This window comes from Flavobacterium anseongense (genome assembly GCF_021608185.1).
Lineage (GTDB): Bacteria > Bacteroidota > Bacteroidia > Flavobacteriales > Flavobacteriaceae > Flavobacterium > Flavobacterium anseongense.
Map to the genome: position 1 here is coordinate 57,672 of NZ_JAKIHN010000009.1, position 57,671 is coordinate 115,342.

The window sequence follows — 57,671 nt, forward strand, 5'->3', positions numbered from 1 at the left end:
ACCGGAGAAAAGTTAATTTGGAACAAATTAGAACTTGAAATCATCGATATGGATGGTGTGAAGATTGATAAAGTGTTGGTAAAAGCGTTAAAAGAATAAATAAGTTGACAATCACAGTCGCAGTTTACAGTAGTTGTAAATAGCGTAACTGAGACTGAATACTGAGACTGAATACTGAAATTATGACAGAGGGAAATTTTGTAGATTATGTAAAAATATATGTTTCTTCCGGAAAAGGAGGAAAGGGTTCTTCGCATCTACACAGGGAAAAGTTTATTGAAAAAGGTGGACCGGATGGTGGTGATGGTGGTCGTGGTGGACATGTTATTTTAAAAGGGAATAAAGGTCTGTGGACATTGTTTCACCTCAAATTTGCCCGTCATATTAAAGCCGGTCATGGTGGCGATGGTGGAAGTTCAAGAAGCACCGGTCACGATGGTGAAGATATTACGATTGAAGTGCCGTTGGGAACCGTAGTTCGTGATAAAGAAACTGAAGAAATTTTGTTCGAAATTACCGAGAATGGTGAAGAAAGAATTTTGGCCAAAGGCGGAAAAGGCGGTTTAGGAAACTGGCATTTCAGAAGTTCAACCAATCAAACACCTCGTTATTCACAACCCGGAATGCCACCTGAAGAATTGGATGTCATTTTAGAATTGAAGGTTCTGGCAGATGTTGGTTTAGTAGGCTTTCCAAATGCAGGAAAATCAACTTTACTTTCGGTGTTGACATCGGCTAAGCCAAAAATTGCTGATTATCCGTTTACTACATTGAAACCTAATTTGGGAATTGTTGCCTATCGCGAATTCAAATCATTCATCATGGCTGATATTCCCGGAATTATTGAAGGTGCTGCCGAAGGAAAAGGATTGGGACATTATTTCCTACGACATATTGAAAGAAATTCTACGCTATTATTTTTGGTTCCTGCCGATGCGGATGATATCAAAAAAGAATATGAAATTCTGTTAGACGAATTACGTCGTTACAATCCGGAAATGTTGGATAAGGATAAACTGTTAGTGGTTTCTAAATGCGATATGCTTGATGATGAATTAAAAGCAGAATTAAGTACTCAACTTAAAAAAGAAATCAAAGGAATTCCGTTTATGTTTATTTCATCGGTTGCACAGCAAGGATTAACAGAGCTCAAAGACAAACTCTGGGAAATGCTAAACGTTGATGCCGAAGAACCTGAAAACAGTCATGGTTTATAAATAAAAAATCCCGCCTTTCGAGACGGGATTTTTTTAATTATTTATTAATGGATTAATTTTTTGGTAACTACCATATCATTGTCTAAAGTGATTTTGGCAATATAGATTCCGTTAGGATAATTGAATGCATCAGAAAATTGCTTTTTAAACTCTGTCAACGAATAGCTGTTTATCAGTTTCCCTGCTATATCATAAAGAGTTATTTCTTTTATAAACTCACTCGATTCTACTCTAATTAAATGGTTAGAAATTGTAGCAAAAGTGTTTATTTCAGTAGGGTTGTTTGTGCCTAATGCGTTGCTCACAAATACTAATTCGAATCGATTGTCAAATGTACCTGCATCGGTTGTAAAACTATAAGAAGATGCTTTTATATTATGGTCGATAGCCAGTAATTTGTCTCTTAAATAAATATTTTGATCGCCACTAAAAATACCATCTAATTCATCTATGTTTATCGAATAATTACCAGCGTTTGTAATTCTGTAACCCAACGGAATAATATCATTTTCATCAAATGGTAATGCTTTTCCTTGTATCACTAATTTTCTGTTGTCAAGCAAAGAATAAATATTTATTTCATTGCTTGTAAAGGTGTCACCATCATACAATCTGTCATGGCCATTAGTAGCACCGTCAACATAACCTACTAGCATTTGTCTGAAAGTAGTATCACTATAAAGGTTCAGCCATATTCTGTTTTTTTCTTCACTTTGAGTTGTATTTGAATTTTTGAAAAACTGTGAATTAAAATCAGGTTCACGCATTATATTATCAAAATGAATTTGTCCATCAGCAAAAGCCTGAGCAAAGAATCCTTGACCAGCAGCTATTTTACCATTTGGTTTTAGACTTAAATCTGATGGTGCACTTAAGGGAGTGTTACCAGTTCCAACACCTCCTACTAAATTCCAGCTTCCATAATCTGTCACTGAATAAGGTCCGGATCCGTTATATAGCGTAACAGATGTCCAGAAGAATAACGTTCCTCCCAATTCTGCATTACTATTGCCAGCAACATTATATTCTAAAAACTTTTTGCCATCAACAGCACTTGGATAAGGATTAGCTAATAAAACGGTGTTTCCGGCTACTAATGAACTCGAGTTATAACTATCTACATTTACATTAACAATTCCGTTTTTTGGAGTTCCCGTATATACAAAATCAATAGTTCCTGTTCCGGTACTAAAAGGTGCAATATTTCTAACCCGGGCAATATAACCTTCGCCCGAAGTAAGAGATGTGAGTCCAACCCAAGCTCCATTCATTGTGCCCGATGTCCATCGGTATTTTAAATCGAATTGTGATGGAATTTGGCTAAAAGCATTTTCAGCAACAGGTGAACCTGCATAAACGTAAGCCCATCTTGTCATAGGTCTTGTGGTTCGCGTCATCTTAATAGAACCATTATTTAAAGCAGTATTGTTGCTTTGTATTAAACTTGCACTGTTTTTTATATCAAATAGTCCTCCGCTGGTTACCGTTACTTCATCTGTGATTGTGATGTTGTTGTCCGAATTGACAGTTAGTATTCCGCCTGATTTTACCTTAATATTTTTTCCAAATGCGTCATAACTTGTTCCTGATATAATTGGGTCGAGAGCCGTTGGCGGAACTACATCCGGTATTATAATACAGCTGGATGAAGTTGGTACACCATTAGGCTTCCAGTTTGATGCGATTTCCCAACCCGAGTTTGTGGTTCCCTGCCAAATTTTAGAATTATTTGTAACTGATATAACTTGGCTGGTTGTACAACCGTTTGCTAAAGTTGCATTAGCAGTAAAGCTGTAATTTCCAAGCTCTAACTGAGCCAATGAAGGTTTGACATAAACATTGACAGCCGGTGTTCCTGAAATATAGGCGGTTGTACAAGCTGCGTCAGTATAAGCGTTTACGGTTGTTGAGCTCGTCCAGCTTAATGCCGTACTAATTGGTCTGTAACCATATAATTTTATATCATCCACCGCAACACCATCACACCATTCACCATAATATCTTACTCTAATTTTTAAGTTAGTTTGACCAACATAAGCGGACAAATCAAAAGACAATGCTTCAAATCGGGTTCCGATTCCAACGTCTTCTGTATATCTTCTTATTTCTGTCCATGATCCGCCACCATTGGTAGAAACATCGATAGTGACAAAATCATCGGTTAAATATGCCCCATCTACAAAGTAACGGGAATAATACATTCTCATACTTAAGGTAAGAGAAGTAAAGCTGGCTGAACTAACTGTAGCAGAAGCTAGTTGAGTGTGAGCTGTTGCGTTAATTTCATCTGAAGTTGTATATGCAAAGCTATTACCACTTATTCCTGTTGAAATTGCCGGAAACCATACTTCACCTGTTGGGACAAAAGTACTACTTTGATTTTGCCATTGTGTTAAGGAGTCAAAACCACTTGAAGTAATATTAGTGTTGGTAAAGGTTCCCAAACCGCTATTGAATTTTTCGTCAATAAGAAAAACCTCTTCTACATCTCCGGTTGCTGTTAGATTTAAAACCACATCTTCACCACAAACTGTTGGACTGACCGGAGAATAAGTTAGAGTTGGAATCGGACTAATAACAGCAGTTACTGCTGTTCTAACCAATGACTCGCAACCGTTGTAAGCAGTTACATAATAAGTAGTAGTGGTCGAAATTGAAGGTGTTGTCCAACTTCCTGTCGGGCTTGTACCAATCAAGGTTGAGCCTGTTGGTGTACTATACCAACGGTATTCTGTTACTCCAACCGATGTACTGCTAGCAGTTAGGTTGACAGTTCCGGAACCACATGTTTTTCCGTCTGTTACCGATGTAATTAGTGAATCACAATTCGCAACAACTGTAAAAATGTAATCCTCAGTTTCGCCACCATTATTGATATTTCCACAAGATTCTATAGTGGTTGTATCTGGGTATTGGTTTAATCTAATTCTAATTCTATAATTACCAACCGGAGTAGTTGAAGGAATTATAAATCCAAAGGTTGTTGATCCTGTAGCTATAGTACTGGAATTATACACTTCCTCATTTGTTGGAACTGTATCATCAAAAACACCATCTTTATTCCAATCCACCCATGCTACTATGTAGGAGCTATATAGTGCTTGTACAAAAACATTTACTCCTTCTCCTTGTGCCTGAGAAGACAAGTTTGTTAAGGACGTAAAATCCTGGTAACCTCTTGGGCTTGAAGAATAAGTAGAATAATTTGAGACGTCATTTAGCGTTCCAACAAAACTTACTTCTGTGAAATAACAATCGTCTTGTAGATTCACACCAACCGAAGGGACGCAATAGTTTGATGTTATAGTTGCTACACTTCCTGAAAGTGGCGTGGTAACATTATAAGTTGGTCCGCCGGTACAAGCTGAATTGTAAGCAAAGACAAAAATATAATAAGTTGTCGTCGTCGTTAAGCCGGTAGCGGTAAACGTTACGTTTGAGTCATTGTCAACTACTATATTTCCTGCTCCAACAGTTCCACCAATGGTATATGTTGTTGTGTTTACTGGTGAAGGGATAGCTCCGGTTGTATTAATCACTACCAAATAGTTGTTAGGTGCCGGACTTGGAGCTGTAAAACTACCAGCAATTGTGGTTCCGGCCGAATTTAATATCAATGCAGTAGGTTGTGAAATTGGAGCCACACAAGCAATAGGATTAATTATAGTTAATGTATAATCTTCTGTTTCGCCTAAGGTTCCGGACATTGTGCAGCTTGATGCAGATGTTATATTGGTTTGCTTACCGTATCGAACCCTCATTCTTACTGTTCCTAATGGTGTTCCGGCTGGAATCGGAATCGCAATGGTATTGATAGAGTTTGCAATAACTCCATTTCCAAAGGTGAAATATTCTCCGGCATCAGCAAAAGACTGATTTTGGTTAAAGTCAATCCATACTGCTAATCCGTGTTTTTTAGTTCCATAACCAGTTCCAACACTTAAATTGTATGTATTTCCTCTTGTTAGTGTAGTGGTTTGTGTTCCGGTGGCAGGGAAGTTTGTGTACCCACCAGAATTACATGTAGTGTTATTATTCAGTGTATTGAAAGTCACATTAGCGATATAATCACCCGAAGTACAGTTTAAATTTCCAGTCGGTAAGCAATAACTTGTTGCCAATGTGGTAACGCTTCCGTTTAACGGGGAAGTAGTCAAATACAAAGGACCACCACTACAAGCTGAATTATACGAGAAAACATAAATGTAATATAAGGTTGTAAGCGTTAATCCCGAAGCGGTAAAAGTGTTATCACTATCTATATCAACTACCGTATTTCCTGTTCCAAAAGTTTGACCGATAGTATAAGTTGTTCCATTGATTGGGGTTGGTACAACTCCTGTCGTATTGATAACCACCAAATAGTTATTTGGTGCTGGTGATGCAGCTGTAAAAACGCCGGCTATTGCTGTTCCGCCGGGTGTCAAAACAAGAGAAGTTGGTTGAGCTGTAGGGGTTGTACAAGCTACAAGTGCTTGTACATTTATTTTATAATCTTGTACATCAGTTAGACTGTTTACATTACACGGTGCAGCTGCTCCTTCTGAATTAAATGCAAGTTCAACTCTAAGTCGGGTTAGATTTACAACTGCTGTGCCCGGAACCGTAAAAGTATTTGTTAGGGTCACACTTTGAGCAGATGCTACCGTAGATGTTGTTGATAAAACGGTTTCTGTTGCCACATCAAAAACACCATTTAGATTCCAATCAATCCAAGCAGAAATATTTTTTTGTGTTGTAGTGGCATTCCATATGGTAACACTTATGGTGTATGAGGTTGATTGCAAAACATTAGTTGATACAGATGAATAATAATCTCTATAACCACCCCAAGCAGTGTTAGCCTGATTTATGGTGTTTAAGGTTACATTCGATATGTATGAACTTGCCGGAGCAGTTCCTCCGGCAGTACAATAAGTTGGTCCGAGTGTAGTTGTGCTTCCACTTAAAGGTGAACTTGTTAAATACAAAGGCCCACCGGTACAAGCTGAATTATAAGAGAAGACATAAATATAATATAAGGTTAATGAACTCAAACCAGATGCAGTAAAACTTGTATTACTATCATTATCAACCACAGTATATCCGGTTCCAACTGTTGATCCTATTGTATAGGAAGTGGTATTGTTGGGTGTTGGAGGTAGGTTTGAAGTACTGATTACAACCAAGTAATTATTTGGTGCTGGTGATGCTGCTGTAAAAGCTCCTGCAATACTTGAACTTGCCGGTGTCAATGCCATCGCTGTTGGTTGTGCTGTTGGTGTTGTACAAGCTGCCGGCGCAACAAATGTTACGGAGTAATCCTCAGTTTCTCCATAAGTGCCCGCCATAGTACAACTCATAGTTGATGCAACTGTTAAATTGTATGCATATCGAACCCTCATCTGAGTTGTTCCGAGAGTTGCTCCTGCAGGAATGGCTATTGATACAGAAGTTGTTGTACTCGGTGCTATCGCGTTACTTACCAGAAAAAATTCTCCGGCATCTGTAAATACTCCATTTTGATTAAAATCTATCCATACTCCGGCACCGTGTGTTCCGGTTCCGGCGCCAACACTTAAATTAAAAGTATAGGTTTGACCAGTGACTAATGATGTTGTTTGCGAGCCTGAAGCTGCATAAACCGTATATCCTCCGGCTCCACATGTAGTGGTGTTATTTAAGGTGTTTAAAGTAACATTGCTTATAAAATCATTTAGCGTACAATTCAAATTTCCTGTTGGAGTACAATAGCATGGCATAGCAGAGGTGGTAAAAGTCCAAGTTACCGGAGTTCCAGTTGTTATACAACCACTACTTCTAGGAACTATTTTCCAATAATAAGTTGTCGAAGCTAATAAAGTTCCTGTATTATAGGATGTTGTGGCTACGTTTGCAGTTACAGTTCCCGGAAGGCTTCCTGCTCCAAAGTAAACATCATATGATACAGCTCCGGCTGCAGCTGTCCACGAAATGCTGCTTACTGCTCCTGTTCCTGCATAACAAATTCCTGTTGCTGCAGTTGCCGGTGATGGAACTGTAGCCAATGTACTTATACTTGAACTTATAACAACAGCTAAACTGCCTTGCCCTGAACTCCAACATCCTGAAACCGTATTATAGGCTCTGATGTAGTAGGTGCCCGAAGTAGTCGCAATATAAGTGGCTCCACTGTTTGTTGTGCTGGTTCCTAATGAAGTAGTTTGCCAATACCAAACTTCATCAGCCGGTACTGTGCCTACTCGGGTTAAGGTAACACCAGGAGGATTACATTGTGGAGAATCACTTGTTGGATTGCTAGGATTGGCAGGTAAAGAATATACTGTAAAAGTACCTGCGCTCGTAGCTGTTCCTCCCAAAGAAGTAACACTTACAGTTCCTGTTGTGCCTGCCCCAATAACTGCAATAATTTGATTTGATGTAAATGAAGAAATTGAAGTTACTGCAGTCCCACCAATAGTGACATTAGCCGCAGTAATATTATAAAAGTTAGAGCCGTTTATTGTAATAGTAGAGCCAATACAACCACTAGAAGACGCAAAACCAGATATAGTTGGGCCACAAGTTATTATTACTTGTCCATTAGCGCCAGCACCTCCGGAGGTATTTGTTCCTCCGTTTTTTTCACCACCACCACCGCCGCCGCCGGGAATTGTTCCAGACGAACCATTTGCATTTGTTTGTCCGGCTCCAAATGTTGTAGTAGTGTTACCTCCATTACCTCCATTACCTCCAGGCGCTGCACCTCCTGTACTTCCTGCGCCTCCGGTTGTATTAGTTGTACCTCCGCTTGCAGTACCTCCGGCACCACCGGCACCAGCATTTGCAAGTCCGTTACCACCTCCGTTTGCTGTAAAACTATTTCCTGATGGTACATGAGAAAGTGTTGTTGGATTACCACTTAAACCGTTAGCTCCGGCTGCTCCGGCTAAAGCACCAACACCTACATTGTAGTTAATTACATCACCTGCAGTTACGTTAAAAGTTTTGGTTGTATATCCACCACCACCGCCACCCGATCCACCAGCATTGTTTGTTGAAGAACCGCCACCCGATCCACCACTTCCCCATACTTGAACATTTACAGATGTTACTCCGGCTGGAATGGTATATGAACCTATGCCAGTTGATGGATTAGTATGAACTTGAGCATTTATAATATTTGAAGAAAACATCCAAATCAGAAATAAACTAATTCCTAATTTGGTATGTATAAATTCAATTTTTTCTTTTGTGTTTGAGTAATTGTTTTTCATAGACCCAACTTAATTTTCATTCAACAATGCGATAAAAATAAATCTAGACTATTATTACAATTTGAACAAAATTAATAGTTGAAGCGATAAAAAAGTCGATTAACTACACAACAAAGCCTATCTGTTGGTTAACAAATAATTTTACGCAATCACTCTATAAAACAATGTGTTATAAACAAAAATTATTTTTTCTGAATTTTTTCTGCGAAAATTCTGTTTTCTTCTGTTATAACTTTTACAATATAATTTCCTGATGCTAAGTTTTTATAAGGAATCTCAATGTTTTCGGAACCTAAATTATCGATTTTGTTTTCGGAAATAAACTGACCTAAAATGTTATATAATTTCACATTTTTGATAATCTCTTTTGTGTTAATATGTAAGATGTTATCACTATTTGTAAAATAAATTACGGGGTTACTATTTTGTGCAGGATTATTAGTTCCTAATGCATTTCCTGAGAAACGGAGAGAAAAACGATCATTGTAAATGCCAATAGGTAATGAAATACTAAAATCAGCATTTTTAATGTCATAGTCCGTTCCGGTTTCAGCATCATGAATATACAATTGAGTATCTTCTGATATATTTTCCAATGTATTAATTTTGATTGTGCATATACCAGCTGTTGCCGTTTTTAAGCCAAGAGGAAGTATTTGGTCGGTATTAAAATTTGAAACCGCCTGGATAGTAAGTTTTGCATCGGTGGTTTTCCAATATAAATCATCAGCATTTTCATCAATTATTGGGGCATCATAGCCAACATCAAAAAAGCTGGTCGTATTCTCATCAACTCCCACTAAAATTTGTCTGTGTATGTTCGAAGGTGATTGGTACAGTAATCTGATTTTTTGTCGGTTGTCAGCATCGTCATTCGTTGTTTGATTCTGGTTATTTGATTTGAAAAACACAGAGTTGCTCACTGATTCTATTTTGAAAGCGCGTTGAGTGTTTTTAAAATTAATAGTACCGCCAGTAACAGGCGTACTCAAACCAGGATTATTTCCGGTCAATGCAGCATTTGAACCAGTACCAATAAAAAAGCCTTGTGCTACAGGGATGTATCGCTTTGGGACTCTTGTTCCCATTGCGCCATTAGCATTTATCAATGGATCGTTCGAAATAGCTACCACACCACCCATTAAGGTATAAGTTGAATAGCCACCAATATATTGATTCAGAATATGGGATTGTCCTCCAAAATGATCCCAAAAATATAAAGCTCCATTAAAAATATTGGTAGCAGCTCTTCCCGCACCATCTTTTATGTTATCTTTTATAAATTCGTCTGCATCTAAGGCTGATGGATAAGGATTTCCAACTAAATAACTTTGATTTAAAGAAATTGATAAAGGAATGGTTCCATTATTTGGCTTACCAACAAAAACATAGTTCTGTGGCGTGGTAAATGGTGCAATTCCGGTAACGCCTTTCATCGTAAATCCTTCACCAATGCCTATAGTTCCTGTGCTTCCTACATATTGCCATCCCGCATAAACGGTGCTTACACTGGTATATTTAAACATCCAGCGGTTGCCAAGTTTAACAGGCGTAGTTATTGCGCCATCGGCAAAATAGGCACCGTCGCCAAAAGTTATTGCATTTGGGTTAAACGAATTTGTGGAAGAATCAGTTCCGTCTCTTAAAATACCACCGATAGTGTAGTTTGTACCATTAGTTGAAACCGGTGATGACCAATAATTATAATGATAGCTGCTTCTATTACCTTGCTGGTCTTTCAAAATTTTTCCTGTTCCCGCAGAAGGATTTGCAACTGTACCATTTTGAATAATCTGCGCTTCTCCAACTAATCTTAAATCACCGCTTAGTAATGATAATTCATTGGCAACCGTCAATTGAAACCCATCAACAACACTAATTCCTTTGGCATTATTAGAATTATTTAATGTCATATTATAAAAAGCTTCATTAGTTTTAATTCCAACATTGATATTTTGTATCTGATTTAATGTAGCGCCATTAAAAGTAACTGTTCCTGTTCCTGGAATGAAGCTTCCGCTATTTCTCCAATCTCTACTTATCTGTAATTCAGAGTTATTAGTAGCGACCATTGTTACAGAAGCACCAGAGGCAACTATTAAATCACGTGCTGATGCAATATAATTATAGGCAGCGGCAAATGGCGATGTTCTATCTATAAGCGGCATTCTGCCGGAAATGGTAACTGTTGGGATTTGCGCATCAATAGTACTTGAAGGTAGACCGCCAGCCCAATTTTTACAATCAAACCAATCGGTACTAACAAGTCCAGTCCATAATCCCGGAGTTCCATTAAGAACTGTAACAACTGGGGCACCAGTCAAGTCTTGAGGTCTAGCACTACATCTGGAGTCGCTTAAAGCCGTTATGGTAAACGTTTGATTAGCTGTCATTCCGCTTACGCTGAATACGTATGGGCTTGAAGTTATACCGTTAACCGTAGTTGTAGATACACCATTACTATAAGTTAAGTTCCATGGTCCTGTTCCTTCTAAGGTAACGCTAAAAGTTGCTGTCCCACCATAACAAATGGTTTGTGATGGTTGAATATCAGCTTTAGGTCTTGGATTTACTCGAGCTATTATAGTTCTTGGTGGACCAATACATCCATTAGCGGTAGGTGTTATAGTATAAGTTACAGTCCCTTGAACAGTTCCTGTAGCTGTTAATGTTTGATTGATGGAGCTTCCCGAACCAGCGCTTCCACCAGTTGCATCAGTTTGAGCTACAGTCCAATTAAATACTGTCGATGTTTGGGTACCAGCTACTGCACTCGATAATGGAATAACATTCGTATCACCTGAACAACTAGTTGTTGGCGATGCTGTTACTATTGGCAATTGATTTACTGTTACTGTAATATAGGTAGTGCCTTCTGGTCCATAACTTGTACAACCATTAAGAAAAGATGTTACAGCGTAGGTAGTTGTAACGGGTGGATATACACTTACATTGGTAGCATTAGTAACGCTAACGGTAGTATTTGCGGTGACGTCCGTCCATAAAGAAGTAAGAGCAGGTACTGGAGCTTGGGGAATATTTACATTGTCGATAACCCAGGCATCACCATCAAAACCAGGTAATTTAGCTTGCAATCCATGATAGTTAAATCGTATTCTTAAGTTAGCATATCCTAAATAGGCATTTAAATTGATACTTACAGCAGTGTTAAATTGATTATATGGACCTTGATTTCCAGAATAGGTAGCCAAGGTTACGGGATAAGTTGCACCACCATTAAATGAAAGTTCTACTTTGCCCCATGCACCAGGAACCAATTTATGTGCATGATCAAATGTCAGATTTGCCGAGGATAATCCAAAAAGGTCAAAAATAGGAGTTTGAAGTGTACTGTCTAAATTTCCTCTTGCGATAGCAAATTTATCATCACTAGTAGTGTTATATTCAGTTCCGCCATTTCCATTAGTTTCTTTAAAGGTCGTCGGATTTCCATTATCACCACTGGCACTAAAAACTGCATTTCCATCTACTAACCAGCCTGCTGGGTTAGCAGTATTAAATAGTCCACCATATTGTACGTTTTGACTACTTGAAAAACCGCTTAAAGAAGTTAAAGTCGTAGATTCTCCTGCACAAATAGTAGATGGAGTAGCAGTTACAGGCGAAGGCTTAATGTTAGGAATTACAAATAAAATAGCAGGTGTAGAATAGGTGATATTACAAGAGGCATTTTGAACAACAGCCCTAAATGTGGTAGTTACTGTTGCATTAGTATAATTAAAAGTATTATTACCAACACCACCTAAGTTCAGCCAGGTATTTCCTGCATCTATTGAAGATTCCCATCTAAGAACCGCTCCTGTTTGCCCATTGAGAGCTATAATTCCGGATGAAAGATGACAATCGGTATGAGTACTTACCGGTGTTGGTAAAGCAACCATAGTACCACTCGAATTGGCTGTATGTGTAATTGTGGCTGAACCTCCAACAGATAATGAGTTTACAATTAATGTAGCATTATTTGAAGTAGCACTAGGGGAACAGCTTCCGCTAACCACACATCTATAATTGGATGAAGCATCAGAAGCGCTTATAGGATTTATTGTTAGGGTTGCAGTTGTTGCTCCTGAAATTGAACCACCATTGCTTAAAAGTGTTGCGCCATTGTACCATTGGTAAGTCAACCCTGTTCCAGTAGCACTTACAGAAAAGCTGACAGAACTTCCGGAACACAAAGTTTGAGAAGCCACAGGTTGGGAAGTAATGGCTGGAAGTTGGTTGACAACTAAAGCAGTATTATTTGAAGTTACCGCCGCACATGGACTCGCTCCTGAAACCACACATCTGTAATTGGTAGCTGCATCGCCAGTTGCGATTGGGTTTATTGTTAAAGTTGCTGATGTAGCACCTGAAATAGCTCCGCCATTGGTTAAGGCAGCAGCACCTTTATACCACTGATAACTCAAACCGGTTCCTGTTGCCGTAACAGAAAAAGTAGCAGAGCTACCCACACATACAGTTTGGGTAACAGTAGGTTGGCCAGTAATGGCAACAACTTGGTTTACAATTAATGCAGCATCGTTTGAAGTAGCACTAGGAGAACAAGTTCCACTAACTACACAATGATAATTGGATGAAGCATCTGAAATGCTAATAGGATTTATTGTTAAGGTTGGTGTTGTTGCACCGGTAACTGAACCACCATTGCTTAAAAGTGATGCGCCATTGTACCATTGGTAAGTCAATCCCGTACCGGTAGCACTTACAGAAAAGCTAACAGAACTTCCGGAACACAAAGTTTGAGAAGCCACAGGTTGGGAAGTAATGGCTGGAAGTTGGTTGACAACTAAAGCAGCATTATTTGAAGTTACCGCCGCACATGGACTCGCTCCTGAAACCACACATCTGTAATTGGTAGCTGCATCGCCAGTTGCGATTGGGTTTATTGTTAAAGTTGCTGATGTAGCACCTGAAATAGCCCCACCATCAGTTAAGGCAGCAGCACCTTTATACCATTGATAACTCAAACCGGTTCCTGTTGCCGTAACGGAAAAAGTAGCAGAGCTACCCACACATACAGTTTGGGTAACAGTAGGTTGGCCAGTAATGGCAACAACTTGGTTTACAATTAATGCAGCATCATTTGAAGTAGCACTAGGGGAACAGCTTCCGCTAACCACACATCTATAATTGGATGAAGCATCTGAAACGCTAATAGGATTTATTGTTAAGGTTGCGGATGTTGCTCCTGAAATTGAACCACCATTGCTTAAAAGAGATGCGCCATTGTACCATTGGTAAGTCAAACCTGTTCCGGTAGCACTTACAGAAAAGCTAACAGAACTTCCGGAACACAAAGTTTGAGAAGTCGCAGGTTGGGAAGTAATGGCTGGAAGTTGGTTGACAACTAAAGCAGCATTATTTGAAGTTACCGCCGCACATGGACTCGCTCCTGAAACTACACATCTATAATTGGCTGCTGCATCACCAGATACAATTGGGTTTATTGTTAATGTTGATGAAGTTGTACCCGAAATTGATCCACCGTCAGATAAGGCAGTTACACCTTTATACCACTGATAACTCAAACCGGTTCCTGTTGCCGTAACAGAAAAAGTAGCCGGGCTGCCTGCACATACAGTTTGTGTAAGGACAGGTTGGCTGGTAATGACAACAGCTTCATTTACAATGATTGCAGCATCATCAGAAGTAACTCCGCTGGAGCATCCATTTGTAACATGACAATTATAGTTAGAAGCAGCATCGCCTAAATCAACAGGATTTATTGTCAAAGTAGCCGATGTTGCACCGGAAATGTTTCCGCCATTACTTAATAAAGTTGCCCCTTTATACCATTGGTATACTAAACTTCCACCTGTAGCAGCAACGGAAATACTAACAGAGTTACCCTCACAAACGGTTTGGGAAATTTGTGGCTGAGTGGTTATTGAAGCGCTTTGATTTACATTCAAAACGGAATTTGCAGAGGCAACAGCACTACATGGACTTGTTCCACTAACTAAGCAATAGTAATTAGCAGCAGCATCACTTAACGCTAAAGGAGAAATACTCAAAGTATCAGTAGTAGCACCCGAAATCGCTCCGCCATCAGTTAAAGCAGTTGCTCCTTTGTACCATTGAAAAGAAATCCCGGTACCGGTAGCAGCAACAACAAATGTTGCAGTATCTCCGATGCATAAGGTTTGGGTAGCAACAGGCTGAGAAGTTATGGTAACTTTTTCAATTACGATTAACTCAGCATTAGCTGAAGTTGCTGCTGGGGAACAATTTCCGCTTACAACACAATTATAATTTGCTGATGCATCTGTTAAAGCAACAGGATTTATGGTAAGAGTGGCACTTGTTGCCCCTGAAATTGAACCACCATTGCTTAAAGGCGTTGCGCCATTGTACCATTGATAAGTCAAACCTGGTCCGGTAGCACTTATGGAAAAGCTAACTGAACTTCCTGAACAAACAGTTTGAGTGGCAAGAGGTTGTGAACTTATCGCAGGTAACGCCAATACATTTACAGCATTTGTTGTTTTACTACAATTCGTAGTTGAATTGGTAAAAGTAAAAGTTGGACTTCCAACAGCAACACCAGTTACAAGACCAGTATTGTCAACAGTTGCGAAAGCGTTATTACTGCTGCTCCATGTCCCTCCTGAATTTGGAGTTAATTGAGCTGTAGCTCCGATACAAACACTAGCAGGAGATGAAACCACAGGAAGTGCATTAACGGTAACAGTTGTATTTACAGAATTGGTACAACCATTTCCATTAGTATAAGAATAAGTAATTAGTGAAGTTCCAGCAGAAACACTTGAAACAAGACCACTTGTATTTATAGTGGAAACTCCAGTGGAAGCACTATTCCATGTGCCGCCAGGTGTTGAATTAGACAAAGTGGTTGTTGAACCAATACAGACTGATGTGTTTCCGGTGATAGGATTTAAAACAGGTAAAGGATTTACGGTAAAATTACTGACGCTGGTTCCGGTTCCTTGCGGAGTTGTCAAAGAAATTGTTCCCGTTGTAGCACCAGCTGGTAAAGTTGCTGTAACCTGAGTATTATTATCCTGTACAAAACTTGCAGCGGTTCCGTTAAAACTCACTGCGGTTGTTCCCGCGATAAATCCACCGGTTATTATTACTGATGTAGTTGAGCCAACACAAGCACTCGATGGAGAAAATCCAATTGTAGTATAATAAACTGTAATTTTAATATAATCTACCGTAGCAGTTAAACTATTGTTTGTGTTCACTGATAGTACCGCTCCAAAATTAGTTGCATTGATATCAGCTGGCGTCCATGTCGTTCCCCAAGTATCTGTTGATGAACCATAAGTTGCAACAGAAAGAGTCGTAGTATAAGCTGTTGCAGTAGCTTTGTTGGTACCGGTAACAATTCCACCCTTTACTAAACTGACAATATTATCTTTTGTTATTCTACCACCATTTGTAGCACTGGTTCTTCGGTTTACGGTAACAGTAATCCCGTTTATTATTGCTCCGGTTGGAATGGAAAAACCGTAATTAGTTCCTTGCAGATAATCAGTATTTCCTGCGCCACTAAAAACAGCAGTAGCATAATTTGCATCTGCAGTATTAGTAATGTTTCCTGGATTTGTCCAATCTATATTGGCGCCAGCAACAAAGTTTCCTGTAGTTGGATTATTTGGTCCGGCTGTTTGGGCTGCCGTAAAGTTTACTGGGAAAAGAGCGAGCGTAACTAGAAGTAGGATATATTTTTGTTTAAAAAATAATTCTAGTACAAATTCAGTTTTTTGAGATAAGTAGTTTTTCTTCATAGGGCGATGAATTTTAAACTCCATTAATATTATTACGAAATTATACTACCCTTTCAGAGTGCAACAATTTTTCGGTTACACTACTTTAAAAATCGATAAAGTGCAGTTTTTTTAAATATTTTTCAAATAAATTAAATTGTAACTATTTGTTTTTCAATAATCTGTGAATTATGCAAGTGTGCATTTCAACGAACGAAATGAACCTTTCATGGATAAAATTGAAATAAATAAAAGATTGAATTTTTGCTCAATCTTAACAAATACTATTTCAAGAAATAGGTATTAATAGCTTATATTTGTTTCTATGAAAAATTGTTTCTCATTTTTACTTTTTTTACCAATGGTGCTCTTTTCTCAAACTAATTTTGAGAAAGCAGAAAAACTATTTAATCAGGAAAAATATACTGCGGCTAAACCTATTTTCGAAAGCATTTATAAAGAGAATCCAAATCAATTAAAAACGATAGAGTATTTGGGTGACATTGCCAGTAATTTAAAAGATTGGGACAAAGCTGCTTTTTATTACGAAAAACTAAAAACCTTAAAACCCAGTGAAGCCGATTATTATTTCAAGTATGGTGGTGCTTTGGGAATGAAAGCACAAACAGGTGGAAAATGGGTTGCCATCGGGCTAATAGGCGATATCAGAAATTCACTCGAAAAAGCAATAGTTATTAATCCAAATCATATTCAAGCACGTTGGGGACTTATAGAATATTATCTTCAGTTACCCGCATTTGTTGGTGGCAGCGAACGAAAAGCACAACGATATTCAAATGAATTATTTAAAATTTCACCTGTCGATGGATATCTTTCCAAAGCACATATCGATGAATACTTTAAGCGTTATAAAAATGCTGAAAAAAACTATATTAAAGCTATTGAAATTGGCGGCTCCAAAAACACTTACCATCGGTTAGCCGAATTGTATAGAGAAAAATTACATCAACCCGAAAAAGCATTACAAGTTTTACAAGCATACCAAGAAAAAAACAAATCATAAAACATGCGTACACATTTCATTGCCATTGGCGGCGCTGCCATGCACAACCTTGCTTTAGCATTACACAATAAAGGATATAAAGTTACCGGAAGCGATGATGCCATATTTGAACCTTCCAAATCACGATTAGAAAAAAAAGGATTATTACCGGCAGAATTTGGCTGGTTTCCTGAAAAACTAACATCAGATATTGAAGCCATAATTTTGGGAATGCACGCCAAAGCTGATAATCCTGAATTGTTGAAAGCTCAGGAATTAGGATTGAAAATCTATTCGTATCCGGAATTTTTATACGAGCAATCTAAAAATAAAACCCGAGTAGTTATTGGTGGTTCGCACGGAAAAACAACTATCACTTCGATGATTTTACATGTGATGCATTATCATAATATTGAAGTCGATTATATGGTTGGTGCACAGTTAGAAGGTTTTGACACCATGGTTCATTTGACACACGAAAATGACTTTATCGTTTTGGAAGGCGACGAGTATTTATCTTCACCAATCGACAGGCGACCAAAGTTTCATTTGTACCAACCAAATATAGCGTTACTTTCAGGAATTGCGTGGGATCATATTAATGTGTTTCCAACTTTTGAAAATTATGTAGAGCAATTTGAAATATTTGTTAACCAAATAACCAAAGGCGGAATTTTAGTCTATAACGAAGAAGACGAAACGGTTAAAAAAGTTGCTGAAGAAACCACCAATACCATCAGAAGATTGCCTTATAGCACTCCAAGTTACTCTGTTGAAGACGGAACGACATTGTTAGACACACCCGAAGGCCCAATGCCAATTGAAGTTTTTGGTGCACACAACCTTAATAATCTGGCTGGCGCCAAATGGATTTGCCAAAATATGGGCGTTGATGAAGCCGATTTTTACGAAGCGATTGCAAGTTTCAAAGGCGCATCAAAACGTTTAGAAAAAATTGCCGAAGGAAAAGGTAAAGTAGCTTATAAAGATTTTGCACATTCACCAAGTAAAGTATCGGCAACAACCAAAGCCGTAAAAGCACAATATCCAAACAGAAAACTAGTTGCTTGTTTGGAACTTCATACATACAGCAGTTTGAATGCAGAATTCCTAAAAGAATACGAAGGAGCACTCGATGCTGCTGATGTTGCTGTTGTTTTCTATTCGCCCGATGCAGTTAAAATTAAGCAATTGGAAGAAGTTAGCTATGACCAAATTGCACAATCTTTTAAGCGTGATGATTTGATTATTTATACCAATCCGACTGAGTTTAAGGATTTCCTTTTTAATTACGATTTAAGTAATTCAGCTTTGCTTTTAATGAGTTCCGGAAATTATGGTGGATTAAATTTTGATGAGGTTAAAGGATTAATTAATTAAAATTCTTACATTTATCATTATTTTGATAATGATGAATGAACATAATTTCTCCATAAAACATTGGGCAGAAGATGATAAGCCACGTGAAAAGCTAATGTTGAAAGGCAAACTTTCATTAAGTGATGCCGAGTTGGTTGCTATTCTCATTGGTTCCGGAAACAGAAATGAAAGTGCGGTAAGTCTGAGCAAAAGAATCTTGTCAAGTGTCGATAACAACTTAAATGCTCTAGGAAAATTATCCTTAAAACAATTAATGGAATTCAAAGGAATAGGCGAGGCGAAGGCAGTTTCCATTTCAGCTGCTTTAGAATTAGGAAGACGTCGCAGAGCGGAAGAAACTGTTGAACTTCAAAAAATAACCTCAAGCAAAGTTGTTTTTGAAATCATGCAGCCTGTAATTGGCGAATTACCACACGAAGAATTTTGGGTTTTGTATCTGAATAATTCCAATAAAGTAATTCACAAATCACAACTTTCTAAAGGCGGAATTACCGGAACAGTGGTCGATGTGCGATTAATATTCAAAACTGCTTTGGAACAAGGAGCAATTTCCATAATTTTGACGCACAATCATCCTTCGGGCAAACTCTTGGCAAGTGATGCCGACAAGGATATTACCAAAAAACTAAAAGTGGCAGGAGAACAATTAGACATCAAAGTGCTCGACCATATTATCATTACCGAAACCGGTTATTTTAGCTTTCAGGATGAAGGTATTTTTTAAAATGGAAAACATTACAGACATTTTCTTCGATTTAGATCACACACTTTGGGACTTTGATGCCAATTCTGTTTTAGCATTTGATAAAATATTTGCCGAACAACATCCAACTATTGATACTAAAACCTTTATTGAAATTTACGCACCAATAAATCAGGCTTGTTGGAAGTTGTATCAGGTCGATAAAATTACGCATCAGGAATTGCGTTATAATCGTTTACGTCAATCGTTTGATGTTTTAAACTATTCTATTTCTGATGAAGAAATCAATAAAATCTCCGATGATTATATTGCCTTTTTGCCTGATAATAATCAGTTGTTTGAAGGCGCGATTGAAGTGTTGGAATACCTGACTCCAAAGTATAATCTGCATATTATTACCAATGGTTTTGCCGAAGTGCAAGGAAAGAAAATCAACAATTCGGGTTTAGCAGATTATTTTAAAACCATTACCAATTCGGAAATGGCAGGAATGAAAAAACCACACGCCACAATATTCGAATATGCACTATCTTTGGCTAACACAAAAAAAGAAAACGCGATCATGATTGGCGATTGTATCGATGCCGATGTGCGTGGCGCAATAGATTTTGGAATGAAAGCTATACTGTTTGATGAAAAGGGAATATATAATGAAGAAGGATTGCATACTATTAATCATTTATTAGAATTAAAAAAAATATTGTAAAATGAAGAGACTTGTATTGTTGTTTATTTTGATCTCGAGCTATGCCTTTTCGCAAAGCGTTAATGATTATCAATATGTGATTGTGCCTGTAAAGTTTGATTTTTTTAAAAAAGACGATCAGTATGGGCTGAATACATTAACCAAATTATTGCTGCAGAAATATGGTTTTAAAGCGTATTTAAGCAATGAAGAAATCCCACAAAATGTAGAGCGATGTAATTTTTTATATGCTAATGTTCTAGAAAAAAATGGTGTATTCATTACTAAAGTTAAAATAGTTTTGAAAGATTGTCAAGAGAAAGTGATATTTGAAACTCAATTTGGCGAAAGTCGAGAGAAAGAATTTGCAGTGGCTTATAATCTGGCATTGCGTGATACCGGAAAATCGTTTGATAAATTAGATTATAAATATAATGGAGTAAACAGGAATGTTACTCAGGCAACTACTGTCATAAATCAGATAGAAACTGAGCCGATAGTCAATTCAGGTTCGACCGCAACTAGCAATGAGACATTTTATTTTGCACAACCAATTGCAAACGGTTACCAAGTGGTTGATAGCGAACCAAAAGTGATTATGAAGTTAATTAACACTTCTCAAAAATATATTTTCCTTGCAGAAAAAGGAGATAAGAAAGGAGTAGTATTGCCAAAAGGGGATAAATGGGTTTTTGAATATTACGAAAACGGAAAAACATTTTCAGAACCCTTGAATCTGAAGTTTTAATTTAGTTTTCTGCTGAATACTGCGACTGAAAACTAGTAACCATACTTATCCTTCCAGCGATTCTTTAAGAAGTTACGCAATTCGTTCTCACGAGCATTGTTTCCGGGTTTGTAGAAAGCCGTATTTTTGATTTCATCGGGTAAATATTCCTGAGCCGAAAAATTATTTTCATAGCTGTGTGAATATTGATATTCTTCACCATAACCCAATTCCTTCATTAGTTTTGTTGGCGCATTTCGCAAATGAATTGGTACCGATAAATCGCCTGTTTGCTTCACCATTTGTTGTGCTTCACCAATTGCCATATAACTCGCATTGCTTTTGGCAGAAGTGGCCAAATAAACCGCACATTGGCTCAGGATAATTCTACTTTCGGGATAGCCAATGGTTGAAACCGCCTGAAATGTATTATTCGCCATGATAAAGGCAGTCGGATTGGCATTGCCAATATCTTCGCTGGAAAGAATTAGCATTCGTCGGGCAATGAACTTTACATCTTCGCCGCCTTCAATCATTCGGGCCAACCAATACACAGCGCCATTTGGATCACTTCCACGAATGGATTTTATAAACGCCGAAACGATATCGTAATGTTGTTCACCGGTTTTATCATAAAGCACGGTGTTTTGTTGTACTAATTCTAAAACTTTGTCGTTGGTTATTGTAATTTGACCTTCAGGGCTTGCGTTTACGACCAGTTCAAAAATATTTAATAGCTTTCGACCATCGCCACCGGAAAGTCGGAGTAGCGCTTCTGTTTCTTTTAGTTTTATTTTTTTGGAAGCCATAAAGGTATCTTCCTTGATAGCCCGATTTAATAAAGCCAATAAATCGTCTTTAGAAAACGGATTTAAAATATACACCTGACAACGTGACAAAAGCGCCGGAATAACTTCAAAACTCGGGTTTTCGGTTGTAGCTCCAATTAGGGTTATCCAACCTTTTTCTACAGCTGCCAATAGCGAATCCTGTTGCGATTTGCTAAAGCGGTGAATCTCATCAATAAACAGAATTGGATTTTTTGCTGTGAATAGTCCGCCACTAAGTTTGGCTTTGTCAATTACATCGCGAATGTCTTTTACACCACTGTTTATAGCACTTAACTCATAAAACGGGCGATTACTTTGCTTGGCTATAATTTGCGCCAAAGTTGTTTTTCCGGTTCCGGGTGAACCCCAAAATATCATTGATGGAATTACACCACGGGCAATTTGTTGCGTTAACGAACCATTTTCGCCAACAAGATGTAATTGGCTGATATAATCTTCTAATCGCTGCGGTCTGATGCGTTCGGCAAGTGGTGCTTCCATGTTGTAAAAGTAAATATTTCTGCCAAAATATCATTGTTTTAAATTTGGCTGTATTTTTGACAATAGCAAAAAACAATTTTAGCTTTAGCAATGAACGATTATCATCATTTTAAGTTTACACCTTCGGTTTGGTTAGTACCATCACTGCTGCTTATTCTGATATGGTTTGTATTCTTTTTGGAACATAGTTTCAATATTGATTTGACTTCACACGGAATTTTACCACGAACAGTTTCAGGTTTGGAGGGTGTATTTTTTAGTCCGTTTCTTCACGGTAGTCTGAATCATATTGCCAACAATTCTATTCCGTTATTTATACTCACAACGGCATTGATTTATTTTTACAGAGATATTTCATTAAAAGTATTGTTCTATGGTGTTTTACTTTCCGGTCTTATTACTTGGGTGATTGGAAGGGAATCCTATCACATTGGTGCCAGCAGTCTAATTTATGTTTTGGTTTCCTTTATTTTCTTTAAAGGAATGATGACACAATATTATCGCTTGATGGCTCTATCGATGGCGGTTGTGATGTTTTATGGCGGAATGATTTGGTATGTTTTCCCGGATATAGACAAAACGATTTCCTGGGAAGGACATTTGGCAGGATTGGTTACAGGATTCTTTTTTGCGATAAGATTTAAAACTCCCGATTATAAAAAAGACATTCAATACAATTGGGAAAGACCGGATTTTAATCCGGAAGAAGATGCTTTTATGAAGCATTTTGATGAGAATGGAAATTTTGTAAATACACAAAAAGAGGAAGAATCTGTTGAAGAAACAAACTCAATCTCGACTCAATATGTTTATGTTTTTAAGGAAACTGACGATGCCAAACAAGTCGAATAGTTTACTTTATAGCCCCGACCTGCCTGCCGGCAGACAGGTTGCAGCCAGCTACCGCGTAGTGCGTAAAGCGGGAAAATGGACTGCTGATAAATCCCAAGCCATTCGCTCTTTACTGTCTTTGACGTACAGCTTCGTAAAGAAATGCTCCACAAGCAACAGAAACATTTAATGAACCAATACTTCCAAACATAGGAAGTTTAGCTTTTTCATCAACGATTTTTAAAACTGATGGATTAATTCCTCGGTCTTCACTTCCCATGATAATTGCCACGGGTTCGTTAAGTGAAATGTCATAAATGTTTTGGTCTGTTTTTTCGGTAGCGGCAACGGTTTTTATTCCGCTTCCCTGAAGGTGGAAAATGGCATCTTTGATATGTTCAACTTTGCAGATTGGTACATTAAATACGGCACCTGCAGAAGTTTTTACTGTATCACCATTTACAGGCGCAGAACCCGCTTTTTGGACAATGATTCCGTCAACACCGGTACATTCAGCTGTACGGATAATGGCACCAAAGTTTCGCGCATCGCTCAGTTGGTCTAAAATTAAAAACAACGGCATTTTACCTGATTCGAGCACTTTTTCAATCAAAGTTTCTAAATCGTGAAAGGCGATAGGAGAGATGGTTGCTACGGCACCTTGATGGTTGTTGGAAGTTAATCGGTTTAATTTCTCGACCGGAACGTAGGAGAAGTTGATGCTTTTTTGTTTCATCACTTTCATTAATTCTTTCATTAAATCGCCTTGCGTGTCCGATTGAATAAATACTTTGTCAATTGCTGCACCCGATTGAATACCTTCTATAATTGCTCTGATTCCGAAGATTTGATGTTCTTTTTCCATGGCGCAAAGATATAAAAAAACCACCCCGAATTGGGATGGTTTTAGATTATAAAAACATTCTAAGTTTAATTAATGTCCCAGAAAACTTTTACTCTCATTCTGTCAAGACCACCAATTGCTTCAACAGCATTTTGGTAATTTGTAGTGTTTACAGTTCTTTCATTAATTGAGTAAAATAATCTTTTTGGAACTTCGCCATCAGCTGTAGGTGAAGCGTTCGAAGGTGCTACTAACACAGGGAAATCAAGTCTTCTATATGATGTCCAACCTTCAAATGGTCTGTTGTAAAAAGCTAACCAAGCTTGTGTTCCAATTTTTTCCTTCCAATCACCAGCTGCTGTCGAATATGCTACAGAAGGATTACTTAAATAAGAAGATGCTTGTGTAGCTAATCCCCAGAATTCAAATGATGCTGTAATGGCTTGGTTATAATAATATTCCTCTGAATTACCTACAGTATAACCTCTTGCGGCAGCTTCGGCTAAATAAAAGTTCATCTCTGTAGCTTCAATAAGTTGTCCATTAAAGTTTGGCTGTCTAAATACGCTTCCAATTTGAGAAAATGAAGAAAAATTATTATTGGCAGCACCATATATACCTCCTACATATATTCCACCAACACTTGAAAAATAAACAGCTCTTCTTGGGTCATTAAGCCCATTCATTACATCTACAAGGGTCTTGGATGCAACAAAATCGTTTCTATTACTCGCAACTAATTGCTCATATATCGGATTATAATTTGGAGCTGATCCCGGATAATTAAATGAAGCGTTTTCAAGGTTAGTTAAAATAACGCCACTATTAAAGGCACTTTCTACAGTTGATTTAGATAAAGTTGGGTTAACGTCGGCTAAATTGATTCCTAATTTAAGTTTTAATGAGTTTCCAAATAATTTCCATTTTTGAATATCTCCTCCAAATAGGTATTCTCCTGTTGAGAAAGAAGTAGTGCTGTCGTCAAGTAATGCTAATGCTGCATTTAGTCTAGTTATTAAATCAGGATAAATTGACGCATCATCATCATATTTTGGCAGTTTAATATTTATATTTAAACTTTCAGAATAAGGGACATCACCAAATGTATCAACTATTACTTGAAAGGTATAAACATTTAATATTTCAATAATAGCCAATTTGTTTTGTTGCTGTACTTGCCAAACAGCATTTGAAGCGCCAGTTGGTAATGTTTCCAGGGTGATTATTTCTTTCGCAGAATTTAGGTTGCCTAAAACATCTCTGTAAAGACTATTCCAGTGGTTGTCTGGTACAGCTCTAGATACAAGTCTATATCGTGACTCATCATTGTAAGTGGTTTGAGCCCAATATTGGGTAAAGAAACGGAATGGACTAAAATTCACTTCAGGAGTTGTCATTTGATCCATTAATTTCTTTTCAGCATTTGTTAATAACGTCTCCGCTGGCACATCATAAGGTGCATCGGCATTGTTATTAAAATCATCCGTATTGTTGTTACATCCTATTCCTAAGAACGAGAGTAAAACTAGTAATAAGATTATCTTTTTCATTTTTTAGAAATTTATTTTAACATTAAATGCATATACTTTTTCGGAAGGCATTACACCCGATTGATATCCTTGAACATTACCTGCAGAGTTCCCTGCTTCAGGGTCAGCGTGTGGAAGTTTTTTATCAATAATCCAAAGATTTGTCCCAGTTATACCAATTGAAGCTCCGGTAATAAATGTTTTTTCAAGTATTTTTGATGAAAAATTATAAGTAAGGCCAATCTCTCTTAATTTTACATAGGATGCATCATAAATAAATGCTTTGTTTGGAGCAGCTCCAGAGCCATATGCAGCGCCAGCTGTAGAAGCATCAATTCTAATATTATTTGGAGTTCCGTCTTCTAAAACACCTGGCAAGATTACACCTCCAGAATCAGCACCTCCTGTTAAAGGATCTCTTAGTGGGTTTCCTAAGTCATTATTTCCGGCACTTTCTGCATAAATTCCGGTGTATTGTCCATAAGATTGGTCAAGTGAAAAAACATCACCACCTTGTTTGATATCAATTAAGAAATTGAAAGTAAGGTTTTTGTATGTAAATCTATTGGTTATACCCGCAATCCAATCGGCTTGAATATTACCAATTACTTTATCACTATCGGTTAAATAAAAGCCATCGGCATCTATTACTCTATTACCATTATCGTCGTAGACAAAATCAGTACCTCTTAGAGTTCCATAGGGTTCTCCAACTGTTGCATTCAATGAAACTCCGTCTTGGAATGAAGCTAATTGAAGATTAGACCTTCCTTCATCTAGTTTTATAAGCTCATTTTTATTTTTTGACCAGTTTACTCCAACCATCCATTTAAAATCAGTCGTTTTAATTGGGTACCCAGACAAAGCAATTTCAATACCTTTGTTTTGTAACTCTCCGGCATTAATTTGTGAGAAAGAATAACCTGTAGAAGTTGATTGTGGCACATTAAAAATTTGATTGAATGTATTTGTCTTATATACTGATAAATCAAAATTTAATCTTTTGCTGAACATTTCAGCTTCTATACCAAACTCCCAAGTTTTTTGAAGTTCTGGTTTTAGTTTTTCAAAATCAACAAATACAGTACTGTTTCCAAAAGTAGGATTTGAACCAACAAGACCATTGTTTACTCTAGCTCCTAAAGTACCAAAAGCAGGATCATTACCAACTTCTGCGTAGCTTAATCTTATTTTGCCTAAACTTAGCCAATCTATTTTTGCAAATTGAGAAAAAACAAAACTTGTACCTAAGGAATAATAACCATAAGTATCATTGTTTTTAGGTAGTGCTGTAGAATTATCTAAACGATATGAACCTTCTAAGTATAGTGCTTTTTTATAATCAAAAGAAACTTGCCCATAAATTCCAAATTTTTCATATCTGTATTCTTCTTCTACTGGTGCGATAAAAACATTAGAATTAGCTAAAGTAAATAAACCTGGCGAGGCTAAACCTCCAGTTGTAGATCCTTCAAATTCATCAGCACTTGCTTTTATAAATGATGTTCCACCTAAAATTTTTATTCCTAAATCGTTAGTTAATCTTTTATCGTAGGTGGTTATAAAGTCATAAGTTGATTGAAGAAAGCTTCTGGTATATAAATTGTATCCAGAAGTTTCGTTAATTTGACTAATTCCAAACTCTTCAGCATGACTTCCAATAGCTTTTCTCATTTCTTGTCTGTCATTGGAACTTTCTACAGTTACCCTTCCTAAGATATTCAAATCTTTTGTTACGTCAAGAATTAAGCTTGATCCTATAATAACTCGAGTTCTATCATCAGAAGAATAATTTTGGTATCTATCCCAGTAAGGATTGTTCCAATAAGCTGGAGTAAAATCACCACCTAAAGGGTCAGCAAAATTCCATGTTGCATTAGTGTTAGTTCTAGAATATTCTCTTTGTAATTCTTTGATATCAACATTAACAGGCCACCATTGTCTAAACCCCGTCATTATATTATCGCCATATCCTAAATTGTTTCTACCGATGGTTGTTTGGTCAGAATATGTTAAAAAAGCAGTAACTCTTAGTTTTTCTGATAAATTCCTAGAGAAATTTCCATTAATAACGTTTCTGTTCAGTCTACTATTTGGAAGTGTTCCAGTTTCATAGTTATTAGTAAATCCGAAGTTATAAGTGCTTTTATCGTCACCTCCATTAATATTTATACTATTTATGCTTCCAAACGATTTATTAAAAAACTTTGAAGGGTCGTTTTTTGCAGCAACCCATGGTGTAGCTTGACCAAAATTTGGATTTCCTTCTACGAATGAATTCCATTGATAAACATTTAAATTTGGGTCGAATTCATTTCCATAGGAAGCATCGTCTCCTGTTGGTGTTATAAAATCATCATTACCGTCTCCATCAACATCTTCAACAAAGAAACTATCTGGCCCGGCATAACCTTCTCCGTATTTATTTTGATAAGTTGGAAAAGTTTCTTTATTAATCATCCCAATAGATGTTGTAGAACTATATGTAATTCCCATTCCTTTTCCTTGCTTTCCTTTCTTCGTAGTAATCATAATTGCCCCATTTGCTGCTTGACTGCCATATAGTGCAGTTGCAGCAGCACCTTTAAGAACTGTTAGTGATTCTATATTGTTTGGGTCAATGTCACTTGCAGAGTTACCAAAATCAAATCCATCTCTACCGTTAGCGGCGTCTCTAGTATTTAGGTTGGTATTAGTTATTGGCACACCATCTAAAACTATTAAGGCTTGATTATTTCCAGAGATACTTTTAGTTCCTCTTAATACAATATTAGTAGAGCCGCCAAAGTTTGAATTTCTTCTAACTTCAAGCCCAGCAACTCTTCCGGATAAGCTGTTAGTAAAGTTGTTAGTTGGTACTTGATTAATTTCATCACCAGAAAGTTTTTGTGCCGCATATCCTAAAGATTTCTTTTCTCTAGTGATACCTAAAGCTGTAACAACTACGCCTTCCAATTCAACGGCGTCTTCTTTCATCTTTACGTTAATTGTTGTCGATGAAGCCACAATTTCCTGCGATTTCATTCCAACAAAATTAAAGACAAGTGTTTGTGTGGCATCAGCTTTAATCGAGTACTTACCGTCAATGTCGGTCTGTACGCCAGTTGAAGTTCCCTTTACGAGAACATTTACCCCAGGAATCGGTAATCCGCTGTTGTCAGAAACAACTCCGGAAACAACCCTGTCTTGTGCAAAAGATATTTGCACCAATAACGCTATGAATAGCGTCAAGAATCCATTTAACTTTGTTTTCATTTTATAATTTGGTTATAATTAGTCTATCAAAATTCTGTAAAATTTATCATAAATCCTAACTAAATGTTAAAATTTTATGTTAATGTTTGTAAAATGTGTGAATTATATAAAACTTTCAAATGATTATGAAAAATAATTAAATAATTCGCAATTAATAATCGATGAAGTGCACGTTTTTTTAACAAATAAATGCAGGTTTGAATCCTGAATTAAAAACTTGCCTTAAAACTAATGTGGACGATAGAGTTTGAAAGTTTTATAGCCTGTTCATTGGTGCTTCCGTTGGCATATACGATATTAAAAAGCCCATTTTTGGTTAATAATCCAAATCCAAAGCCCAGGCCGAGAAGATTTTGATTACTGTCTGCTGTCTTGTCTTGAAGATATCCGTAATCAATAATCGAATGAACATACAAATTTGGAGTAAGTACATATCGGTATTCGGAGAGTATTGAGCCAAATAAATTCCCCTGCAAACTATTTTCGTTAAAACCACGAATTGAATTTATGCCGCCAAAGCGTTGTAACTCGTTTACAATGTAATTGCTACTTTGTAAATAGAAATTTTGTGATTTGATGTTTACAATGTTTCTCGGATTCAAATAGAAATTGTGTTTTGCAAACAGACTTCCAAAAAATTGACTGTCGGAAATCAGTTTGGCATCTCTTTTACCGGTGCCTATTTTCAAATCAATAGAAGTTTTTTCAGGAAAAAGAAAATCGTCATTCTTGAAATCGACATATTCTAAAGCGGTAGTTATGTACGAATTGTCAAAATCACTCAAGGTGGATGAATTAATATTTTGAATATCGCTCGATTCTGTTGATTGATAGCCAAGGTACAGGCGAGTGTTATAATTGAAATAATAACCTAAGTTTATGGCCGTTTTTGTATTTTGAAAAGTACTGTCTTGCTTGAATATATTTAATTCTGCTTTTATTCCTAACGGACTTTTAAAAATATATGGGAGCTCAACTCCGAGGTTAAATGTTTTTTGGTCCTGACCGTCGCTTTTCCAATACAAGGATAATTTTTCACCCGAGTTCAAGATATTGTTTAAAACCAAATCGATATAGCCGCTAAAAATAACTTTCTTGTTTTCGTCATTGGTAAAGCCTACATAACCATCAAAAGTATTTGGTTTGGTTTTTTCCAGATAGACATAAATTTTGGTTGAGTCTTTTGTGAAAAGTATTTCGGGATATTTACTTTGTTTTACAAATCGGAACTTTTCAAAGTCATTGTACAGCTTATCTAAATTCTTTTGATTAAAAACTTTGTTTCGGTATAACCGGATAATGTTCTTTTTGTGTCCTTCGGGAAATTTGTCATAACCGTTAATCACAATATCGTTTACCTGTCTTTTGATTTCGGTTGTAATCGATAAGTCGGCAGTCAGAAAGTCTTTAGATTTTTGAATATTGACAAGCTTTACTTTCGCCATCGAAAAACCATTGGTTTCCAATTTTTTTAAAGTGGCATTTAAAAAGCTTTCGGTTTCTTCGTATGGAATGGTTAAAGTGTCGTTTTTGATTGTGTAATTTGCGGCGATATTTTCCTGATATTTTATACCTATATATATGTACGCATAATTTATTTTTTTTTCAAGGCTGTATTTGAAGCAAAAAGTTGAATCATCCGGTTTGAAATTTTCCGTCAATTGACTTTCTAAATAACCACTTTTGGTAAGCTTTTCATAAAACAAATTATTCTCATCTAGGATTGATTTGGCATTTTTGTGCTTCAAAACATAGCCAATACTGTCGATAATTTTAGTTTCTTTTTCGTTTTGACCGATAATTTTCAGATGGAATTCCTGAGCAGAAATGTATCCGCTTGACGTAATGAAGATAAAAAAAAGGAAAAACTTTTTCAACTGTTAGAATTATTTGATTCAAAATAACGTAAAAAATCTGTTTTTATTGCCGATAATCGGACGGAAAAAGAATGTCTTTGAAAATTAATTAATTATGATTTGTTTCGTTGAAAATAATTACTACATTTGCAACCCCTAAAAAAGCGGGATTTTAACAAATAAAGAAAAATTAGTATTTAATTATGCCAACAATTCAACAATTAGTAAGAACAGGAAGAACTCAGATCACTAAGAAGAGTAAATCGGTTGCTTTAGATTCTTGTCCTCAAAGAAGAGGTGTTTGTACGCGTGTTTACACTACTACTCCAAAAAAACCAAACTCTGCAATGCGTAAAGTTGCGCGTGTACGTTTGACTAATGGAAATGAGGTGAATGCTTACATCCCAGGAGAAGGACACAATCTACAAGAGCACTCGATAGTATTAGTGCGAGGCGGAAGGGTAAAAGATTTACCGGGAGTTAGATACCACATTGTGCGTGGTGCGCTTGATACATCAGGTGTAGCAGGAAGAACACAAAGAAGATCTAAGTACGGTGCTAAACGCCCAAAAGAAGCAAAAAAGTAATTTAAAAACTTTTAAAGTAAAGACATGAGAAAAAGAGCGGCAAAGAAAAGACCACTTTTACCAGATCCAAAATTTAACGATCAGTTAGTAACACGTTTCGTGAACAACCTAATGTGGGACGGTAAGAAATCGACAGCTTTCAAAGTATTTTATGATGCTATGGAAATTGTAGAAACAAAAAAGAACAATGATGAAAAATCGTCATTAGAAGTATGGAAAGATGCTTTAACAAACGTTATGCCTCACGTAGAAGTACGTAGTCGTAGAGTTGGTGGAGCTACATTCCAAATCCCTATGCAAATTCGTCCGGACAGAAAAATCTCTATGGCCATGAAGTGGATGATACTTTATGCTCGTAAAAGAAACGAGAAATCGATGTCAGGAAAATTAGCTTCTGAAATTTTAGCTGCGGCTAAAGAAGAAGGTGCTGCTGTTAAAAAGAGAATGGATACTCACAAAATGGCAGAAGCAAATAAAGCATTCTCTCACTTCAGATTTTAATATTTAAGAAATGGCTAGAGATCTAAAATTTACAAGAAATATCGGAATTGCGGCTCACATTGATGCTGGTAAGACAACAACAACTGAGCGTATATTATTCTATACCGGAAAATCACACAAAATTGGTGAGGTGCACGATGGTGCTGCAACAATGGACTGGATGGCACAAGAGCAGGAAAGAGGAATTACCATTACTTCTGCTGCAACAACTTGTGAGTGGAATTTTCCAACGCAACAAGGGAAGCCGATTGCTGATACAAAACCTTACCACTTTAACATTATTGATACCCCGGGACACGTTGACTTTACCGTAGAGGTAAACCGTTCATTACGTGTATTGGATGGATTAGTTTTCTTATTTTCTGCTGTTGATGGTGTTGAGCCACAATCAGAAACTAACTGGAGACTTGCAGATCAATATAGAGTTCCACGTATGGGATTCGTTAACAAAATGGACCGTCAAGGATCAAACTTCTTAAACGTATGTCAACAAGTTAGAGATATGTTGAAATCTAACGCTGTGGCTATCACTTTGCCAATTGGTGAAGAGAACGATTTCAAAGGAGTGGTTGATTTAGTAAAAAACCAAGCTATCGTATGGCATGATGCAACTCAAGGGGCAACTTTTGATATTGTTGAAATTCCGGCTGATATGGTTGATGAAGTTAAACATTACAGAGATATCCTTATCGAAGCAGTTGCTGAGTATGATGAAAATCTACTTGACAAATACATGGAAGATCCGGACTCAATCACTGAGGACGAAATCAACCACGCGTTAAGAGCTGCTACAATTGATATGGCTATCATCCCGATGATTGCTGGTTCATCATTTAAAAACAAAGGTGTTCAATTTATGTTGGATGCTGTATGTAAATATTTACCATCTCCTTTAGATAAAGAAGGTATCGAAGGTATTCATCCTGATGATGCTGATTTATTGGAAGAAGATCAAACTAAAATCTTACGTCGTCCTGATGTAAAAGAGCCGTTCGCAGCTTTGGCATTTAAGATTGCTACTGACCCTTATGTTGGTCGTTTAGCCTTCTTCCGTGCTTACTCAGGTCGTTTGGATGCTGGTTCATACATCTTGAACACTCGTTCAGGAAACAAAGAAAGAATTTCTCGTATCTACCAAATGCACGCTAACAAACAAAACCCAATCGATTACATCGAAGCTGGAGATATTGGAGCAGCAGTTGGATTTAAAGATATCAAGACCGGAGATACAATGTGTGACGAAAAACACCCAATTATTCTTGAGTCGATGAAATTCCCTGATCCGGTAATTGGTATCGCTATCGAGCCAAAAACTAAAGCTGACGTTGATAAAATGGGTATGGCTTTAGCAAAATTAGCTGAGGAAGATCCAACTTTTACTGTTAGAACTGATGAGGCTTCAGGTCAAACGATTATTTCAGGAATGGGTGAGTTACACTTAGATATCCTTGTAGATCGTATGAAACGTGAGTTCAAAGTTGAAGTTAACCAAGGTGAACCACAAGTGGAGTACAAAGAAGCTTTCACTAAATCGGCACAACACAGAGAAGTTTACAAAAAACAATCTGGAGGTCGTGGTAAATTCGGTGATATCGTATTCCGTTTGGAGCCTGCAGATGCTGGTGTAGTTGGATTACAATTCGTTAACGAGGTTAAAGGTGGTAACGTTCCTAAAGAATATATTCCTGCTGTTGAAAAAGGTTTCAGAGAAGCTATGAAAACAGGTCCTTTGGCTGGTTATACAGTTGATAGTTTAAAAGTTACTTTATTAGATGGTTCTTATCACCCTGTGGATTCCGATGCTCTTTCTTTTGAATTAGCAGCAAGAATGGGTTATAAAGAAGTTGGTAAAGCAGCCGGTGCTGTTATTCTTGAGCCAATCATGAAAATTGAAGTGATTACTCCTGAAGAAAATATGGGAGATATCGTTGGAGATTTGAATAGAAGAAGAGGTCAAGTTAATGACATGGGAGACAGAGCTGGTGCTAAAACCATCAAAGCTAACGTTCCATTATCTGAAATGTTTGGTTATGTAACAACATTAAGAACATTGTCTTCTGGTAGAGCAACTTCTACAATGGAATTCTCTCACTACGAGCAAACTCCTTCAAACATTTCTGAAGAAGTAATCAAAAAAGCAAAAGGTAACGCTTAATTCTTATAAAGATGAGTCAAAAAATTAGAATAAAATTGAAGTCTTACGATCACATGTTGGTTGATAAATCAGCTGAGAAAATCGTAAAAACTGTGAAAAGCACAGGTGCTGTTGTAACAGGTCCAATTCCGTTGCCTACGCACAAAAAAATATTTACTGTATTACGTTCTCCACACGTTAACAAAAAAGCGAGAGAGCAGTTTGAGGTAAGTTCATACAAAAGATTACTAGATATCTATAGTTCTTCTTCGAAAACTATCGATGCTTTAATGAAACTTGAATTGCCAAGTGGAGTTGAAGTAGAAATCAAAGTATAACGAACAAGTTTCTGAAATGAGTATCAGAAGTAAATTTATTTCTGATACTTGTTTCTTTATAAAAAAGTAAACAAATAATAATTATAAATAGTTTAATATGTCTGGGTTAATAGGAAAAAAAATCGGCATGACTAGCTTATTCGATGAGAACGGGAAAAACATTCCTTGTACTGTAATCGAAGCTGGGCCTTGTGTCGTTACCCAAGTCAGAACCAAAGAGGTTGACGGGTATGAAGCGCTTCAACTTGGTTTCGATGACAAAACAGAAAAACACGCTACTAAAGCTGACTTAGGTCACTTTAAAAAAGCGGGAACTTCTGCAAAGAAAAAAGTCGTTGAATTCCAAGGTTTCGAAAGTGATTTTAAATTAGGTGACAATGTTACCGTGGAAGTATTCAGCGAAGGAGAATTTGTTGATGTACAAGGTGTATCAAAAGGAAAAGGTTTCCAAGGTGTTGTTAAACGTCACGGTTTTGGTGGTGTTGGACAAGCAACTCACGGACAACACAACCGTTTGAGAGCACCAGGTTCTGTAGGAGCATCTTCTTATCCATCACGTGTATTCAAAGGAATGCGTATGGCAGGAAGAATGGGAGGAGATAATGTAAAAGTTCAAAACCTTAGAGTTTTAAAAGTAGTGGCTGAAAAGAACCTACTTGTTGTTAAAGGAGCTGTTCCTGGATGCAAAAACTCTTATGTAATCATTCAGAAGTAATGGAAGTAAAAGTTTTAGATATCAACGGAAAAGAAACTGGAAGAAAAGTTCAACTTTCTGATTCAGTTTTCGCAATTGAGCCAAATAATCACGCGGTTTATCTTGATGTTAAACAATATTTAGCAAATCAAAGACAAGGAACACACAAAGCTAAAGAAAGAGCTGAAGTTGCAGGTTCTACACGTAAGATTAAAAAGCAAAAAGGTACTGGTACTGCACGTGCAGGAAGCGCAAAAAGCCCTGTTTTCAAAGGTGGTGGAACTATCTTTGGACCACGCCCAAGAAGTTATTCATTCAAATTGAATAAAAGCTTAAAGAGATTAGCAAGAAAATCTGCTTTCTCAATCAAAGCAAAAGAGTCAAATATAGTAGTTGTTGAAGACTTCAATTTTGAAACACCAAACACTAAAAATTTCATCAACGTTTTGAAAGCTTTAGGGTTAGAAAACAAAAAATCTTTGTTTGTGTTGGGTGAATCAAATAAAAATGTATATTTGTCGTCACGTAATTTGAAAGCTTCTAGCGTTGTAACTAACTCAGAATTAAGCACTTATGCAATTTTAAATGCAAGCAACTTAGTTCTTTCAGAAGGTTCTTTAGAAGGAATTGAAGAAAATTTAAGTAAATAACAGAGTCATGAGTATCATAATTAAACCTATCATAACAGAAAAAATTACCAAAGAAGGTGAGGTTTTCAATCGTTTTGGTTTTGTTGTTGACAAAAAAGCAAACAAAGTTCAAATTAAGAAAGCTGTAGAAGCTGCTTATGGAATTTCTGTTGTTACTGTAAACACGATGAACTATAGAGCTGATAGAACTACTAAATACACAAAAAGTGGTTTGATTAGCGGAAAAACAAATGCTTACAAAAAAGCAGTTGTACAAGTAAAAGAAGGAGAAACAATAGATTTTTATAATAATATCTAATAACAATGTCAGTTAGAAAATTAAAACCTATTACCCCTGGTCAGCGTTTTAGAGTTGTGAATGGTTTTGACGCCATCACGACTGATAAGCCGGAGCGCTCTTTGTTAGCACCGATAAAAAACTCAGGAGGTAGAAATAGTCAAGGAAAAATGACCATGCGTTATACAGGCGGTGGTCACAAACAAAGGTATCGTATGATTGATTTCAAAAGAACTAAAGCTGGAATTCCTGCTACAGTGAAATCAATCGAGTATGATCCAAACAGAACTGCTTTTATCGCATTATTGTGGTATGCAGATGGAGAGAAAACGTATATCGTTGCTCAAAATGGTCTACAAGTAGGACAAACTGTTGTGTCTGGAGAAGATGCAGCTCCTGAAATTGGGAATACTTTGCCATTAAGCAAAATTCCATTGGGAACTGTGATTTCTTGTATCGAATTGCGTCCGGGTCAAGGAGCTGTTATCGCTCGTTCGGCCGGAACATTTGCTCAGTTAATGGCAAGAGACGGGAAATATGCTACTATTAAAATGCCATCAGGTGAAACAAGATTAATCTTGTTGACTTGTTCAGCAACAATCGGAGCAGTTTCTAACTCTGATCACCAATTGATCGTGTCTGGTAAAGCAGGTAGAACAAGATGGTTAGGTAGAAGACCAAGAACAAGACCAGTAGCTATGAACCCTGTTGATCACCCAATGGGTGGTGGTGAAGGACGTTCATCTGGAGGTCATCCACGTTCTAGAAAAGGTTTACCAGCTAAAGGTTATAGAACTCGTTCTAAAGTTAACCCGAGCAACAAGTATATTGTAGAACGCAGAAAGAAATAATAAGACATGGCACGTTCATTAAAAAAAGGACCTTTTGTACACTATAAATTAGATAAAAAAGTTCAGGAAAATATTGCTGGTGGAAATAAAGGAGTTGTTAAGACTTGGTCTAGAGCTTCTATGATTACTCCAGATTTCGTTGGACAAACTATCGCAGTTCACAATGGTCGCCAATTCGTTCCGGTTTATGTAACTGAGAACATGGTAGGACACAAATTAGGAGAGTTTTCACCAACAAGATCTTTTAGAGGTCACGCTGGAGCAAAAAATAAAGGTAAAAAATAAGAAGCAATGGGAGTTCGTAAAAGAGAAACAGCAGATGCGAGAAAAGAGGCTAATAAGTCTATTGCTTTCGCGAAATTGAATAACTGCCCTACTTCACCTAGAAAAATGCGCTTAGTAGCAGACTTGGTAAGAGGTCAGAAAGTTGAGAAAGCGTTGAATATTTTAAGATTCAGCACTAAAGAAGCTTCAAGAAAATTAGAAAAACTATTATTATCTGCAATCAACAATTGGGAGCAAAAAAATAGTGAAGCTAATGTAGCTGAAGCAGGCTTATTTGTAAAAACAATCACTGTAGATGGTGGAATGATGTTGAAAAGACTTCGTCCGGCTCCACAGGGAAGAGCACACAGAATTAGAAAACGTTCTAACCACGTTACAATCGTATTAGGACAATTAGATAACACACAAAGCAATTAATTAAGATGGGACAAAAGACAAATCCAATAGGAAACAGACTTGGTATCATCAGAGGATGGGATTCAAACTGGTATGGTGGAAATGATTACGGTGATAAAATCGCTGAAGATTACAAAATCAGAAAGTATATCCATGCTCGTTTATCAAAAGCTAGTGTATCAAAAGTAATCATCGAGAGAACTTTGAAACTTGTAACCGTTACTATCACTACTGCTAGACCTGGTATCATTATCGGAAAAGGTGGTCAAGAGGTAGACAAGTTAAAAGAAGAACTTAAGAAAGTTACTGACAAAGAGGTTCAAATCAACATCTTTGAAATTAAAAGACCTGAATTAGATGCTTACTTAGTAGGTACTTCTATCGCGCGTCAGATTGAAAGCAGAATCTCTTACAGAAGAGCTATCAAGATGGCAATTGCGGCTGCAATGCGTATGAATGCTGAAGGGATCAAAGTTTTAATCTCTGGTCGTTTGAACGGAGCTGAAATGGCACGTTCTGAGCAATTCAAAGAAGGTAGAATTCCTCTATCAACTTTCAGAGCCGATATTGATTATGCTTTGGCTGAAGCACATACTACTTATGGTAGAATGGGTATCAAAGTATGGATCATGAAAGGTGAAGTTTATGGGAAAAGAGATCTTTCTCCACTTGTAGGCATGGACAAAAAACAAGCTGGTCAAGGTGGTGGAAAAGGAGATTCTCCTAGAGGTGACAGAAAGCCTTTCAATAAGGACAGAAAACCTGCGGGAGACCGTAAGAGAAAGTAATTTTTTAAAAAGTAAAGAAAAATGTTACAGCCTAAAAGAACAAAATACCGTAAGGTACAAAAGGGTAAGATGAAAGGAAATGCTCAAAGAGGGCATGAACTTTCAAGTGGAATGTTCGGGATCAAATCTGTACACGAAACAGGAATGTTTTTAACTTCTCGTCAAATCGAGGCTGCGCGTATCGCTGCAACCCGTTACATGAAAAGAGAAGGTCAATTATGGATCAACATCTTCCCGGATAAACCTATCACAAAGAAACCTCTTGAGGTACGTATGGGTAAAGGTAAAGGAGCAGTCGAATATTGGGCTGCTGTTGTAAAACCAGGAAGAATCATGTTTGAAGTTGGTGGCGTGCCACTTTCTGTTGCAAAAGAGGCGTTACGTCTTGCTGCACAAAAACTTCCGGTAAAAACTAAGTTTGTCGTTGCTAGAGATTTCGAAGCATAATATATTAAAGAAATTATGAAACAATCAGAAATTACAAAACTATCTGTAGCTGAGTTACAAGAAAAACTTAGTCAATTAAGAAAAGCGTATTCAGATCTAAGAAATGCACACGCTATTTCTCCTATTGCCAATCCACTTCAAATTAGAAGTGCTAGAAGAGCGGTTGCTAGAGTAGCAACTGAACTAACTAAAAGAGAGTTACAATAATTGTACTAGCAAAAGATGGAAAAAAGAAATTTAAGAAAAGAAAGAATTGGTGTTGTTACGTCTAACAAAATGGATAAATCTATTGTTGTAGCACAAGTAACAAGAGTAAAACACCCATTATATGGTAAGTTCGTATTGAAAACTAAAAAGTTTCATGCACACGACGAAACAAATGACTGTAACATTGGTGATACAGTAAAGATCATGGAAACAAGACCTTTATCAAAAACTAAATGTTGGAGATTAGTTGAAATCATTGAAAGAGCTAAGTAATTATGGTACAACAGGAATCGAGATTAAAAGTAGCAGATAACACAGGAGCAAAAGAAGTTTTGACTATCCGTGTTTTAGGAGGAACGAAACGTCGTTATGCCTCTGTTGGAGATAAAATTGTAGTTTCAATTAAAGATGCAACACCAAACGGAAACGTGAAAAAAGGTGCTGTGTCAACTGCAGTTGTTGTACGTACCAAAAAAGAAGTGAGAAGAGCTGATGGTTCTTATATCCGTTTCGATGACAATGCATGTGTTCTTTTGAATGCTGCAGGAGAAATGAGAGGAACTCGTGTTTTTGGTCCGGTAGCAAGAGAATTGCGTGAAAAACAATTCATGAAAATTGTATCATTAGCACCTGAAGTGCTTTAATTATTAGTAAGATGATAAAGTTAAAAGTAAAATCAGGAGATACGGTAAAAGTTATCGCAGGAGACCATAAAGGGTTAACAGGTAAAATTACCCGTGTTTACAGAGAGAAAAATAAAGCGATCGTTGAAGGTATAAACATGGTGTCGAAACACACGAAACCAAGTGCTAAAAACCCACAAGGCGGAATCGTTAAGAAAGAAGCTCCTATCCACATCTCAAACCTTTCTTTGGTAAGCGGTGCTGATACAGCTAAAGGCGGAGCAAAAAAAGATTCAAAAAAAGCTAATAAAGCATAGTTATGGCATATATTCCAAGACTTAAGCAAGAATATAAGGACAGAGTAATTGCTGCCCTTAAGGAAGAATTCGGTTATAAAAACGTAATGCAGGTTCCTAAATTGGAGAAAATCGTTTTAAGCCGTGGAGTTGGAGCAGCAGTATCTGATAAAAAACTTGTTGACTATGCAGTTGATGAGTTAACAAAAGTTACTGGACAAAAAGCAGTATCTACAATCTCTAAAAAAGACGTTGCGTCTTTCAAATTGAGAAAAGGTATGCCGATTGGAGCAAAAGTAACTCTTAGAGGAGAGAAAATGTATGAGTTTTTAGATAGACTTATTACATCATCTTTGCCACGTGTTAGAGATTTTAACGGTATCAAAGCTACTGGTTTTGACGGAAGAGGTAATTACAACCTTGGTGTTACCGAGCAAATCATTTTCCCTGAAATTGATATTGACAAAGTAAACAAAATCTCAGGTTTGGATATTACGTTTGTAACTTCTGCCAACACAGATAAAGAAGCAAAATCATTATTAGCAGAATTAGGTTTACCTTTTAAAAAGAATTAAGACATGGCTAAAGAATCAATGAAAGCCCGTGAGGTTAAGAGAGAAAAAACGGTAGCTAAATACGCTGAGAAAAGAAAAGCTTTATTAGAAGCTGGAGATTACGAAGGGTTACAAAAATTACCAAAAAATGCTTCACCGGTTCGTATGCACAATCGTTGCAAATTAACTGGAAGACCAAGAGGTTATATGCGTCAATTCGGTATTTCACGTGTTACATTCCGTGAGATGGCCAACCAAGGATTGATCCCAGGAGTGAAAAAAGCCAGCTGGTAATAGTTGGTATTTCAGCAGATAATTGTACATTTGCCGGATTTTTGCCGGGAACCGTGCAATTATCTGCTTTAAATTAGAGTTTAATGGCTTCAGGTTCAGTAGAATAGTTCTATTTGAAAACCGTTGCCGCAATTTAATAAATATGTATACAGATCCTATTGCGGATTATCTTACGAGAGTTAGAAATGCAGTGATGGCAAACCACAAAGTGGTTGAGATTCCGGCATCTAACCTTAAAAAAGAAATCACAAAAATTTTATTCGATCAAGGGTATATTTTAAGTTACAAGTTTGATGACAGTACTGTTCAAGGTACCATCAAAATCGCTCTTAAGTATGATAAAGATACTAAAGACTCTGTAATTAAAGATATCCAAAGAATTAGTAAACCAGGTTTACGTAAGTACGCAGGTGCTTCAAAATTACCTAGAATCCTTAACGGTTTAGGAATTGCTATTGTTTCAACTTCAAAAGGTTTAATGACCGGGAAACAAGCTAAGCAATTAAATGTTGGTGGAGAAGTAATTTGTTACGTATACTAATTAAAAACAGAAAACATGTCAAGAATAGGTAAAAATCCAATTTCGATTCCTGCTGGTGTTACTGTTGAAGTTAGTGAAACAGTAATTACAGTTAAAGGAAAATTAGGTCAACTTACGCAGGATTACGCAGACGTAACTGTAAAAGTTGAAGAAGGTCAATTAACAGTTGAAAGACCATCTGATAGTAAAGATCACAGAGCAAAACACGGATTATACAGATCATTAATCAGTAATATGGTTGTTGGTGTATCTGAAGGTTTTACTAAAGAATTAGAATTGGTTGGAGTTGGTTACAGAGCTTCGAATCAAGGTCAAAAATTAGATTTAGCTCTAGGTTTTTCTCATAACATCGTTTTAGAAGTTGCTCCTGAAGTAAAACTAGAAACAATCTCTGAGAAAGGTAAAAACCCAATCGTGAAGTTAACATCTTTCGACAAACAATTAGTAGGTCAAATCGCTGCGAAAATCAGAGGTTTCCGTAAACCAGAGCCTTACAAAGGTAAAGGAGTTAAGTTTGTTGGTGAAGTATTAAGAAGAAAAGCAGGTAAATCAGCTTAAAAAATAGCGTTATGTCATTAACAAAATCTGAAAGAAGACAAAGGATACAATACAGAATCAGAAAGATTGTAAGCGGAACGGCTGCAAGACCAAGATTATCTGTATTCAGAAGTAATAAAGAAATCTATACACAACTAATTGATGATGTGAATGGAGTTACTTTATTGGCTGCTTCATCAAAAGATAAAGGAGTAAATATTAAAGGTACAAGCATGGAAGTGGCAACAGAAGTTGGAAAACTTGTTGCTGAAAAAGCTTTGAAAGCTGGAATCACAGAAGTAACTTTCGATAGAGGAGGTTATTTATATCACGGTCGTATTAAATCATTAGCAGAAGGCGCAAGAGCGGCTGGGCTTAAATTCTAATATATTATGTCTAAATACAAAAATGTAGAATTAGTAAAACCTAGTGGTCTTGAATTAAAAGATCGTCTGGTAAGTGTAAATCGTGTTACCAAAGTAACAAAAGGAGGAAGAGCATTTGGTTTTTCTGCAATTGTTGTTGTAGGTGATGAAAACGGGGTAGTTGGTCACGGATTAGGAAAATCTAAAGATGTTTCTGAAGCTATTGCAAAAGCAGTAGAAGATGCAAAGAAAAACTTAGTTAGAATTCCTTTGAGCGGACAATCAGTTCCTCACGAACAAAAAGGAAAATTTGGTGGAGCTGCAGTATTTTTGATGCCGGCATCTCATGGTACCGGAGTAATTGCAGGTGGAGCTGTTCGTTCAGTTCTTGAGTCAGTTGGTATTCATGATGTATTATCAAAATCACAAGGTTCATCAAACCCTCACAACGTGGTAAAAGCAACTTTTGATGCTTTATTACAAATGAGAAGTGCTGTTACTGTCGCAAAACAGAGAGGTATTTCTTTAGAAAAAGTTTTTAAAGGTTAATTCAAGGAAATTATGGCTAAATTATTAGTAAAACAAGTTAGAAGCAAAATCAATTGTCCACTTACACAAAAAAGAGGATTAGAGGCTTTAGGTCTTCGTAAAATGGGACAAACTGTGGAGCATGATTCAAATCCTGCTATCCTTGGAATGATAAATAAAGTTAAACACTTAGTTTCCGTTGAGGAAGTTAAATAACAAATACAGTTATGAATTTAAGTAACTTACAACCTGCTGAAGGTTCTACACACAATCAAAATAAAAGATTAGGTAGAGGAGAAGGTTCTGGAAAAGGTGGTACCGCTGCACGTGGTCACAAAGGAGCTAAGTCTCGTTCTGGTTATTCTAAAAAGATTGGTTTTGAAGGAGGTCAGATGCCACTTCAAAGACGTGTGCCTAAGTTTGGTTTTACAAACATCAATCGTAAAGAATACCAAGGTGTAAATCTTGATACACTTCAATTGTTAGTAGATAATGGAATTGTTACCGATACTGTAGATTTTACAGTGTTTGTAGAAAACCGTTTGGCTACTAAAACCGAGTCTGTAAAAATTCTTGGAAGAGGTGAATTAAAAGCAAAATTAAAAGTAACAGCTCATAAATTTACTGCTACTGCAAAAGCTGCTATCGAAGCTGCTGGTGGTGAAGCTGTAACCTTATAATTATAGAACAATGAAGAAATTTTTTGAATCATTTATAAATGTTTGGAAAATAGAAGAACTAAAGAACAGAATTGTCTTAACTCTTATGTTGCTTTTAGTTTACAGATTTGGTGCGCACGTTACGCTTCCGGGTATTGATGCATTACAATTAGATAAATTAGCTGGTCAAACAGATAACGGTATTGGATCAATATTGGATATGTTTACTGGTGGAGCTTTCTCAAAAGCATCAGTATTTGCGTTGGGTATCATGCCATACATTTCTGCTTCAATTGTTGTTCAGTTAATGGGTATTGCCATTCCATATTTGCAAAAACTGCAAAAAGATGGGGAAAGTGGCAGAAAGAAATTAAATCAAATTACCAGATGGTTAACCATCGCTATTACATTGGTTCAAGGTCCGGGTTATATCTATAACTTATACAGAACTTTACCTAGTAGCGCATTCCTTTTAGGATTTGATTCGTTCTCTTTCTTATTTTCATCGGTTTTAATTTTGACTACAGGTACTATTTTCGCTATGTGGTTAGGAGAAAAAATTACAGATAAAGGAATCGGAAATGGTATTTCATTATTAATTATGGTAGGAATTCTTGCCAGATTACCACAAGCATTATTTCAAGAATTTACTTCAAAAGTTACCAATAATAACGGTGGACCAATGTTGTTAGTAATCGAAGTTATCGTGTGGTTATTAGTAATTATTGCTTGTGTCCTATTAGTTATGGCTGTTAGAAAAATCCCCGTACAATACGCTCGTCGTACAACTAGCGGAGATTTCGAACAAGACATGATGGGTGGAAACAGACAATGGATTCCGTTAAAGCTGAATTCTGCCGGAGTAATGCCAATCATCTTTGCTCAGGCAATTATGTTTATCCCTGCAGCAGTAGCCGGACTTTCAAAATCTGAAACGTCTCAGTCTATTGCAGGAACATTCAGTGATATGTTCGGACTTTGGTACAACGTAGTTTTTGCATCGTTGATTGTAATTTTTACATTCTTTTACACGGCAATTACTGTCCCAACTAATAAAATGGCAGATGATTTAAAAAGAAGTGGTGGATTTATTCCCGGTGTTAAACCTGGAGTTGAAACAGCTGATTTCTTAGATAAAATCATGTCTCTAATAACATTCCCTGGTTCATTATTTCTTGCGTTGATTGCTGTGTTCCCAGCAATTATTGTAAGCCTTAGTGTTCAACAATCTTGGGCAATGTTCTATGGTGGAACTTCACTTATTATTATGGTGGGAGTTGCAATTGACACTATCCAACAAGTAAATTCTTATTTGTTGAATAAGCACTATGACGGATTGATGAAAAGTGGTAAAAATAGAAAAGCAGTAGCTTAATTTTTATGGCAAAACAATCAGCAATAGAACAAGACGGATCAATAATTGAAGCATTGTCAAATGCAATGTTCCGTGTGGAGTTAGAAAACGGACATGTTGTAATTGCTCATATTTCTGGAAAAATGCGTATGCATTACATTAAATTGTTACCTGGTGACAAAGTAAAACTGGAAATGAGTCCTTACGATTTGTCAAAAGCAAGAATTACTTATAGATATTAAAGATATTCAAAATGAAAGTAAGAACATCAGTAAAGAAACGTAGTGCCGAGTGCATCATCGTTCGCAGAAAAGGAAGATTATACGTAATCAACAAAAAGAATCCTAGATTTAAACAAAGACAAGGATAAGTTATGGCAAGAATAGCAGGGGTAGACATCCCAAAAAACAAAAGAGGAGTTATCGCTTTAACCTACATCTTCGGAGTTGGTAAAAGTCGTGCAAGCGAAATATTAGCAAAAGCTAATGTTAGCGAAGACATTAAAGTTCAAGATTGGAATGATGAGCAAATCGGAGCAATTCGTGATGCAGTATCATACTACAAAATTGAAGGTGAACTTCGTTCAGAAGTTTCATTACACATTAAGCGTCTAATGGATATTGGATGTTATAGAGGAATCCGTCACAGATCTGGTCTTCCATTAAGAGGACAAAGAACTAAAAACAACTCTAGAACAAGAAAAGGGAAAAGAAAAACTGTTGCTAACAAGAAAAAAGCAACTAAATAATAAGTAATATGGCTAAAGCAACAACAAAAAAACGTAAAGTTATCGTTGAATCAACAGGTGAAGCTCATATTAGTGCAACCTTTAACAACATCATCATTTCTTTGACTAACAAAAAAGGTGAAGTTATTTCTTGGTCTTCAGCTGGTAAAATGGGTTTCAGAGGTTCTAAAAAGAATACTCCTTATGCAGCTCAAATGGCAGCAGAAGATTGCGGTAAAATTGCATTAGAAGCTGGACTTAAAAAAGTAAAAGTATATGTAAAAGGACCAGGTAACGGACGTGAGTCTGCTATCAGATCTATACATAACGCAGGAATTGAAGTAACAGAAATCATCGACGTTACCCCAATGCCACATAATGGATGTCGTCCTCCTAAAAGACGTAGAGTATAATTTATACTGAATTTATTTCAGTATTTAATTAAACAAATAATAAGTATAACCAAGATAGAATAAAGATTATCGAAGGATTCGACCTGAATTCATAATCTCTATCTTAAAACAATTTAAAATGGCAAGATATACTGGTCCAAGTACAAGAATTGCTCGTAAATTTGGCGAAGCAATATTCGGAGAAGACAAAGCCTTCGAAAAAAGAAATTATCCTCCTGGACAACACGGGATGGCTAAAAAAAGAGGTAAAAAATCTGAGTACGCTGTCCAATTGATGGAAAAGCAAAAAGCTAAATACTCTTACGGTATTTTAGAAAAACAATTCAGAAACCTTTTTGAAAAAGCAGCAGCTTCTAAAGGTGTAACTGGTGAAATCCTTTTACAATTATGCGAAGCTAGATTAGATAACGTAGTATTCAGAATGGGAATTGCTCCATCAAGAAGAGCAGCTCGTCAAATCGTTTCTCACCGTCACATCACTGTGAACGGAGAAGTGGTTAACATCCCTTCCTATCACTTAAAACCAGGTGATAAAGTTGCTGTTCGTGAAAAATCTAAATCTGTTGAAGCAATCAATAATTCATTAGCAAATTCATCTCACGTATATGAGTGGATTACCTGGAATAACGATACTAAAGAAGGAACGTTTGTTTCTGTTCCACAAAGATTGCAAATTCCGGAAAATATTAAAGAGCAGTTAATCGTCGAATTGTACAACAAATAATAATTGACATTAGTCTAAATTATGGCAATATTTAATTTTCAGAAGCCCGATAAAGTTATCATGATCGATTCAACCGATTTTGAAGGTAAGTTTGAATTCAGACCTTTAGAACCAGGATACGGATTGACAGTTGGTAATGCACTTAGAAGAGTTTTACTTTCTGCGTTAGAAGGTTATGCAATTACATCTATCAGAATTGATGGTGTTGAGCATGAGTTTTCAACTATTTCAGGAGTTGTAGAAGATGTTACTGAAATTATCCTAAATCTTAAACAAGTACGTTTCAAACGTCAGATTGAAGATGTAGATAACGAAACAGTTTCTATCTCCATCTCAGGAAAAGATCAAATTACAGCTGGTGATTTCCAAAAATTCATCTCTGGTTTCCAGGTGTTGAATCCGGAATTGGTTATCTGTAACTTAGATAGCAAAGTAAATCTTAATATGGAATTAACTATCGAGAAAGGTCGTGGTTATGTTCCTGCAGAAGAGAACAAAAAACAAAACGCAGCAATCGGAACAATATTTACTGACTCAATTTTTACTCCGGTAAAAAATGTAAAGTATGCTATTGAAAACTTCCGTGTGGAGCAAAAAACAGATTATGAAAAATTAGTTTTCGAAATCAAAACTGATGGTTCAATCAATCCAAAAGATGCTCTAACTGAAGCTGCCAAAGTTTTAATTCACCACTTTATGTTATTCTCTGATGAGAGAATAACCCTTGAAGCTGATGAAATTGCTCAAACTGAGTCTTATGATGAAGAATCATTACACATGAGACAATTGCTTAAAACAAAATTGGTTGATATGGATTTATCCGTAAGAGCACTGAATTGTTTAAAAGCTGCAGAAGTTGATACACTTGGAGATCTAGTATCTTTCAACAAAAATGACTTAATGAAGTTCCGTAACTTCGGTAAAAAATCGCTAACTGAGTTAGATGAATTAGTAGCCAACAAGAATTTAACATTCGGAATGGATTTAGGTAAATACAAATTAGATAAAGAATAAATTACCTCATATTTTGCTCTCCAAAAAGGATTGTAGCAAGATGAGGGCTAAAAAAACACGTCATGAGACACGGGAAAAAAGTAAATCATTTAAGCAGACAGACCGGACATAGAAAAGCTATGTTGGCTAATATGGGTTGTTCTCTAATCGAGCACAAACGAATCATCACTACTGTTGCTAAAGCAAAAGCGTTGAAACAATTCGTTGAGCCGCTTATAACAAAATCAAAAGAAGATACAACTCACAATCGTCGTATCTGTTTCGCTTACTTGCGTAACAAATATGCAGTAACTGAGTTATTCAGAGACGTAGCTGCAAAAGTTGGTGATCGTCCGGGTGGATATACTCGTATCATCAAAATGGGTAACCGTCTTGGAGATAACGCTGATATGGCCATGATTGAATTAGTTGACTTTAACGAACTATACAATGGAGGTAAAAAAGAGGAGAAAAAAGGTAGAACACGTCGTGCTAAGAAATCAGCTGCGCCAGTTGCCGCTCCTGTTGCTCCGGCACCAGTTGTAGAAGAAGTAGCTCCAATCGTTGAAGAAGCTGCACCAATTGTAGAAGAAGTTGTTGAAACTCCGGTTACAGAGGTTGTAGAAACTCCGGAAGTTGTTGAAGAAACTCCTGCAGTTGCAGAAGTAGAAGAGACACCAGCTGACGAAGCTCCTGAAGCACCAGCTACTGATGAAGAATCAAAAGAAGAGGAAGCATAATAATATGCTACTTCATAAATAGGAAAAAGGATAAACGTTTTGTTTATCCTTTTTTTTTATTGGTAAATCAATTTGCATATTCTTAGTTTATGATGTGTATAATTTATGAATTGGTTTTTTAATCGACCTGTGTCGTTATATTGATAATTAGATGTTAAAATGGTACAAATCATTAATTGTAGGATTATTATTTTATAACTTGCACAATTTTATATTCCTTTTTGATTAAATATTTTATCACTTTATTTAGTAAAGTAAATCAGCATGAATAACCAAAAATCATTTTGTTTTTTTAATAAACATAATTTAACCCTATTGGTTATTTTTATGTCTGTTTTTTGTTTCTCACAAAACGAGACAAACAATTGGTATTTTGGGGCAAATGCCGGAATTGATTTTAGCAATGGAGATGTGACAATTCGAAATAATGGAAGTATGGTTACACCAGCCGGATGTTCAAGTATTTCAGATAATAATGGGAATTTGTTATTTTATACCAACGGTCAGACAGTTTGGAATAAAAACCATCAAATAATGCTAAACGGAGAAGGCCTATCCGGAGAAATAGATGGAATTCAATCTTCGTTAATTGTACCAAAACCAAACGATAATTCAACGTATTACATTTTTTATACAAGACAAGCTGTACTCACAAGTCCGGTATATTATTTACCCGGAATATATTATACAGAAGTTAAGTTTGATGAGGCAAATCCTTTTGGTTATGTTACAGTGAACAAAGATGTCAGGATTGCAGAAATAGAAGCGACAAACAGAATTGCAGCAATTCATCATCCTCAGAGTGATACCATAAGAGTCATTTGCATAACAAAACCAGATCCGGTATTCGGAGTCATGATTCCTGATGGAGAATTTATATTCAGAATATTTAATGTAACGCCTACTGGAGTGAATCCAACTCCGATAAAAAGGCCAATAAATTTGAGTATAGCCAGACTGGGCGCAATGAAAATTGCCCCTGATGGTAGTTATTTAGCTTTTGCTGATAGTGCTGCTCGGAAAGTATATTTCTATAGCTATAATAATGAAACTATTAGTTTCGAACCCTATTTTACACTGCCGACAATACCTGCATTTGGAGTGTTTATCAATCCTTATGGCATTGAATTTTCTCAAGATTCTAAAATGTTTTACTATTCAGGAGATGGTTATGTGGTGCAGTTTCCTTTTAGAAATATTGGAGGAATTGATCCGGCAGATTCCTATTTGATGCCTACGGAAAATCCGGGTTCAATTCAACTGGCAAGAAATGGTAAAATATACATTGCTCAGGGAAATTTAAGCGATCCTTTTGGGAAAGTATCGGTAATAAACAAGCCCGAAAAAATAGGGGAAGAATGTGCTTTTGTCTCAGAATCAATCGAGTTTGAAGATGCAGCTTCTACCAAAGGACTACCAGTATTTGTAGCTTCTTTTTTGAGAAACAGAATTATTCCTTCTAAAGACGATTGTGTCGATGTAGCCTTTACTTTTGAATTGGATGCCTACAGACAAATATTATCTGTTGAATGGGATTTTGGAGACGGAGCGACATCTACAGATTTTAATCCAACACATCTTTTCAGTACACCGAGAATCCATAAAGTGAAAGCAAGAATAATAATGGATAACAATCAGGTGGTTACTTTGTATAAAGAAGTCGAAGCCTATCCGTTACCAGAGCTGGAGCCAAATCAAATACTTACCCAATGTGATACCGACGCAGATGGAATCTCGGTTTTTAACCTTGAAAATATAAAAGATCATGTTGTCCTTCCAGATCCCGATTTTATCTACACTTTTTATCACAGTTTGGATGATGCTAATAACGATAGAAATCAAATTCCGGATGCACTTCATTATACCAATGTTTCAAATCCCGAAGAGATTTTTGTAAAAATAGTCAGTTCCAAAGGCTGTGTAACGATAACCAATTTTTACCTCGAAAATTATCAGGCAAATGCATTGCCAATAAGCGACATTTACGTTTGCGAAAGTTCAGATGATATTTTGAATAATTCGGAAGGTAAATTTGATTTAAGAGCAAAACAATTAGACATAAGGACTGAATTAGCAATGCCGGCTGAGTTTACAATAAGTTTTTATGCTACTCTGACGGATGCACAAACGAAGATTTCGCCTTTGGATAGGTATCATACATCAGCAACAACAGTAATTTGGGTCCGAATTGAAGATGACAGCCATAATTGTTTTGGAATTATGCCTTTCGATGCAATTGTAAATTCAAATATTGATTTGGATATAGAAAGTCAATATACTATTTGTGATCCAAGTGTGCAGCCACCATTAATTCTCGACGGAGGCAATAGTAATTATTCCTGGATATGGAAAAATCAAAGCGGAAGTATTATTGCTACTCAAAGATTTTTTCAACCAATGCAAGAAGGTGATTATTCTGTGACTGTTAGCAAAATAGAAAACGGAATAAGCTGTTCATTAACCAAAGAGTTCAGTGTAACAAAAGTGACTGCTCCGGAATTTATAGAGGTTAGCGCCGAGAACGGGAAAATTTTTGTTTCAGTAAGCGGAAATAGTAGTTATGAATTTTCCTTGGATGGAATTCATTATTTTGGTTCCGGAAGCTCCCATATATTCTCGAGCGTTGCAGCAGGTATTCACAGGGTTTATGTAAAAGACACGAATAATTGCGAAAAAAGTATTACTACCGAAATTTATATGATGACAGTTCCGGCCTATTTTACACCAAATAATGACGGAATCAATGATGAATGGAAAATATTAGGCTTGACAAAACAATTTTATTCTAATGCTGAAATTAGAATCTTTGACAGATTTGGAAAACTATTGTATACCATGGATATGAATGAAAATCAGTATGGCTGGCCTGGAATTAGTGATAAAAGGATGTTTCCTGCAGATGATTATTGGTACAAGATAACATTAACTGATTTGGAAAATAACCTGATTTTAAAACATGGACATTTTAGCTTAATCAGATAATCATAAAATATAACCTAAAAGTTCTCTATTGTGAGAACTTTTTTTTTGGTGTATTTTTGCAATGTCAAACTACAACACACAACTACACGATGCAACACACAACAAGACCACAGGCCATTTTACTACTAGCCGACGGAACCATTTTTTATGGTAAATCAATCGGAATTTCCGGGAAGACTTTTGGAGAAGTTTGCTTTAACACCGGAATGACAGGCTACCAGGAAATCTTCACAGATCCTTCTTATTTCGGGCAAATTATGGTAACTACCAATCCACACATTGGAAATTACGGAGTCAATCCCGAAGAAGTTGAATCAGGAAGAATAATGATTTCAGGATTGGTTTGTAAAAACTTCAGTTTTAACCATTCGCGTCCCGATTCCGAAAGCAACCTGTACGATTATTTCGAAAAGCAAAACCTAATCTGTATTTCAGATGTTGATACAAGAGCTTTGGTGAGTTACATCCGTGACAACGGCGCACAAAATGCGGTTATTTGTACCGATGGAACTTCGGTAGAAGAATTGAAAAAACAATTATCAAATGTTCCCGACATGAAAGGGTTAGAGCTGGCCTCAACGGTGTCAACTACTGAACCGTATTTTTTTGGTTACGAAAACGCAACCTATAAAATCGCAGCACTGGATTTAGGAATCAAAAGAAATATCCTGAGAAACTTAGCAAAAAGAGATTGCTATATCAAAGTATTTCCATACAATGCCTCTTTTGAGGAATTAAAATCGTTTAATGCTGACGGTTACTTTTTATCAAATGGTCCGGGCGATCCGGAACCACTAGAAGGAGTAATTGGTGTTGCCCAAGAACTGATTGCCTCTGACAAACCTGTTTTCGGAATCTGTTTAGGACATCAGATTATTGGTTTGGCAAACGGAGTTTCTACATATAAGATGTTTAACGGTCATAGAGGAATCAACCATCCTGTAATGAATGTCCTGACAGGAAAAGGTGAAATCACTTCGCAAAACCACGGATTTGCTGTGAACAGAGATGAACTTGAGAAACATCCTGATTTAGAAATCACACATTATCACATCAACGATAACACGGTTGCCGGTATGCGTATGAAATCCAAAAATGTTTTCTCAGTGCAATACCATCCTGAAGCAAGTCCGGGACCGCACGATTCATCGTATCTTTTTGATGATTTTATTACCAATATCAAAAAGGCGAAAAGCCTACTTGAAGTATAACTTTTCGCCTTTTACTGTTAAGCTGTATTTAACGGAATTAATCTTTGCTGGCATATGTTTCATAAAGGCTATCAAATTTTCCATTGTTTTTTAGGAAAGTACTATTCGTAGCCAACCAGCTGTCATACATCTTGTCTTTGGTAATTTGAAGATCATTAAAAACTGCATAAAACAAATTCTTTTTGGTATTGTAACTTTTGACAGTAGTATTATATTTGGCAATACTTTCGCTGTTTTCTGGCTGTGTTGAGTTTTTTAATGCCTGAAGTGTATTATATTCATCTACATACGCAATGAATAAGTCGCTCAATTTTTCTCTTTGGCCAGCTATAAAATTAGCATATTCAATATTGGCATCATTAAGGGAAGTATCTTTGTATTCACTTCTATATTCGCTGGTTTTCGCCACAACTTCATCACGCGTAAAAGTAATCATGTTCAAGCAATCTGAAAATCCTTTTTTATCTTTTGTATTTATTACATAGGTAAGTTTTTCATCCATAACATTCATTTTATAAAACAATACGTTTTGATACGCATTGTACTCTAAAATATTTTTAGACTTGTTATTTTTAAAATGCATTTTATAACACATAGCAAAACTCTTTTTGTCTTGTTCGTATTTTTTAAGCTCTTGATAATAAGCAATAAGATGACTTTCTTTAGTTGCAAGGTTTTCACCTATTTCAGGTAGGGTTAAAGTGCTTTGATAATCATAATCATTTAAAATCAGACTACCGTTTTTTAGACAGTCAATAGTTCTTTGGTTTAATTTTATAAAACTGTCTCTTAATAAAGTATTGCCTTCAAATCCTTTATTGTTGGCCAATAGAATTGAATTAATGTTTTCTAATTTTTCAATAATTCTGACAGCCGTAACTTTCGTTCTTGAATATAATTGTGATTCAACTATGGAAACAGAATAATCCATAAGGGATTTTTTTACAAATAATTCATTTTTAGCAAAATCATCCATATAAGCTTCGATAGTACGATAATTTTGAGAACTTGAAATTGCCGGTATTAGACCAACAAATATAAAGAAGCAAACTTTAATTAGTAGATTACTTTTCGGACTGTTTTGAAGAGTAGATTTTTTCATGAGGCAAGTGTTTTATTTTTATGTAAAATTAGCCCCAACCTGAAGGGTGAATGTTATATGATATCTCTTTATACTTGTATAATTCTCATTATGAAGTGCATTTCAACGATTCTTGCTAGCTAAAACGATTGCGTTTATAAGTTCTGCAAATAATTGCACGGCTATTTTTTAAATTCCTTAAATTTGTGAACCAATTAAAAATCTTAAACTAAAATAAAATGAGCATAATTATCAAAGTTCACGCAAGACAAATTCTTGACTCAAGAGGAAATCCAACAATAGAAGTAGATGTAGTTACCGAAAATGGCGTTTTAGGAAGAGCCGCAGTTCCGAGTGGAGCTTCTACTGGTGAGCACGAGGCAGTAGAATTACGCGATGGTGGAAAAGCCTATATGGGTAAAGGAGTTTCAAAAGCAGTTAAGAATGTTAACGAAATTATTGCCCCCGAATTAATGGGTGTTTCAGTATTTGAGCAAAATCACATTGATCAATTAATGATTGAATTGGATGCAACTCCAAATAAATCAAACCTTGGCGCTAATGCTATTTTGGGTGTTTCTTTGGCTGCAGCCAAAGCAGCGGCAAACGAATTAGGATTGCCTCTATACAGATACGTTGGCGGTGTTTCTGCTAATACCTTGCCGGTTCCAATGATGAACATCATCAATGGTGGTTCGCATTCTGATGCACCGATTGCATTTCAGGAATTTATGATTATGCCAGTAAAAGCAACATCGTTTACACATGCGATGCAAATGGGAACAGAGATTTTTCACAACCTGAAAAAAGTATTACACGATAGAAATCTTTCGACAGCTGTTGGTGATGAAGGTGGATTTGCTCCAAACTTAGCCGGTGGAACCGAAGATGCTTTGGATACAATCAAAAAAGCAGTAGAAAATGCGGGTTATAAATTTGGTGACGAAGTTATGATTGCTTTAGATTGTGCCGCTTCGGAGTTTTATGTAGACGGAAAATACGATTACACAAAATTTGAAGGTGCAACAGGCAAAGTAAGAACGTCTAAAGAGCAAGCAGAATATTTAGCTTCTTTGGCTACAAATTATCCTATCATTTCTATCGAAGACGGAATGTATGAAGACGATTGGGAAGGCTGGAAATATTTAACCGAATTGGTTGGAGACAAAACCCAATTAGTTGGAGATGATTTATTTGTAACCAATGTAGAGCGTTTGTCAACCGGAATACAAAAAGGAATTGCTAATTCAATTTTAGTAAAAGTAAACCAAATTGGAACGTTGACAGAAACAATCGCAGCTGTAAACATGGCACACAATGCGGGTTATACTTCGGTAATGTCACACCGTTCAGGAGAAACCGAAGACAACACGATTGCCGATTTAGCCGTAGCATTAAACTGTGGTCAAATTAAAACCGGTTCGGCTTCACGTTCAGACCGTATGGCAAAATACAATCAGTTGTTAAGAATAGAAGAGGAGTTAGGCAATACAGCTTATTTCCCCGGAGTAAGAGCTTTCAAACAGAAGTAATTCTATAAAGAATATTTATTCATTACACCTGACAGTTTTCTGAAAACTGTCAGGTGTTTTTGTTTTTAGCAATGACCTTTAGAGAATTGATTTAACCCAATGATATATATAAATATTTTATTTTTATTATGAATAATAAAAAAAATGTGTAATATTATAATGAATTATTTTTTTTTAATATAAAATATATTACTTTTATGCAATCGATTACATCTGTATAGATTTAATAGCAAAAAATTTAAAATCATTAACAACTAAAAATAAAAAATTATGAAAAGAAAATTACTCTTAATTCTTCCAATGGTATTGTTTACATTGGTTTCTAATGCTCAGGATCACGTTTGGGATTTTGGTAATGATACAACAAACTGGCCGGTTAACCCAGGTTATAATTCAAGTAGTCCTGCCACTACAACTATAGATGGTTTGACTCTTATTTCCGGAGGCTCCGTTATAGGTGCTATTTCAGCTGCTTCTAATACTGCTTTTAGCGATGGTTTTACTAACGTAAATATGATGACTGTTCAGTCGGCTACAGGTGCTCCTATGCCGACAAAACGTGGTTTATCTTTTCCTGTTAATGGGCCTTGTACGATTAAACTTTGGGTATATACATCTTCTACAAACAGAAGAGCTTCAATATCTGATGGGACTAATGAGTTAGCTTTCTACCTTTCTGCTTCTCCTTCTCCTTATAAATCTATTTTAGTAGCATATTATACTGGTGGTCCGGGTACTATTTATGTATATACTAATAATACTATGAATTTTGCTAAGCTTTCAGTAGAAACAGGACTTGGCATAGATGATGTAAAAGAAGAGGCATTGCCTGTTTTTTATACTAACGGGAATCAAGTCTTTTTATCTAATGTAAAATCAAATACAACAGTTTCTATTTATTCTATTACCGGTGCATTAGTTAAAACAATTAAGACAAATAACGATACTAGTTTTGAACTTTCAACTGGTCTTTGGATTGCTAAAGTCAAATCAGAAGAAGGTGGAAAAACAGTCAAATTAGTAGTTAGATAATAATTGCTGTTTTATAAAATACAAAAGACTTCCGTAACAGCGGAAGTCTTTTTTTTATGCCTTGATTAAATACAAATAGTTTTCAAATCTTTAGTTTCCATTTTTTATTTTGAATCGAGAATAGTACTTTTGCACATGCAACACAACGTACTTATTTTAGATTTCGGTTCGCAATACACACAACTTATTGCGAGAAGAGTTCGGGAATTAAATATATTCTGCGAAATCTTCCCTTACAATCATTTACCAATTGATTTATCGTCTTACAAAGCTGTCATTCTTGGTGGAAGTCCTTATTCTGTCCGCTCAGAAGATGCTTTGCAAATTGATTTGTCCAATATTCGTGGCAAACTTCCTTTACTTGCGGTATGTTATGGCGCCCAATATTTGGCACATTTTTCAGGTGGAGAAGTAGCTGCTTCCAATATCAGAGAATACGGGAGAGCCAATTTATCTTATATCAAAGAAGAGGAACCTTTTTTTGAAAATGTAAATGTGAATTCACAAGTTTGGATGAGCCACAGTGATACCATCAAACACTTACCAACTAATGGTGTGAAATTGGCCAGTACCAAAGATGTCGAAAACGCAGCCTACAAAATTGATGGTGAAACAACGTATGCCATTCAGTTTCATCCTGAAGTTTATCATTCTACTGATGGAAAACAAATCCTTGAGAACTTTTTGGTGAAAATTGCCCACGTTCCTCAAAACTTTACACCAAATGCTTTTGTAGATGATTGCGTCAAAGAATTACAGGAAAAAGTAAAAGGAGACAAAGTTGTTCTTGGACTTTCAGGCGGTGTAGATTCAACAGTAGCAGCGGTTTTATTGCACAAAGCCATTGGTAAAAACCTTTACTGTATTTTCGTTAATAATGGCTTGCTTCGTAAAAATGAATTCGAAAATGTACTACACCAATACAAAGACATGGGCTTAAATGTAAAAGGTGTAGATGCTTCAGCAAGATTTATGAGTGCTTTAGATGGTGTAGAAGATCCGGAAGCCAAAAGAAAAGCAATCGGAAATGCATTTATTGAAGTTTTTGATGAAGAAGCGCATTTGATAGAAGATGTAACCTGGTTGGCTCAAGGCACAATTTATCCCGATGTAATCGAATCAGTTTCGGTAAAGGGACCATCAGCAACCATCAAATCACATCACAATGTGGGCGGTTTACCCGATTATATGAAGCTCAAAATAGTGGAACCTTTGCGCATGTTATTCAAAGACGAAGTGCGTAGAGTAGGTAAAACATTGGGCATCGACCCGGAACTTTTGGGCAGACATCCATTTCCGGGACCAGGATTGTCGATTAGAATTTTAGGTGCCATCACACCGGAAAAAGTTAGAATTCTACAAGAAGTTGATGCCGTTTTTATCAACGGATTAAAAGAACACGGATTATACGATAAAGTATGGCAAGCCGGAGCGATTTTGCTTCCTGTGAACAGCGTTGGGGTTATGGGAGATGAGCGTACGTATGAAAAGGTAGTGGCGCTGAGAGCCGTAGAATCAACAGATGGAATGACAGCGGACTGGGTGCATTTACCTTATGAATTTTTGATGAAAATCTCCAACGAGATTATCAATAAAGTAAAAGGTGTGAATAGAGTAGTGTATGATATTAGCTCAAAACCACCAGCAACAATCGAATGGGAATAGTTTTTGTTAACACAAAAAAGTTAATGAAAAAATCAGCAATTTATATTGAGTTTAAAAAGTTTTGTTAACTTTAGACGTTAAATAAACAATAAGTAAATGAAAAACCGTATTCTTTTTTCAATATTTCTGACCATATTTTCCTTTGTTTTTACAGTTTCTGCAAAGCAGGAAAAATATACGAAGCATACTGTTGCCAAAGGTGAAACTATCAATATGATAGCTCAAAAATATAAGGTTACACCTTACGATATTTATAGTTTAAATCCGGATTCTCAAAATGGAATTCAATTGAACAGTGTTCTTTTAATTCCGTCA

At 36.4% G+C, this 57,671-nt stretch carries 53 protein-coding genes and 1 pseudogene (2 of these 54 cut by a window edge); 46 read left to right on the forward strand and 8 right to left on the reverse strand.

Going from position 1 to position 57,671, the window contains the following annotated elements:
* On the forward strand, positions 1–99 hold the 3' end of the coding sequence (locus L1S35_RS11740) for a hemolysin family protein (RefSeq protein WP_255700852.1). The gene continues 1,176 nt to the left of window position 1, outside the view; 99 of the gene's 1,275 nt are visible here — the last part of the coding sequence; its start codon lies off the left edge, out of view; its stop codon occupies positions 97–99.
* A gap of 83 nt (positions 100–182) precedes the next feature.
* Positions 183–1,217 carry a GTPase ObgE gene (gene obgE / locus L1S35_RS11745; RefSeq protein WP_236400908.1) on the forward strand — a complete coding sequence of 345 codons (1,035 nt, stop codon included), beginning with the start codon at positions 183–185 and terminating at the stop codon, positions 1,215–1,217.
* Between the two features lie 44 nt (positions 1,218–1,261).
* Here the strand turns inward: obgE and L1S35_RS11750 are convergent, their stop codons facing one another.
* Positions 1,262–8,452 carry a RemA C-terminal-like gliding motility protein gene (locus L1S35_RS11750; RefSeq protein WP_236400910.1) on the reverse strand — a complete coding sequence of 2,397 codons (7,191 nt, stop codon included), beginning with the start codon at positions 8,450–8,452 and terminating at the stop codon, positions 1,262–1,264.
* Positions 8,453–8,634: 182 nt separating this feature from the next.
* Complete coding sequence (locus L1S35_RS11755; RefSeq protein ID WP_236400912.1) at positions 8,635–16,227, reverse strand: DUF8693 domain-containing protein; 7,593 nt, start codon at positions 16,225–16,227, stop codon at positions 8,635–8,637.
* Between the two features lie 304 nt (positions 16,228–16,531).
* On the opposite strand from L1S35_RS11755, the gene L1S35_RS11760 reads away from it, so the two are divergent.
* Genes L1S35_RS11760 through L1S35_RS11780 form a run of 5 tightly spaced genes read left to right on the forward strand, consistent with a single transcriptional unit; the run spans position 16,532 to position 20,725 of the window.
* On the forward strand, positions 16,532–17,230 hold the full coding sequence (locus L1S35_RS11760; protein ID WP_236400915.1) for a tetratricopeptide repeat protein: 699 nt from the start codon (positions 16,532–16,534) through the stop codon (positions 17,228–17,230).
* A 3-nt stretch (positions 17,231–17,233) separates the two neighbouring features.
* A complete protein-coding gene (locus L1S35_RS11765) occupies positions 17,234–18,589 on the forward strand; it encodes a UDP-N-acetylmuramate--L-alanine ligase (protein ID WP_236400917.1) in 1,356 nt (451 codons plus the stop codon).
* Between the two features lie 31 nt (positions 18,590–18,620).
* Complete coding sequence (gene radC, locus L1S35_RS11770) at positions 18,621–19,313, forward strand: RadC family protein (RefSeq protein ID WP_236401025.1); 693 nt, start codon at positions 18,621–18,623, stop codon at positions 19,311–19,313.
* A gap of 1 nt (position 19,314) precedes the next feature.
* Positions 19,315–19,998, forward strand: a complete 684-nt coding sequence (locus tag L1S35_RS11775) for a YjjG family noncanonical pyrimidine nucleotidase (protein ID WP_236400929.1) — start codon at positions 19,315–19,317, stop codon at positions 19,996–19,998.
* A gap of 1 nt (position 19,999) precedes the next feature.
* Entirely contained in the window at positions 20,000–20,725 is a 726-nt protein-coding gene (locus L1S35_RS11780) for a hypothetical protein (protein ID WP_236400931.1), read from the forward strand.
* Positions 20,726–20,757: 32 nt separating this feature from the next.
* On the opposite strand, the gene L1S35_RS11785 is transcribed toward L1S35_RS11780, so the two are convergent.
* The gene (locus tag L1S35_RS11785; protein ID WP_236400933.1) at positions 20,758–22,035 is read right to left on the reverse strand and encodes a replication-associated recombination protein A; all 1,278 of its coding nucleotides are present in this window, start codon (positions 22,033–22,035) and stop codon (positions 20,758–20,760) included.
* A gap of 90 nt (positions 22,036–22,125) precedes the next feature.
* Here L1S35_RS11785 and L1S35_RS11790 point away from each other — a divergent pair, with 90 nt between their 5' ends.
* Positions 22,126–22,887: a rhomboid family intramembrane serine protease gene (locus tag L1S35_RS11790; protein WP_236400936.1), complete on the forward strand. Its 762-nt coding sequence runs from the start codon at positions 22,126–22,128 to the stop codon at positions 22,885–22,887.
* A 109-nt stretch (positions 22,888–22,996) separates the two neighbouring features.
* Here the strand turns inward: L1S35_RS11790 and rlmB are convergent, their stop codons facing one another.
* The 4 genes from rlmB to L1S35_RS11810 form a co-directional block, all read right to left on the reverse strand.
* Complete coding sequence (rlmB, locus tag L1S35_RS11795; RefSeq protein WP_236400938.1) at positions 22,997–23,731, reverse strand: 23S rRNA (guanosine(2251)-2'-O)-methyltransferase RlmB; 735 nt, start codon at positions 23,729–23,731, stop codon at positions 22,997–22,999.
* Between the two features lie 65 nt (positions 23,732–23,796).
* Positions 23,797–25,260 carry a SusD/RagB family nutrient-binding outer membrane lipoprotein gene (locus L1S35_RS11800; protein WP_236400939.1) on the reverse strand — a complete coding sequence of 488 codons (1,464 nt, stop codon included), beginning with the start codon at positions 25,258–25,260 and terminating at the stop codon, positions 23,797–23,799.
* A 3-nt stretch (positions 25,261–25,263) separates the two neighbouring features.
* Entirely contained in the window at positions 25,264–28,494 is a 3,231-nt protein-coding gene (locus L1S35_RS11805) for a SusC/RagA family TonB-linked outer membrane protein (RefSeq protein ID WP_236400942.1), read from the reverse strand.
* A gap of 209 nt (positions 28,495–28,703) precedes the next feature.
* Positions 28,704–30,371 carry a BamA/TamA family outer membrane protein gene (locus tag L1S35_RS11810; RefSeq protein WP_236400944.1) on the reverse strand — a complete coding sequence of 556 codons (1,668 nt, stop codon included), beginning with the start codon at positions 30,369–30,371 and terminating at the stop codon, positions 28,704–28,706.
* A gap of 182 nt (positions 30,372–30,553) precedes the next feature.
* Here L1S35_RS11810 and rpsL point away from each other — a divergent pair, with 182 nt between their 5' ends.
* The 34 genes and pseudogenes from rpsL to carA all read left to right on the forward strand — a co-directional run bounded on the left by rpsL (position 30,554) and on the right by carA (position 52,046).
* A complete protein-coding gene (rpsL, locus tag L1S35_RS11815; protein WP_007136570.1) occupies positions 30,554–30,937 on the forward strand; it encodes a 30S ribosomal protein S12 in 384 nt (127 codons plus the stop codon).
* A gap of 24 nt (positions 30,938–30,961) precedes the next feature.
* Positions 30,962–31,438 (forward strand): 30S ribosomal protein S7, encoded by a 477-nt coding sequence (gene rpsG, locus L1S35_RS11820; RefSeq protein WP_236400946.1) that lies wholly within the window; start codon positions 30,962–30,964, stop codon positions 31,436–31,438.
* Positions 31,439–31,448: 10 nt separating this feature from the next.
* On the forward strand, positions 31,449–33,593 hold the full coding sequence (gene fusA / locus L1S35_RS11825; RefSeq protein ID WP_236400948.1) for an elongation factor G: 2,145 nt from the start codon (positions 31,449–31,451) through the stop codon (positions 33,591–33,593).
* 11 nt (positions 33,594–33,604) lie between these two features.
* Entirely contained in the window at positions 33,605–33,910 is a 306-nt protein-coding gene (gene rpsJ, locus L1S35_RS11830; RefSeq protein ID WP_026710316.1) for a 30S ribosomal protein S10, read from the forward strand.
* Between the two features lie 97 nt (positions 33,911–34,007).
* On the forward strand, positions 34,008–34,625 hold the full coding sequence (rplC, locus tag L1S35_RS11835) for a 50S ribosomal protein L3 (protein WP_236400950.1): 618 nt from the start codon (positions 34,008–34,010) through the stop codon (positions 34,623–34,625).
* Complete coding sequence (gene rplD, locus L1S35_RS11840) at positions 34,625–35,254, forward strand: 50S ribosomal protein L4 (RefSeq protein ID WP_236400952.1); 630 nt, start codon at positions 34,625–34,627, stop codon at positions 35,252–35,254. The genes rplC and rplD overlap by 1 nt, the downstream gene beginning before the upstream one ends.
* Before the next feature lie 7 nt (positions 35,255–35,261).
* Positions 35,262–35,552 (forward strand): 50S ribosomal protein L23, encoded by a 291-nt coding sequence (rplW, locus tag L1S35_RS11845; RefSeq protein WP_236400954.1) that lies wholly within the window; start codon positions 35,262–35,264, stop codon positions 35,550–35,552.
* Between the two features lie 5 nt (positions 35,553–35,557).
* Complete coding sequence (gene rplB, locus L1S35_RS11850; RefSeq protein ID WP_236400956.1) at positions 35,558–36,382, forward strand: 50S ribosomal protein L2; 825 nt, start codon at positions 35,558–35,560, stop codon at positions 36,380–36,382.
* A gap of 6 nt (positions 36,383–36,388) precedes the next feature.
* On the forward strand, positions 36,389–36,667 hold the full coding sequence (rpsS, locus tag L1S35_RS11855; protein ID WP_007136562.1) for a 30S ribosomal protein S19: 279 nt from the start codon (positions 36,389–36,391) through the stop codon (positions 36,665–36,667).
* A gap of 6 nt (positions 36,668–36,673) precedes the next feature.
* On the forward strand, positions 36,674–37,084 hold the full coding sequence (gene rplV, locus L1S35_RS11860) for a 50S ribosomal protein L22 (RefSeq protein ID WP_236400958.1): 411 nt from the start codon (positions 36,674–36,676) through the stop codon (positions 37,082–37,084).
* 5 nt (positions 37,085–37,089) lie between these two features.
* Positions 37,090–37,851 carry a 30S ribosomal protein S3 gene (gene rpsC, locus L1S35_RS11865; protein WP_136151638.1) on the forward strand — a complete coding sequence of 254 codons (762 nt, stop codon included), beginning with the start codon at positions 37,090–37,092 and terminating at the stop codon, positions 37,849–37,851.
* Between the two features lie 21 nt (positions 37,852–37,872).
* Positions 37,873–38,298 carry a 50S ribosomal protein L16 gene (gene rplP, locus L1S35_RS11870; RefSeq protein ID WP_236400960.1) on the forward strand — a complete coding sequence of 142 codons (426 nt, stop codon included), beginning with the start codon at positions 37,873–37,875 and terminating at the stop codon, positions 38,296–38,298.
* A gap of 15 nt (positions 38,299–38,313) precedes the next feature.
* Entirely contained in the window at positions 38,314–38,505 is a 192-nt protein-coding gene (rpmC, locus tag L1S35_RS11875; RefSeq protein ID WP_236400962.1) for a 50S ribosomal protein L29, read from the forward strand.
* A gap of 15 nt (positions 38,506–38,520) precedes the next feature.
* A complete protein-coding gene (rpsQ, locus tag L1S35_RS11880) occupies positions 38,521–38,778 on the forward strand; it encodes a 30S ribosomal protein S17 (protein WP_162128603.1) in 258 nt (85 codons plus the stop codon).
* A 2-nt stretch (positions 38,779–38,780) separates the two neighbouring features.
* Positions 38,781–39,149, forward strand: a complete 369-nt coding sequence (gene rplN / locus L1S35_RS11885; RefSeq protein WP_007803649.1) for a 50S ribosomal protein L14 — start codon at positions 38,781–38,783, stop codon at positions 39,147–39,149.
* 11 nt (positions 39,150–39,160) lie between these two features.
* Positions 39,161–39,445: a 50S ribosomal protein L24 gene (rplX, locus tag L1S35_RS11890; protein ID WP_236400964.1), complete on the forward strand. Its 285-nt coding sequence runs from the start codon at positions 39,161–39,163 to the stop codon at positions 39,443–39,445.
* Between the two features lie 2 nt (positions 39,446–39,447).
* Positions 39,448–39,999, forward strand: coding sequence for a 50S ribosomal protein L5 (gene rplE, locus L1S35_RS11895; protein WP_236400966.1), 552 nt, complete (start codon positions 39,448–39,450; stop codon positions 39,997–39,999).
* 3 nt (positions 40,000–40,002) lie between these two features.
* Positions 40,003–40,272, forward strand: coding sequence for a 30S ribosomal protein S14 (rpsN, locus tag L1S35_RS11900; protein ID WP_162126306.1), 270 nt, complete (start codon positions 40,003–40,005; stop codon positions 40,270–40,272).
* A gap of 142 nt (positions 40,273–40,414) precedes the next feature.
* Complete coding sequence (rpsH, locus tag L1S35_RS11905; RefSeq protein WP_236400968.1) at positions 40,415–40,813, forward strand: 30S ribosomal protein S8; 399 nt, start codon at positions 40,415–40,417, stop codon at positions 40,811–40,813.
* A 15-nt stretch (positions 40,814–40,828) separates the two neighbouring features.
* Positions 40,829–41,371, forward strand: a complete 543-nt coding sequence (rplF, locus tag L1S35_RS11910; RefSeq protein ID WP_236400970.1) for a 50S ribosomal protein L6 — start codon at positions 40,829–40,831, stop codon at positions 41,369–41,371.
* 11 nt (positions 41,372–41,382) lie between these two features.
* Positions 41,383–41,736: a 50S ribosomal protein L18 gene (rplR, locus tag L1S35_RS11915; RefSeq protein ID WP_236400972.1), complete on the forward strand. Its 354-nt coding sequence runs from the start codon at positions 41,383–41,385 to the stop codon at positions 41,734–41,736.
* Between the two features lie 3 nt (positions 41,737–41,739).
* Positions 41,740–42,264 (forward strand): 30S ribosomal protein S5, encoded by a 525-nt coding sequence (gene rpsE / locus L1S35_RS11920; RefSeq protein ID WP_121312864.1) that lies wholly within the window; start codon positions 41,740–41,742, stop codon positions 42,262–42,264.
* A gap of 12 nt (positions 42,265–42,276) precedes the next feature.
* Complete coding sequence (rpmD, locus tag L1S35_RS11925; protein ID WP_136151647.1) at positions 42,277–42,459, forward strand: 50S ribosomal protein L30; 183 nt, start codon at positions 42,277–42,279, stop codon at positions 42,457–42,459.
* Positions 42,460–42,470: 11 nt separating this feature from the next.
* Positions 42,471–42,923 carry a 50S ribosomal protein L15 gene (gene rplO, locus L1S35_RS11930; protein ID WP_236400975.1) on the forward strand — a complete coding sequence of 151 codons (453 nt, stop codon included), beginning with the start codon at positions 42,471–42,473 and terminating at the stop codon, positions 42,921–42,923.
* A 10-nt stretch (positions 42,924–42,933) separates the two neighbouring features.
* Positions 42,934–44,277 (forward strand): preprotein translocase subunit SecY, encoded by a 1,344-nt coding sequence (gene secY / locus L1S35_RS11935; protein ID WP_236400976.1) that lies wholly within the window; start codon positions 42,934–42,936, stop codon positions 44,275–44,277.
* A gap of 5 nt (positions 44,278–44,282) precedes the next feature.
* Positions 44,283–44,498 carry a translation initiation factor IF-1 gene (gene infA / locus L1S35_RS11940; protein WP_026714631.1) on the forward strand — a complete coding sequence of 72 codons (216 nt, stop codon included), beginning with the start codon at positions 44,283–44,285 and terminating at the stop codon, positions 44,496–44,498.
* Between the two features lie 11 nt (positions 44,499–44,509).
* A complete protein-coding gene (gene ykgO, locus L1S35_RS11945; protein ID WP_073361285.1) occupies positions 44,510–44,626 on the forward strand; it encodes a type B 50S ribosomal protein L36 in 117 nt (38 codons plus the stop codon).
* Positions 44,627–44,629: 3 nt separating this feature from the next.
* Positions 44,630–45,004, forward strand: coding sequence for a 30S ribosomal protein S13 (gene rpsM / locus L1S35_RS11950; protein WP_136151650.1), 375 nt, complete (start codon positions 44,630–44,632; stop codon positions 45,002–45,004).
* An 8-nt stretch (positions 45,005–45,012) separates the two neighbouring features.
* The gene (gene rpsK / locus L1S35_RS11955) at positions 45,013–45,396 is read left to right on the forward strand and encodes a 30S ribosomal protein S11 (RefSeq protein ID WP_136151651.1); all 384 of its coding nucleotides are present in this window, start codon (positions 45,013–45,015) and stop codon (positions 45,394–45,396) included.
* A gap of 118 nt (positions 45,397–45,514) precedes the next feature.
* A complete protein-coding gene (gene rpsD, locus L1S35_RS11960; RefSeq protein ID WP_236400979.1) occupies positions 45,515–46,120 on the forward strand; it encodes a 30S ribosomal protein S4 in 606 nt (201 codons plus the stop codon).
* Positions 46,121–46,141: 21 nt separating this feature from the next.
* The gene (locus L1S35_RS11965; RefSeq protein ID WP_136151653.1) at positions 46,142–47,134 is read left to right on the forward strand and encodes a DNA-directed RNA polymerase subunit alpha; all 993 of its coding nucleotides are present in this window, start codon (positions 46,142–46,144) and stop codon (positions 47,132–47,134) included.
* A 62-nt stretch (positions 47,135–47,196) separates the two neighbouring features.
* A pseudogene (gene rplQ / locus L1S35_RS11970) lies at positions 47,197–47,649 on the forward strand (50S ribosomal protein L17); the annotation flags it as partial.
* A gap of 531 nt (positions 47,650–48,180) precedes the next feature.
* Entirely contained in the window at positions 48,181–50,835 is a 2,655-nt protein-coding gene (locus tag L1S35_RS11975; protein WP_236400981.1) for an FIDD domain-containing protein, read from the forward strand.
* 89 nt (positions 50,836–50,924) lie between these two features.
* Positions 50,925–52,046 (forward strand): glutamine-hydrolyzing carbamoyl-phosphate synthase small subunit, encoded by a 1,122-nt coding sequence (gene carA / locus L1S35_RS11980; RefSeq protein WP_236400983.1) that lies wholly within the window; start codon positions 50,925–50,927, stop codon positions 52,044–52,046.
* 37 nt (positions 52,047–52,083) lie between these two features.
* On the opposite strand, the gene L1S35_RS11985 is transcribed toward carA, so the two are convergent.
* Positions 52,084–53,148, reverse strand: a complete 1,065-nt coding sequence (locus L1S35_RS11985; protein WP_236400985.1) for a hypothetical protein — start codon at positions 53,146–53,148, stop codon at positions 52,084–52,086.
* A gap of 218 nt (positions 53,149–53,366) precedes the next feature.
* Between L1S35_RS11985 and eno the strand changes: the two genes are divergently transcribed.
* The 4 genes from eno to L1S35_RS12005 form a co-directional block, all read left to right on the forward strand.
* A complete protein-coding gene (eno, locus tag L1S35_RS11990) occupies positions 53,367–54,659 on the forward strand; it encodes a phosphopyruvate hydratase (RefSeq protein ID WP_236400987.1) in 1,293 nt (430 codons plus the stop codon).
* A gap of 270 nt (positions 54,660–54,929) precedes the next feature.
* Entirely contained in the window at positions 54,930–55,691 is a 762-nt protein-coding gene (locus tag L1S35_RS11995) for a T9SS type A sorting domain-containing protein (RefSeq protein WP_236400989.1), read from the forward strand.
* A gap of 135 nt (positions 55,692–55,826) precedes the next feature.
* Positions 55,827–57,356, forward strand: a complete 1,530-nt coding sequence (gene guaA, locus L1S35_RS12000; RefSeq protein ID WP_236400991.1) for a glutamine-hydrolyzing GMP synthase — start codon at positions 55,827–55,829, stop codon at positions 57,354–57,356.
* A 96-nt stretch (positions 57,357–57,452) separates the two neighbouring features.
* Positions 57,453–57,671, forward strand: the beginning of a protein-coding gene (locus L1S35_RS12005; RefSeq protein WP_236400994.1) for a LysM peptidoglycan-binding domain-containing protein. Its footprint extends 1,809 nt past the window's final position; 219 of the gene's 2,028 nt are visible here — the first part of the coding sequence; it begins with the start codon at positions 57,453–57,455; its stop codon lies beyond the right edge, outside the window.

Coding starts and splice junctions, on each gene's coding strand:
- obgE (WP_236400908.1), top strand. CDS start 183: ATGACAGAGGGAAATTTTGTAGATTATGTAAAAATATATGTTTCTTCC.
- L1S35_RS11750 (WP_236400910.1), bottom strand. CDS start 8,452: ATGAAAAACAATTACTCAAACACAAAAGAAAAAATTGAATTTATACAT.
- L1S35_RS11755 (WP_236400912.1), bottom strand. CDS start 16,227: ATGAAGAAAAACTACTTATCTCAAAAAACTGAATTTGTACTAGAATTA.
- L1S35_RS11760 (WP_236400915.1), top strand. CDS start 16,532: ATGAAAAATTGTTTCTCATTTTTACTTTTTTTACCAATGGTGCTCTTT.
- L1S35_RS11765 (WP_236400917.1), top strand. CDS start 17,234: ATGCGTACACATTTCATTGCCATTGGCGGCGCTGCCATGCACAACCTT.
- radC (WP_236401025.1), top strand. CDS start 18,621: ATGAATGAACATAATTTCTCCATAAAACATTGGGCAGAAGATGATAAG.
- L1S35_RS11775 (WP_236400929.1), top strand. CDS start 19,315: ATGGAAAACATTACAGACATTTTCTTCGATTTAGATCACACACTTTGG.
- L1S35_RS11780 (WP_236400931.1), top strand. CDS start 20,000: ATGAAGAGACTTGTATTGTTGTTTATTTTGATCTCGAGCTATGCCTTT.
- L1S35_RS11785 (WP_236400933.1), bottom strand. CDS start 22,035: ATGGAAGCACCACTTGCCGAACGCATCAGACCGCAGCGATTAGAAGAT.
- L1S35_RS11790 (WP_236400936.1), top strand. CDS start 22,126: ATGAACGATTATCATCATTTTAAGTTTACACCTTCGGTTTGGTTAGTA.
- rlmB (WP_236400938.1), bottom strand. CDS start 23,731: ATGGAAAAAGAACATCAAATCTTCGGAATCAGAGCAATTATAGAAGGT.
- L1S35_RS11800 (WP_236400939.1), bottom strand. CDS start 25,260: ATGAAAAAGATAATCTTATTACTAGTTTTACTCTCGTTCTTAGGAATA.
- L1S35_RS11805 (WP_236400942.1), bottom strand. CDS start 28,494: ATGAAAACAAAGTTAAATGGATTCTTGACGCTATTCATAGCGTTATTG.
- rpsL (WP_007136570.1), top strand. CDS start 30,554: ATGCCAACAATTCAACAATTAGTAAGAACAGGAAGAACTCAGATCACT.
- rpsG (WP_236400946.1), top strand. CDS start 30,962: ATGAGAAAAAGAGCGGCAAAGAAAAGACCACTTTTACCAGATCCAAAA.
- fusA (WP_236400948.1), top strand. CDS start 31,449: ATGGCTAGAGATCTAAAATTTACAAGAAATATCGGAATTGCGGCTCAC.
- rpsJ (WP_026710316.1), top strand. CDS start 33,605: ATGAGTCAAAAAATTAGAATAAAATTGAAGTCTTACGATCACATGTTG.
- rplC (WP_236400950.1), top strand. CDS start 34,008: ATGTCTGGGTTAATAGGAAAAAAAATCGGCATGACTAGCTTATTCGAT.
- rplD (WP_236400952.1), top strand. CDS start 34,625: ATGGAAGTAAAAGTTTTAGATATCAACGGAAAAGAAACTGGAAGAAAA.
- rplW (WP_236400954.1), top strand. CDS start 35,262: ATGAGTATCATAATTAAACCTATCATAACAGAAAAAATTACCAAAGAA.
- rplB (WP_236400956.1), top strand. CDS start 35,558: ATGTCAGTTAGAAAATTAAAACCTATTACCCCTGGTCAGCGTTTTAGA.
- rpsS (WP_007136562.1), top strand. CDS start 36,389: ATGGCACGTTCATTAAAAAAAGGACCTTTTGTACACTATAAATTAGAT.
- rplV (WP_236400958.1), top strand. CDS start 36,674: ATGGGAGTTCGTAAAAGAGAAACAGCAGATGCGAGAAAAGAGGCTAAT.
- rpsC (WP_136151638.1), top strand. CDS start 37,090: ATGGGACAAAAGACAAATCCAATAGGAAACAGACTTGGTATCATCAGA.
- rplP (WP_236400960.1), top strand. CDS start 37,873: ATGTTACAGCCTAAAAGAACAAAATACCGTAAGGTACAAAAGGGTAAG.
- rpmC (WP_236400962.1), top strand. CDS start 38,314: ATGAAACAATCAGAAATTACAAAACTATCTGTAGCTGAGTTACAAGAA.
- rpsQ (WP_162128603.1), top strand. CDS start 38,521: ATGGAAAAAAGAAATTTAAGAAAAGAAAGAATTGGTGTTGTTACGTCT.
- rplN (WP_007803649.1), top strand. CDS start 38,781: ATGGTACAACAGGAATCGAGATTAAAAGTAGCAGATAACACAGGAGCA.
- rplX (WP_236400964.1), top strand. CDS start 39,161: ATGATAAAGTTAAAAGTAAAATCAGGAGATACGGTAAAAGTTATCGCA.
- rplE (WP_236400966.1), top strand. CDS start 39,448: ATGGCATATATTCCAAGACTTAAGCAAGAATATAAGGACAGAGTAATT.
- rpsN (WP_162126306.1), top strand. CDS start 40,003: ATGGCTAAAGAATCAATGAAAGCCCGTGAGGTTAAGAGAGAAAAAACG.
- rpsH (WP_236400968.1), top strand. CDS start 40,415: ATGTATACAGATCCTATTGCGGATTATCTTACGAGAGTTAGAAATGCA.
- rplF (WP_236400970.1), top strand. CDS start 40,829: ATGTCAAGAATAGGTAAAAATCCAATTTCGATTCCTGCTGGTGTTACT.
- rplR (WP_236400972.1), top strand. CDS start 41,383: ATGTCATTAACAAAATCTGAAAGAAGACAAAGGATACAATACAGAATC.
- rpmD (WP_136151647.1), top strand. CDS start 42,277: ATGGCTAAATTATTAGTAAAACAAGTTAGAAGCAAAATCAATTGTCCA.
- rplO (WP_236400975.1), top strand. CDS start 42,471: ATGAATTTAAGTAACTTACAACCTGCTGAAGGTTCTACACACAATCAA.
- secY (WP_236400976.1), top strand. CDS start 42,934: ATGAAGAAATTTTTTGAATCATTTATAAATGTTTGGAAAATAGAAGAA.
- infA (WP_026714631.1), top strand. CDS start 44,283: ATGGCAAAACAATCAGCAATAGAACAAGACGGATCAATAATTGAAGCA.
- ykgO (WP_073361285.1), top strand. CDS start 44,510: ATGAAAGTAAGAACATCAGTAAAGAAACGTAGTGCCGAGTGCATCATC.
- rpsM (WP_136151650.1), top strand. CDS start 44,630: ATGGCAAGAATAGCAGGGGTAGACATCCCAAAAAACAAAAGAGGAGTT.
- rpsK (WP_136151651.1), top strand. CDS start 45,013: ATGGCTAAAGCAACAACAAAAAAACGTAAAGTTATCGTTGAATCAACA.
- rpsD (WP_236400979.1), top strand. CDS start 45,515: ATGGCAAGATATACTGGTCCAAGTACAAGAATTGCTCGTAAATTTGGC.
- L1S35_RS11965 (WP_136151653.1), top strand. CDS start 46,142: ATGGCAATATTTAATTTTCAGAAGCCCGATAAAGTTATCATGATCGAT.
- L1S35_RS11975 (WP_236400981.1), top strand. CDS start 48,181: ATGTCTGTTTTTTGTTTCTCACAAAACGAGACAAACAATTGGTATTTT.
- carA (WP_236400983.1), top strand. CDS start 50,925: ATGCAACACACAACAAGACCACAGGCCATTTTACTACTAGCCGACGGA.
- L1S35_RS11985 (WP_236400985.1), bottom strand. CDS start 53,148: ATGAAAAAATCTACTCTTCAAAACAGTCCGAAAAGTAATCTACTAATT.
- eno (WP_236400987.1), top strand. CDS start 53,367: ATGAGCATAATTATCAAAGTTCACGCAAGACAAATTCTTGACTCAAGA.
- L1S35_RS11995 (WP_236400989.1), top strand. CDS start 54,930: ATGAAAAGAAAATTACTCTTAATTCTTCCAATGGTATTGTTTACATTG.
- guaA (WP_236400991.1), top strand. CDS start 55,827: ATGCAACACAACGTACTTATTTTAGATTTCGGTTCGCAATACACACAA.